Genomic DNA, 57,671 nt, shown 5'->3' with positions numbered 1-57,671 from the left:
CACACCAGTTTTAATGTTGTAACCTACGAGCCATATATTGAGTTATGTGAGGAGCTTGCAGAAATCCTTCCACATGGCGACCACACCAAAGTAATGCTAATAAGTACAGGCGCTGAAGCTGTAGAAAATGCCATAAAAATTGCAAGACAAGCAACAAAACGTCCTGCGGTTATTTGTTTTTCTGATGCCTATCACGGACGAACCATGATGGCAATGACCTTAACCAGCAAATTAACATATAAACCCGGTTGTGGTCCTTTTTCTCCCGAAGTTTATAGACTTCCTTTTCCAAATGTTTACAGATATAAGGGCAAGCAAGATGAAGATACTTATATAGACGAGCAATTAAGACTGTTACACGAAAGCGTATTAAACCTTGTTGACCCTGAAAGCCTTGCCGCAATTATTATTGAACCAATACAAGGTGAAGGTGGTTTTAATCCAGTTCCAAAAAAATATCTACAAGGTCTGCGTGACTTTTGTGATACTTATGGGGTTATGTTAATTCTTGATGAAGTACAAAGTGGTTTTTGCAGAACAGGCCATTGGGCAAGCTGGCAACATTATGGCATTACACCAGATATAAGTACATACGCCAAATCTATGGGCTCTGGATTACCTATTGCTGCTGTTGTTGGTAAGGCAGAAATTATGGACTCAGCTGCTCCAGGTTCTATTGGTGGCACTTACATCGGAAGTCCTGTTTGTTGTGCAGCTTCGTTGGCCACCATTAAATTTATGAAGGAAATTAATTTGAACGAAAAAGCTTTAGTTGTTGGAAAAACTATTATGGACCGACTGTATAAATTGAAGGAAGAATGTCCAGAAATTGGCGATGTTCGTGGCGTTGGTGCGATGATTGGTTTTGAATTTGTAAAAAACAATGACCCAACACAACCAGACGCCGATTTATGTTCGCAAATTGTTAAAGGTTGCTCAGACCTCGGATTAATTATGTTAAGTGCAGGGACACATAAAAATATTATCCGTATTTTATCTCCATTAGTTATTACTCCAGAACAATTAGATAAAGGAATGACAATTTTAGAAACAGTAATTAAAAAAGCCACCAATAAATAATAATATGAGACAATTCGCAATCGCAGGAATACAAATGAAAGTTTCAGCAGTCACTTCTAATGTAGAAATGATGAAGTTGAAAATAGACATTACAATGAATTTGTATCCTTGGATAGAAATGATAATGTTCAGTGAACTTTGTGCATTTGGACCATTAACGCATACCGCACAAGCTATTCCGAATGATTTTGAAAGGGAAATGCAGGCAAAAGCCAAGCAATATGGAATTTGGTTACTACCAGGTTCTATATTTGAAAAAAGTGAAGATAAAATTTACAATACTGCAAGTGTAATTAATCCGCAAGGCGAAGTTATAAAGCGTTACAGAAAAATGTTTCCATTTTATCCGTATGAAACTGGCGTAACTCCAGGAACGGAATATTGTGTTTTTGAAGTGCCAAACGTAGCGACTTTCGGCGTTTCTATCTGCTACGATATGTGGTTTCCAGAAACGGTTAGAACATTAGTTTCAATGGGTGCCGAAGTAATTATGCATCCAACATTATCTGGAACAATTGATAGAGAAATTGAATTGTCGATAGTGAGAGCAATGGCTTCCATCAATCAATGTTATTTCTTCGATATGAATGGACTGGATACTGGCGGTTGCGGCCGTTCCATAGTTTGTGGTCCAGACGGTCGTGTACTTCATCAATCTGAAGGTACAGAAGAAATTGTTCCATTGGAATTAAATATTGAAAGAGCAAAAAGAAGTCGTGAATTAGGAATACTAAGGCTTGGACAACCGCTAAAAAGTTTCCGAGACCATATTCATTCTGGTATTTTCAATATTTATCAACCAAATGTTGAAACGCCTTATCTAGATTCATTAGGACCATTAATTAAACCTACTCGATTAGACAAAATAGCAGAATTAACAATTAAGGAAAATCAGCTTGAACAAGAAGTAGCCACCACACACTATAAAGGCGACGGTACAATTTAAAACGAAAGATAAAATGGGAGGAACATCAGTAAATAAGAAGAAGTTAAAAGTTAAAGATTATGTTAGTTGGTTTGAAATTCCTGCGATTGATTTTAAACAGGCAGTAAATTTTTACAATGAAATTTTTGACATCGAAATGACACAAAATAGCACAGATGTTAATATGATGGCATTTTTTCCCGAAACATCAGGAATTGGAGGTGCTGTAATTGCAGGTCCAGGTTCCATACCTGCAGCAATTGGTCCATTGATCTATTTAAATGGTGGCGATGATCTTAATAATGTGCTGAATAAAGTTGAAAAGGCTGGCGGACGAATTATTATGACCAAAACTTTAATTAGTAAAGAAGACGGCTACTTTGCTATTTTTATCGATTCTCAGGGAAATAAATTAGCATTACATTCAAATAACTAAACAAACATGAAAAATAAAACAAAGAGTGCACCTTATTTTAATATTGGGCAACTCCGTGTTGATTTTTGGAATAAATTAAAAATTGAAACTTCTGAACTTACCCGTTGTAATAAAGGCTCTGCTAATGAAACAGCTCATAAAGAAAAAATTAAAGGGCTGATAAAAGATTTAAAAGGAGTTGAATGTTTTTTCGCTTCTCCAGGAAAAGAAAGACTGAACAGACTTGAAAAAGCATTTCTTAATAATGAATTTGCTTCGCTGTCTCATCTAGTATTAGCAACCACAAAACAACTTGTAGGAGACAACTATAAAAGCAATCCAGATTTTGTGGATTACGATGAAAATAGTATAGAAAGCGTAGAAGACCACGAACTTTATAATGGTGTTCGAAAAAATCATTTTGAAGTTTTATTTGTTGATAATATTTCAGAAAAAGAAGAAATTGTTTTAAAACAAAAATTAAATAGTTTACAAACGCCAGATGATTTGTTTAGCTATGGCGTGGTTGTTCAGCGTTCTTTTCAAGATGCCCTTATTTCCTTACTCTTCAACCATAATATTCAAGCGGTTGTAGTTCGCTTTGCAACACCTTACCGTTCGGTTATTATAAACCCCTTAATTAAACCTTATATTGAAGAAATTAATAAATATGATTTTTCTTCGAAGCAAGAAACAGATTTAGGACCACTTTTGGGAGAGGTTATCAAAAAGTTCAGACCTGAATTAGATATGTATTATGTAACCGATACTTCATTAGGTCATTTAAAAGATAGCACCATTAAAGGTTTTAAACGTATTTTTTATCAAACTGAAGATATACAGGAATTGCATTTAACAATTATGCGAGGCATTGATGAGCGGTACAATACACCTTTCTTTTCTGCACTTGTAGCGTACAGTAAAAAACCAACAGGCGTTTTTCACGCAATGCCGATTTCTAGAGGAAATTCTGTTTTTAAATCGAGATGGATTAATGATTTCGGTGAATTTTATGGACGTAATATGTTCTTAGCTGAAACTTCTTCTACAACTGGAGGTTTAGATTCATTATTACAACCAACTGGTCCAATTAAAAAATCGCAGGAAATGGCGAGTGACGCTTATGGCTCCTTAAACACCTATTTTGTTACAAACGGAACTTCAACCGCCAATAAAATTGTAATGCAAGCTTTAGTGCAGCCAAATGATGTTGTGCTAATTGATAGGGATTGTCATAAATCGCATCATTACGGTTTGGTCTTGGCAGGTGCATATCCTGTTTATTTGGACTCCTACCCTATTGAGGAATATTCGATGTATGGAGCTGTTCCATTAGAACAGATTAAAACTAAAATGCTTCAACTTAAAGATGCTGGAAGACTTGATAAAGTTAAAATGTTGCTTTTAACCAATTGTACTTTTGATGGTTTGGTTTATAATGTTGAACGTGTTATGGAAGAGGTTTTAGCAATAAAACCCGATATGATATTTTTATGGGATGAAGCTTGGTTCGCCTTTGCAGGTTTTGCCTACAATTATAAACAACGAACAGGAATGTTTGCAGCAAGAAAATTACATGAGAAATACAATTGTGAGGCATATAAAAAGAAATATAAAGAACATATTAAAGGATTAAAGGAAGATGAAATTGCTACTTTACCGAATCCCGATAAAGTTCGAATCCGTGTCTATTCCACACAAAGTACGCATAAAACGTTAAGTAGTTTCAGACAAGGTTCCATGATTCATATTTGGGATGAGGATTTTCGAAGAAAAACGGAAAATACTTTTCTTGAAGCATATATGACGCATACTTCTACTTCACCAAATTACCAAATGTTAGCATCTTTAGATATTGGAAGGAGACAAGTGCAATTAGAAGGATTTGAATTGGTTGAAAAAAGCATTGAAATGGCAATGGTTCTTAGAGCTAAAATAACTAACAATCCGCAATTAAGTAAATATTTTGATGTGCTTTCGGTTGGCGATTTTATACCAGATGGCTATAGAGAAACTGGACTCAACGAATATTACACAAAAGAGGATGGTTGGAATAGAATGGACGAAGCTTGGGAAAAAGATGAATTTGTTTTAGACCCAACAAAAATCACGTTATATATTGGAAAAACAGGTGTTGACGGCGATACATTCAAGAATAAATATTTGATGGACAAATTTAATATCCAAATAAACAAGACATCAAGAAATACAGTTCTGTTTATGACAAATATCGGGACTACCAGAGGAAGTGTAACTTATCTCATAAATGCACTTTTAAAAATTTCGGATGAATTGGATGACGAATACAAATCGTTGAATGATAAGGAAAAGGAAATCAGAGAGAAAAAGATTTATTCATTAACAAAAGAAGTTCCACCATTGCCTGATTTCAGTTATTTCCACGACTCATTTAGAGCCGTTCCCGGCGTTCCCGGAGGGAATTTACGTGAAGCTTTTTTCTTAGCGTATGATGAAGATAATTATGAATATGTGCCTTTAAATAATTGTTTATCAATTATTCAAAATGGACGAATATTAGTTGCATCAACATTTGTAATTCCGTATCCACCAGGATTTCCGGTTTTAGTACCAGGACAAGTAATTAGTGAAGAAATAATCAATTTTATGAATGCATTGGATGTAAGTGAAATACACGGATATAGAGCAGATTTAGGAATCAGGGTATTTAAGGAAAAAGTACTTGACCGTCATAAAGTAGTAACTTCAATGGGCGGAATGTCTATGGGGAAAGTGAAATGAAAATAGACTTTAGAACGCTGCGTTTTTAGACTTGAAACCTCAGAATTATTTAATAACAAGTTCAATATTTGGTAATTTTCATTAAAAACAATGAATATTTAGAAAATAAATAAAATACAGAATGTCATTATAATTTGGTTTTAATGACTTGAGAAGCGAATTATTTCATATTGAAATAATTCACATTATAAAATAAACCAATAATTTAAAATTTATAGAATTCAATGGCAACAGAAAAAACAATGACTGCAAATAAAAATACTAAAACAACTACTAAAAAAGCGACCGATAAGAAATTAACTGTCGCTAAAGCTAAGGTTGACGAGGGAAAAGTCAGTTCTAAAAAAGAAACTGCCAAAAAAATGGTTGTTAAAAAAACTGCTCCAAAACAAAAAGCAGTAAAAGACGAAGTGTTAAATGGCATTCCAGACATTAGACGTTATTTCCACAAAAATGAAACACCACTTTATTTTATAAGTTCCACAAACTTTAATATGTTGGGTGCAGATGAGTGGATTAAAGGTTTCAAATTTATTTGCCATATAGAGTGTTTTGATGGATTGCATCCCAATGTTTTTTCGCCAAAAAATGAAATTCCGCACGATGAATTTACAGGAATTGAAGATATAAATAACTATTTGCTTCAACATCCAGAGGTGCAAGAGTATATAGATTCAAGACGAAACGGAAAAGATGTAGGAAAAGCAATGTTTTTAATGTTTGATGAAAACACAGAGAAACTTGCCAAAAAGTTAGGTCTTGAAATTATGTTTCCACCTGCCAAGATGAGAACATTAATGGACAACAAAGTAAACACAAACCGCATCGCCGAAAAAGCGGGCGTAGCTTGTGTTCCTTATGTGCTTTCTAAAGTTAAAGACTATAAACATTTGAGCGAAGTTTCAAAAAAATTAGGTACAGATTTAGTAATTCAAACTCCTTTTGGAGACTCTGGTCACACCACTTTTTTCATTACAAATGAAGCAGAATATAAAAAACACGCTGAGGAAATTGAAAAGGAAAAAGAAGTAAAAATAATGAAGCGTATTAATTGTAAAGGCTCTGCAATTGAAGCTTGTGTAACCAAACACGGAACCATTGTAGCTCCATTAATGACAGAGCTTGTCGGTTTTAAAGAAATGACCCCTTACAAAGGTGGTTGGTGTGGTAACGAAATTTATCCGAATGCATTTACCAAAGATATTCGAGATAAAGCAACCAAATACACCCAACTTTTTGGAGACCAATTAAGAAAAGAAGGTTACAAAGGCTATTTTGAATTAGACTTTTTAATAGATCAAGACAACGGTGAAGTTTACTTAGGCGAGTTAAACCCAAGAGTTACGGGCGCAAGTTCAATTACAAATCACGCAGTTTTTGCCTTGGCAGATGCACCACTTTTTGTATTTCACATATTAGAATGGATGAATGTAGATTACAAGCTAAATGTGAAGGAACTTAATGCAAGATGGGCAAGACAAGCAAATATTGATGGTTGGAGCCAATTAATTATCAAACATACAGAAGATACAATCGAATACGTTTCTGAAGCCCCAATGACAGGTATTTGGAAAATGTTTGATAACGGACATATTCAATACGATAGAATGGATAGTCATAGAAGAGCCGTTGAAAGCGAAAGTGAAGCATTTTTCTTGCACATTTCTAAAAAAGGCGATTATCTATATGAAGGCGCAGATATGGGAATCTTAGTTTCAAGAGGAAGAATGATGACAAATGATTTCCAACTAAACGAACGTGCTCAAAATTGGATAAAAGCTATCCGTGGACAATATGTTTCAGAAATTGTGGAAGACAAAAGAGAGAAAGTTGTGTTAACTGGAAGTCTTACTAAATAAAAAAACCGAAAAAGTTGAATTTCATTTTAGACCTCATAGGTATTAAAAACCTGTGAGGTCTTTATGTCCAGCAAATAAACTCAAATCTCTGTGAATCTCTTTTTTCTCTGAGTAACTCCGCGTAATAGCTTAAACACTGAGTTTCGCAGAGTATTATAGTGATGCACAGAGAAAATTAACTTTGAAAAAGAATTAATAAATATAAAAAAAAATGCAATTACAATTCAATACAGTTTCTGAACCATCAAAAGCTGGCCAAAGATGGAAAAGTTTATTCGACAAATTTTGGCCAAACTATAGAATTTGGTTTTTATCGCAAAACACATCTTCAACTCCAGATTTAAAGACTTCACAAGAAGCATTAAAAAAATATATGCCCAAAATGTGGCTTACTTATGAGCATTTGTGCAACATCACGAATGCAGATAAAGACCCAGAACTCGCAAGGTTTTTAACAGGATTTCAACCACCAGCATATATTAGTGCATGCGCACAAGCAGTTATAGATACAGATGAAATTCAATTAGTCAGAAATTACGATTATCATCCAGATTTATTGGAAGGAATAGTTCTGCTAAGTAAATGGAATACCCATAAAGTAATGGGAACTTCAGATTGTTTAATTGGTCTTGTAGATGGTATGAATGACGCTGGACTTTGCGTTTCCCTAACTTTTGGAGGTCGCAAGGAAATTGGTGTTGGCTTTGGTATTCCATTTATTTTACGATATGTGTTGGAGTTTTGTAAAACTACGGCAGAAGCTGTAAAAACGTTGAAAAGCATTCCGTCTCATATGTCTTATAATGTGACCGTTGTAGATAAAAAAGGAACAATTAAAACCGTAATGTTAGCGCCAGATAAGGAACCATTTGTTACCACTACCCCATTCGCTACAAATCACCAAGGAACGGTAGATTGGCCAGAAAATGCGCAATTTAATCAAACCGTAAAACGCTATAATTTTATCAAAAATTATCTAAAATCTAAAAATGTAAGTTCTTCAGAATTGGCAAAGGCTTTTTTACATCCACCTTTATATAATACAAAATTCAAAGAAGGGTTTGGAACGCTTTATACTTCAGTATATCAACCTGAAAAAATGAGAATGCAAATTTTGTGGCCAGACGTAGCAATCGAACGAAGTTTCGATGATTTTAAAGAAGAACGGATTTTAATTCAGTATAATTTAGGATTTCAAGCTGCGCCTTCAATTTATACTCCAGCTCAAACATCTGCTACACCAATTCAAACTGCTGAATATGTTGCAGAAAATTCATATAGATGGCAAGATGCTGTTGTAGATTCCTTAGTGAAAAGTATGGTTGGCAATGAGTCTAAAGCAAAACAAAAAGAACTTCGGAATAAATTAATGCCAAATGGCGAAGTGGTTTGGGAAGAAATAGCGAATTTCTGGAATCAACCAACAACCTATTAATCTTATAACTACTGAATAATATGGAATTTAAAAGTGTAAATCCGTATAACGGAAAAGAAATAAAAACATATAAAGCATTAACCAATAAAGAGTTGGTTGAAAAATTAGAGAACAGTCAAAAAGCTTTTCAATCTTGGCGAAATGTTCCGCTGAAAGAACGTTGTGCACTTATTAAAAAAGCAGGACAAGTTCTTCGTGATAATGTAGACGAATATGCTAAGATGATTACCTTGGAAATGGGAAAACCCATTACCGAATCTAAATCTGAAGTAAATAAATGTGCTACAGTTTGTGATTATTATGCTGAAAATGCGAAAACTTTCTTAGCCGATGAAATTATAGAAAGTGACGCAACAAAAAGTTTTGTAAGCCATAATCCAATTGGCGGTATTTTTGCCGTAATGCCATGGAACTTTCCTTTTTGGCAAGTTTTTAGGTATGCAGCACCTACTCTTACTTCAGGAAATGTAGGCTTTTTAAAACATGCATCAAACGTTTTTGGCTGTGCCCAAATGATTGAAGATGTATTTACAAAAGCTGGTTATCCAAAACACGTTTTCCAAAATCTAATTGTTGACCACGATGTAACTGAACAAATTATTGCACACGATGCCATAAAAGCAATAACATTAACAGGAAGCGAAAAAGCGGGCTCGACCGTAGCATCTTTAGCCGGAAAATATATAAAGAAAACAGTATTAGAACTTGGCGGCAGCAACGCTTTTATAGTTTGGGAAGATGCAAATATAGATAAAACGGTAGAAATTGCCCTAACGGCACGAATGATGAATAGCGGCCAAAGTTGCATTGCGGCAAAACGCTTTATTTTATTGGAAGGCATTTATGACGAATTCGTTGAAAAATTTACCAAAGCCGTAAAAGGTTTAAAAGAAGGCGATCCGATTAATGAAGAAACAACAATCGGCCCTTTGGCACGAAAAGACCTTGCGGACCAATTACAAAAACAAGTAAAAGAATCTGTGAAACAAGGCGCAAAATTAATACACGGCGGCAAACAAAAAGGATGTTTCCACGAACCAACTATTTTGGGCGATGTAAAACCTGGAATGGCAGCTTTTGATGAAGAAAGTTTTGGACCTTTAGCTGCAATGATTAAAGCTAAAAGCATAGAACACGCATTCGAACTTTCAGAAAACTCAAAATACGGATTGGGCGTAACCGTTTGCACAAAAAATACAGAACTGGCATTAAGCCACTCCAATAAAGTAAGCGACGGCGCATATTTTATAAATCAACTCGTAAAATCTGACCCAAGATTACCATTTGGAGGAACTAAACTATCAGGCTACGGTCGCGAACTTTCCAAAGACGGAATGATGGAATTTGTAAACCGAAAGACGATTTATTTGAAGTAGGTTTTTTTATTAGTACAATATAAAAGTAAAAAAAGAAGGATTTACAATTTAAGTTACTTTATATCGACGACAAAATATATTATACCACATTTGTAAAAAATTACTAAGAAAATATGCATAATGAACATTACGTATTTCAAATCAATAAAGCGTTAACAAACCCATTTGGAGAAAAAGCAAATAAAGTAAATTGGATTGTAAGCGACATTACGGAATTTGAAACAAATATGACTTTTGATGTTTGGCACGATAGAGCAACCTTTCATTTTCTTACAACGACTGAGCAAATAAAAAAATATATGAAAACCGCAAGAAATTCGGTAAACGGATTCTTGACAATCGGAACCTTTTCAAAAGAATGGACCTGAAAAATGTAGTGGTCTAGAAATAAAACAATACAACGAAGAGGAATTAACAACGGATTTGAAAAAATAAACAGTATAACAGAAGACCATTTAACACCTTTTGGAAACAGTAATCCTTCGGTGGACAAATTCCTAAAAATAAAATAATTAGTAAAATTTAAAAATTCGGCTTGTGTTGTATCCGAAAATTATCGCTTATTTTCAGCACTACTTTTAATACACAAGACCGTGTGCTTCATTATCAGAAACCGCTAACCAATGATAAAATTCTTTAGAAAAATTAGACAAAAAATGCTGATTGAAAATAAATTCAGTAAATATCTGATTTATGCGATTGGTGAAATTCTATTAGTGGTAATTGGAATTCTGATTGCTTTGCAGATTAATAATTGGAATGAAGTTCAAAAAGGCAAAATGAAAGCTACCACAATCTTAAAAGAAATTCGTTCGGATATGTTTAAAGATTTAGAGTTAATCGAAGAATTAAAACCTTATTGGGGAAGAGAGATTATGTACTTTAAAAAGATTTTACCTTCATTTAATCCTCGTAAAGAAATAGCTTCCTTTGCAGGCTTTGATACTATTAGCAAAATATCTTATTCGGAGTTATTTGGATATGATATGCCCTTTCGATCAAACACAAGTGCATATGATGCTATGATTGCTGATGGCAATTCTGATCTTATAATAAATGACACCTTATATTCAAATATTCAAAGGTTTTATACTTTTAATGCACCTACCAATGAAAATTTATTTGAAATCTTGAGGCAGAGTTCATCGGATTTAGATTATAAGTATGCTCATATAATAACATACAAGCCATATAAAAATATTAGTGATTTAACGGATAAAAATTTAATAGCTGATCTTAATATTTATTTTGAATCAAAGAATTTTTATTATTGGAGGACATTTGTCATAAACCAAGAAAGTCTTATAGATATTATTGCTCAAATTGACAAAGAATTAGAACAATAGCTGAATAAAAAATAACGAAAGTACTAAAGTGTATAATTCATTGCTAGTTCTCGTCTACTTGGAAATTCCTTCGGAATTTCCTCTGGTTCGTTTTAGTTTACTAATTTAGTTGCTGAAACACGTAACGAAATCATACACAAAACCGTTCACAATAATTAAACCGCACATTCAATTTAAAATATAAATGATGAAAAAATATTTAAAAATTTTAATAGTAACAGTGCTTTTTAGTGGTTGTAACAACAACAAAAAGTTAGACACAAACATTGTTGCAGTAAATCAAACAACTATTGGCAATCATATTGAACGGCTATCATCAGATGAATTTCTAGGAAGAAAACCATTTACTGAAGGAGAAGTAAAAACCGTAAGTTATTTAAAAGATGAGTTTGAGAAACTCGGGCTTTTACCAGGGAATGGTGAAAGTTTTTTTCAAGTTGTTCCAATGGTAGAAATTGACGGAACACCTTCTAAACACATGACAATTAGTGACAAAAATAAAAGTTTTGATTTAGCTTACTTAAAAGATTTTGTAGCTACCACAAATAAAACAGTCACAGAAGTGAGTCTTGAAAACTCAGAACTTGTGTTTGCTGGTTACGGGATTGTTGCTCCCGAATATGGGTGGAATGATTATGAAGGCATTGACTGGAAAGGAAAAACAGCCGTTGTTTTAATCAATGATCCGGGCTTTAAATCAGCAGATTCAACATTATTTAAAGGCAACGAAATGACCTATTATGGCCGTTGGACATACAAATATGAAGAAGCAGCAAGACAAGGTGCAGCCGGAGTAATTATAATTCATGAAACTGAACCGGCTTCTTATGGCTGGAATGTGATAGAATCTAGTTGGAGTGGCGCTAAATTGGTAATTGAAAGCGATTCACCACTTTTAGCTGTAGAATCTTGGATAACTAATGAAAGTGCTCAAAAAATGTTTGATGTATCAGCCATGAAAGGACAAGATTATAAAACTATTGCACATGATAAAAATTTTCAACCTATTCCATTAGATTTAAATGTTTCCGTTAGTATTGAAAATAAAATTAAAAAAGATGTTTCTAAAAATGTAGTTGCCATGATACCTGGAACAGATCAAAAGGATGAAATAATCATCTATTCTGCACATTGGGATCATTTAGGTGTAGGTAAACCCATAAAAGGTGATTCTATTTACAATGGAGCGGTAGATAATGCGACAGGTACAGCTGGTTTATTAGCAATAGCAGAAGCATTTAAGAAAAGTAAACCTACTAAACGATCTATTGTGTTTATCGCATTAACTGGGGAAGAACAAGGCTTATTAGGTTCTGCCTATTATGCTGCAAACCCTATATTCGACCCAGAAAAAACGGTTGCCAATATAAACATGGATGCGATTGCTAGTCTAGGAGAAATGAAAGATTTAACCATTACTGGATTTGGTCAGTCCGAAATGGACGAATACGCAAAAACAGCAGCCAAAGAACAAAACAGGTACATCATCCCAGATCCAACGCCAGAAATGGGCGGTTTCTTCAGATCAGACCATTTTAATTTTGCCAAAATTGGGATCCCTGCGTTGTATGCTGCTGGTACTTATGAAGGATTTAATAATAGTATTGAAGAAGTGAAAGCGTTTAATGATAATTATGGAGCATTTAAATACCATCAGGTATCAGATAATTACGATGCTAAAACCTTTGAATTGAGCGGTATTAGATTAGACCTACAGCTATTTTATAATGTAGGACTGAAATTATCTAATGAAGATTATTTCCCAAAATGGTATGATGGCAGTGAGTTTAAAGTAGCAAGAAAATAAATTAAAACTATGCCAACAAAGAACTGAGGTAAAAAACAAGACATTTCTTCATTAATTTTTGACACTATTATTCTAGGCTTACAGATTGAAAAAATAGATATGTAAGCTATTTTTTTGTTTGAAACTCAATTATTTTCCAGTAAGCACCGAAACGAATTCCGGATCATAAGGAAGCCCTGATTTTGCAATAGCAAAACACTGTTTCAAAAGCTTATTTGCAACCGCTATAAGCGCGAGTTTCTTACTCTTCCCTTTGTTTACGATGCGCTGGTATAGCTCTCGGCACGCCTTGTCTTACAGGCATCGAAGGCGCAAAGAAATAATAGGTTACGAAGTTTCTTATTGCCAACCTTACTGATCCTGCTACGACCACGTACACTACTTCCAGATTCACTAATAGTAGGCGTGATACCCACATAACTACAAAGTTGTGCTCCCGTCTCGAACTTGGAAAAACCATCGGTTACCACAATTAAAAATAAAGCTGTCTTGTTGCCTATGCCTTTAACGGTCTGCAAAAGTGTGAGCTGGTGCTGCTTCTCTTGATTTATAAGCGATAACAGGCGTTGCTCGATCCCAGCAAGTTCTTTATCCAAGTGCTTTTTATCCCGCTTTAAAGAACGGTACACGAACTTGGATGGTATTCCCAAGGTTTCCTCACCATGCAGTTTGTTTTTAGTAGCGGTACGCTTTTTAAGGTAGCTGTCCATTAAACGAAACAGCTGTAAACACTCTGCCTACACATGAGGGCACTGTACAAAGACACCTCATTAATCAGTGCATACTCGCAGATGGCCTTGACGTCGCTCTTTTCGGTCTTTACCTTGGCAAGCTTCATCTGTATAAATCGCTTTACCGACAAAGGGTTTACTACCGTTACCACCAACATTGTTTTTGTAAATAAACTGTGCGAGCCTGTAATGGTAGTAGCCTGTGGCTTCCATAACCACGATTGAATCATTAGGAAGTATCTTTAAAAAAATTTTAAACCCCTTTTCATCATTTTTGAACTGGTTGTGGCTACTGGTACTGCCGTGTACATCAAAGACATCCTTGCTGATGTCAACTCCAAAAGTTTCCTTATATATTTATTCATAGGAACTGATCTTATGAAAGAACCAGCTACGTGGGTTACAACAACACTTCGACAGGCTCAGTACAGCGCTTGAAAACTAAGTCTAGGCCTCACAGAACTGAACGTGATGTAAGTAGTAAAAGAGCGGGGATTATTTCCGAAGTTTCGGGATTGCCGAAGTCGAAAGCTTCACCGTATAACATAACCTTACTCCGCTCTTTTGTTCTTTCTGATTAATACTTAAAGTTAACTGATTTATTAAAAATCAAACTTAAGATGTATAAAAATAATTGCTCAATTTTGGGCTTAATTAAAGGTTGTTGCAAGTTTACTACATCTTATTTTCCTGTAGAAAATCCTCGTAAAACCCGCAACTATATTTATACTAACCTATGAATAAGAGAAAAAGCCTGTGATTTTAATTATTCTTGGCGACCCAAATTCTTGCGAAGCGTTGAGCTTCATAAAAAATACTGTGGACATAATCCGAATATAAAATTTAAATCAAATAAATTTAAAGACGCCTTCAATTCCAAAAATTGGGAGGCTGTGTTTCTATGCCACATTAGCAGTGTTTTAGCCGATACTGCCTATATGCCGACACATTTGCAGGATGTCCATATCTATTAAAAAATTTAACAAAATTTTAAGGAACTCTTCCCAGCTTGTTTAAACAGCGGCTTATCCTCTCTTTATTTCTAATATAGAATATAATTAAAAATAATATCCCTTTACAGTACAGTCCTTGCACCTATATACCCTAAATAATAAAACTAACTATGAAAGTACTAGTAATTGGAGCAGGAAATATGGGATTGACCTATGCGGAAGGCATGGCAAAATCGCCCTATTTAAATCGCAGAAATTTGATGATCTATGACGTTTCACCAGAAAAAACATTGGAGTTAAGGGAAATTCCAAATTTTGATGTTTACGATAAAATTGACGATTGCCTTCCAAAGGCGGACGTTGTTTTTATAGCCGTGAAACCTTATCACAGTGAAGAATTATTTAATTCCATAAAAAAACATGTAAATGAAAGTCAGCTTTTTATTTCCTTAATGGCAGGTATTACAATCAATACCATACAAGAAGGATTAGGGATTAAAAAAGTAGTTCGAGCTATGCCTAATCTTCCCGCAAAGGTAGGCTTGGGAATGACTTCATTTACAGAATCAAAAGAAGTAAGCCGTATTGAATTAATAATGGTTCGCAATCTTTTAGATACCACAGGAGAAGCTATCCATGTGCAGAATGAAAACTTCATTAATGCCTCTACCGGTATTTCTGGAAGTGGTCCCGCCTACGTTTTTTACTTTATGCAATCTATGATGGAAGCAGCTTTAAAAATGGGCTTTTCTCAAAACGATTCAAAAATATTAGTCACCCAAACATTTGAAGGTGCCGTTGCATTGTTCAATGATTCAGACCTTTCCCCAAATGCATGGATGGATATGGTCGCCTCAAAAGGAGGTACAACACGTGCCGCCTTAGATTCCATGGAAGATAACAACGTTAAAGAATTAATTAAAGAAGCTGCATACGCAGCATTTGATAGAGCAACAGAGCTCGGAAAATAAACAAATACCAAAATAAAAGTTATGAATAAAAAACGAGTGGTTATAAAAGTAGGAACCAACGTTATGACGAATAGAGATAATAGAATTGTAGGTCCAATTCTAAATGAACTCGTCCGTCAAATTGCTGTAGTGTATGAAAATGGGTACATGCCTGTTTTAGTTTCATCGGGGTCTGCAATTGCCGGAAAAGAAGTTTTAGGCGAGTGTAGAGCAAAAGATGATTCTACCCGGAGACAGATTTATTCTTCAGTAGGACAGCCCCGAATGATGCGCCATTACTACAGTTTATTTCACGATCACGGTATGCGTTGCGCACAGATTCTGGCAACAAAGCGTGATTTTTCACCAGGAAAACACCGTGAAAACATGATTAACTGTTATGAAGGTTTGCTTGACGAAGGAATTGTTCCCATTGCCAATGAAGATGATGCCGTATCATTGACACTGTCTATGTTCAGCGACAACGATGAATTGGCAAGTTTAGTAGCAGAGCTAATTAATGCAGACGCTTTAATTATATTGACAGATACAGATGGGCTATATACTGGGCATCCAGATGATGAGGATTCAAGAAAAATTCAAGAAGTGCATCATGGCGAAGAAGTTGAACAATATGTCCAGAAATCCCGAAAAGGTGAAGGTGAAGGTCGTGGTGGAATGAAGTCTAAATTGAAAATTGCCAAAGAAACTGCCCGAAAAAATATCCCTACCTATATCGCAAATGGAAAACAGCAAAATGTTATTGTAGATATTCTGAATGGAAAAAAAATCGGAACAAAATTTTACGCATAATAATAATTTAAAAATTGAAGAGAGAACATATGAAATTGATAGACACTAAATTAAAAAATAAAGTACTTGATTCTATGATAAAAAACATAGATCAAAACCGAACGGCTATTTTAGATGCCAATAAAAAAGACCTGGAAGCTTTTGAAAAAGAAGACCAAGCATTATACGATCGTCTGGTAGTTGACAATTCCAAAATTGATGGAATGATAAAAGCTATTTCTGAAGTACGTGCGCAAGAAGATCCCGTTAATCAGGAAATTTCTAATATTAAACTAGATAACGGACTTAACATCATAAACAAGACAGCGCCATTTGGAACAATTATGATTATTTATGAATCCAGACCAGATGTTACTGTGGAAGCTGCTGTTTTAGCTTTTAAAGCGAATAACAAAATTTTATTGAAAGGTGGTAAAGAAGCCTATAATAGTAATAAAGAATTGGTGGCTTGCTGGCACAAATCACTAGCAGAAAATGGACTGGAAAACAACTGGATTAAAATGTTAGTATTAAACAGAGAAGAAACCCAAGCGTTTCTTAAAAACCCAACCGAACCATTGGATCTTATTGTTCCCCGAGGTGGAGAGCGATTGATTAATTTTGTAAAGGAGAATGCAAAATGTGCCGTTTTAATTAGCGGAAGAGGAAATAACTTTTTATATGTTGCCGAAGATGCAGATTGGGTAAAAACACTTCAAGTAATTCTAAATGCAAAAACTGATAAAATTTCAGGTTGTAATGCTTTGGATAAAGTTTTAATTGATAAAAAACTTCCCCATTATGAAACCCGTCTTCAAGAATTAAAAGAAGTTTTAGAGAAAGCCAAAGTAGAAATTTTGGTAGATGATGAAATAAAGAAAGTGCTTTCAGAAAATAAATCTATTCCAAATAAAACCACTTGGAGTGAAGAGTTTTTAGCTCTTAAAATCGCCATTGGAAGCGTTGGTGAAATAGACCAAGCCATTTCGAAAATAAATAAATATAGCGGCGGTCATTCAAGCGTTATTCTTACCGAAGACGTTGAAAAAGCACAACAGTTTATGGAAAATGTGGATAGCGCTGCTGTATATCACAATGCCTCTACTCGCTTTACAGATGGTGGGCAAATGGGTGTTGGTGCAGAACTTGCCATTAGCACAGACAAATTGCACCATCGTGGACCATTAGGCTTAAAACAACTTGTTACCAATAAATATTATGTTTATGGAGATGGTCAAGTGCGTGTTTAAATTCTAAACTTTAATAATTTTAAAATGCCTTCATTACCGTACTTTCGGTATTGAAGGCATTTTTTTTTAAACGTCACGCAACTTTTTAAAAATTTTCAGACTATAGGGTAACAACGTAATAAAACTATTATGAAAAACTTTCTTTATTTACCCCTTATCCTTCTCATCACTTTTTTCAATTCCTGTGAAGACGAGCCTATAAGTAAAGCAGACCCATCAAAAGTTATTCAGGTAGATTCTGAACTCTATAATCTTATAGAGAGAGCAGCGGGAAAAGATTTTGAAAACGAAATAACCTGTATTGATTTTAATTATGCTTTTACATTGGTTATTTATGATGAGAATATGGATATTTTCGATAATCAAGTTATACAAAGTGACATAGAATTTAGTGAGTTTTTGGGCATGTTAGAGGAAGGAAAATCTATTAGCCTAAGCTATCCAATAACCAGTATATTAAATAATGGAGAGCATTATGTGATTAATAATAATGACGAGTTAAAAGAAGCAATTGATAAATGTATACAGGCAGACACAATTACAACCTGCAATAATATACTCTGCCAATCTACTTGCATCTGGAAAGTTAAACATCTTGACGGCCCCAATAGTGAATATGAAGGTTCTTACTTTGAAGTAAATTATTCCGGAAATGTGGGACTCTATTTTCAAGAAAACGCTTTTAGCGGAACTTGGGTTACTTATTTTATTGAGGATGAATTGCATCTCAATATATTCTTAACCGGCGGCGAAAGTGTTAGTAATGATTGGAATTTTGATTGGAAAGTAATCAATTTTGACGAAACGCAAATGCAAATAGAAAATGGCACAGATAGTTTTCTTCTTACTAAGGATTGCTACGAACCCTGCAGAAAATTTCTTTTTGAAGAATGTGAAACCCAGCCCGGTTCCCAAAGATCGATTTTTGATTTGGAGAGTTATTTTGAATGTTTCTTCCCATTCACAGGTATTTCAGATCCTTCAGTTATAACTTGGAATTATTATGAAACCTACGAAGATATGCTTGCAGAAACAAACCCTATTACCAATTTAATGTATGAAAACATTAGAAACCCACAAATAATTTATATTAGATTTGATGATATTAGTACAGGTAACCCGCGGGCTTATGTTCCAATAATTTTAAAAGCTATTAACTGTTAATTTAAAAAATTATGAAAAAAAATAAGCTAAAATATTTCGGCAAATTATTAATTGTAGCGTTGTTATTTTCTGCTTGTAGCAATAATGATGACACACCAGAAGAAAACTTAGTATTAGAAATCGGACAGGAATATCAAGGGGGAATTATATTCTACTTAGACGATACACAGGAACATGGATTAATTGCCTACCAATCAGATCTTGCAGAAGCTGCTTGGGGTTGTTTCCATCAACCAAATCCAATACCTCCAACAGCTCCAATCGCCCAAAATGACGGAATTGGCTATGGTGCACAAAACACACTTGCAATAATTAATTTTTGTGACGAATCAGATAGTGCGGCTAGTTTGTCTTTCGACTTAAACGCAAATGGTTTTAACGATTGGTATTTGCCTTCAATTGAGGAATTGGCATTAATCTATGAAAATAGAGATTTGATTGGAGGTTTTCCAGATTTAAACAACGATCCAAATGAAGCCTATATTATGTATGCAAGTTCTTCAGAAGGTTGGGGAACAAATGATGGAAATGGAGGTTTTTTATATTTAAATTATCAGGTGTATGATTTTTCAATGACAACGGCTTTTCCAGATGATAGAACATTATATACCGGAAAAGATAACAAGATGATCGTGCGACCTATACGCTCATTTTAAACTTAATAAAGCCTATTTGAAAATAGAAGAATTAATAAAACAGTGTATTAAAAACAACCGGGCAGCCCAAAATGAGCTGTTCCGACAATATAAAGACACCCTATATTTTACCTCTTTAAAATACTGCAGGAATGATGTAGATGCCGAGGATAACTTGCACGATTCTTTTATAACAATTTTTCAAAAAATAAAAACCTACAAACACAAAGGATCTTTTGAAGGTTGGATGAAGCGGATAACCATATATAAAGCCATTGATAAGTATAAAGCAATCAAACCTATCAATATCGAAATAAAAGATGATATCCTAGAAGAAACAATTACTGTTGAAGAAACCGAAAATCTTAATTTGGAGCAGCTTCTAAAGCTTATTCAAGATCTTCCGGATCAATACAGACTTGTCTTTAACCTTTACCAAATGGATGGTTTTTCGCACAAGCAAATTGGAGCGGTTTTAAATATTTCCGAAGGAACATCAAAATCAAACTATCACCGCGCAAAGCTGATTTTACGGGAACAAATTATTGCAATAAATAAATCCCTTAAACCAAAAGCACATTAAAATGGGACAAAAGAAAGATATAGGAGCGCTTTTTGAAAACAAGCTGAACGACGGAAAAAAGATTCCCAATAAAAGTCTTTGGGAAAAAATAAATACTTCATTGGATGAAGAGAAACGCAGAAAAAAAAGAATTCTTTTCTATTGGCTCATAGGTGGCGGAGTTTCTGTTTTATTAGGCTTAGTTTTAATGTTTGGCTCTGAACTTTTCTTGCATTCAAATTTACAAACACAAGAAAACAAAAATTCTTTAACAGAAGAAAACAATACTTATACTAAAAAAGAATCACTCAAAACTGTTATTGAAAACTTAAAAGTGGATTCTTTAAATTTTAAAAAGAATGGGGACGAAAAACTTTTCAGAAACCCTAACGCATTAGAAATCAGAACAGCTAATGAAATTGAAAAATCTTCACAAATAGATTCTGAAAACAAAACAAAAAAATCTACTTCTAAAAAGAATAATATTGATGAAACATATACCGTCTCTAAAAAATATTACTATTACAATAGTAAGGACGGGAAGCAAATAGTAACCAATAGTAAAAGTGAAATTGACAGTTTAATATTAAAAGAGTATAAATCTTCGGATACAACAGCAACCAAAAAAAATGACAGTCTTGAATAAGAGATACTATTTTCTATAATCTGAATCAGCAAAATCTTAAAAAAAGTTGAAACCCTTGTAACCTTTTCGGCGTTTGTTACGTATAACTTAATACACAAGTTAAACCTTAATCTACAGGACAAACCTTAAATGAGACAACTTAAAATTACCAAGCAGGTAACCAACAGGGAAACTGCTTCATTAGACAAGTACCTACAAGAAATTGGAAAAGTTGACTTAATCACCGCAGACGAAGAAGTAGAATTGGCACAACGCATAAAAGCGGGTGACCAACTTGCTTTGGAAAAATTGACCAAAGCTAACCTTCGTTTTGTTGTTTCGGTGGCAAAGCAATACCAAAACCAAGGGCTTACCCTTCCAGATCTTATCAATGAAGGAAATCTTGGCCTTATTAAAGCCGCACAACGTTTTGACGAAACGCGTGGTTTTAAATTTATTTCATACGCTGTTTGGTGGATTCGCCAGTCTATTTTGCAAGCTTTGGCAGAACAATCTCGTATTGTACGTTTGCCATTGAACAAAATTGGAAGCATCAACAAAATAAACAAAATGTACGCTTATTTGGAACAAGCCAATGAGCGCCCACCTTCTGCAGAAGAAATTGCAAAAGAATTGGACATGACCATCAACGACGTAAAAGAGTCCATGAAAAACTCAGGGCGTCACGTATCGATGGATGCCCCGCTTGTTGAAGGAGAAGACAGTAACCTTTATGATGTTTTGCGTAGTGGTGAAAGTCCAAACCCAGACCGCGCATTATTGCACGAATCACTTAGAACTGAAATTGAGAGAGCTTTGGAAACCCTTACTCCTCGTGAAGCAGACGTTATTCGTTTGTACTTTGGTCTTGGCGATCAACACCCAATGACTTTGGAAGAAATAGGTGAAACTTTTGATCTTACTCGCGAACGCGTTCGTCAAATTAAGGAAAAAGCAATCCGAAGATTAAAGCACACTTCAAGAAGTAAAATATTGATGACTTATTTGGGTTAATCCCTTAAAGATAACTTACAGTATCAGTTTCTCAGCTTGCCTGAGAAAATACTGTTCGTTTTTTGATTGATGAATGACCTCCGGCTGATTACCGGAGGTTTTTTCTATCTTTACATTATAATGGAACATACAATCTGTTATTTAAGCAAACAAACCGAAGCGCTGAAAAATTCAGAGCTGGAAGAGCTGTTTAAATATATCTTAGCGATAAATCCAACCCTTAATATTACTGGAGCGCTTCTCTATAACAATAATTTTTTTCTTCAAGTTCTTGAGGGTAATAAAGAAACCGTAAATGAACTCTTCGCAACTATTCGAAAAGATAAAAGACATAAGAATATTTTAATAATATTGGATCAAAAAATTGAAAATCGAATTTTTGAGAATTATGAAGCAAATTTCAGTATTATGAAGACTAAAGCAGATATTGAAAGATTAAACACATATCTATCCCAATATGATTTTGAAAATAAATATCCAAAAAACCTCAAAACACTAATAGAACCCTTCTTACTTTAAGCTACATGAAAAACATAATAATAGCCCCATCCATACTTGCAGCAGATTTTGCGAACCTTCAGCGCGATATTGAAATGGTAAATAATAGTGAAGCCGACTGGTTTCATTTAGATGTAATGGACGGTGTTTTTGTTCCAAATATTTCTTTCGGAATGCCTGTTATTAAGAGCATTGCAGCCTATGCCAAAAAACCTTTGGATGTCCACTTAATGATTATTGATCCTGATCGCTATATTAAGGCATTTGCAGATTTGGGAGCGAATATTCTTTCAGTTCATTTTGAAGCTTGTACACACCTTCACCGCACTCTACAAGGAATAAAAGCGGAAGGGATGCAGGCAGGCGTTGCAATTAACCCACACACGAATGTTTCTTTATTGGAAGATACTATAAATGATATTGATCTGGTATGTATGATGAGTGTTAACCCAGGTTTTGGTGGTCAAAGTTTTATAGAAAACACCTATAAAAAAGTAATACAGCTTAAAAAGATTATAGAAGCTAATGGAGCTTCTACCAAAATTGAAATAGACGGTGGCGTAACCAATAAAAATGCAAAACAACTTGTAGATGCAGGTGCAGATGTTTTGGTTGCCGGTAGTTATGTTTTTGGTGCAAGCAATCCAACACAAACAATTCAAGATCTCAAAAAACTTGTACAATAATATTATAAATGTCCACTCTTTCCTCTTCTGAAAAAATATTTGATGTATTAATTATTGGCGCAGGCCCGATAGGTATAGCTTGCGCTCTGGAATGTAAAAAGAGAGGTCTAGAATATGTTGTGGTTGAAAAAGGGACATTGACCAATTCGCTTTATAACTATCCACTTAATATGACTTTTTTTTCCACTTCGGAAAAACTTGAACTTGACGATATCCCATTTATTAGCATTAATCCGAAACCCACAAGAAACGAAGCTCTGGAATATTATCGCCGGGTAGCGACTTCAAATAAGCTCTATATTAATTTATATGAAAGTATACTTTCAGTTAAAAAGGTAGAGAATCACTTCTACATAACTTCAAATAAAAATACTTATACATCCAACAACATCATTGTCAGCACTGGTTTTTATGACATTCCCAAAATGCTAAATGTGCCCGGTGAGTCGTTACCAAAAGTTATGCATTATTACAAAGAAGCACATCCATTTGTGATGCAAAAGGTTGTAATAGTAGGTGCTAGTAATTCTTCTGTAGATGCAGCCTTGGAAATTTGGCGTAAAGGTGGCGATGTAACAATGGTTATTCGTGGCTCAGAAATAGGGGATCGAGTAAAATACTGGGTAAAACCAGATATTGAAAATCGGATTAAAGAAGGAAGTATTAAAGCATATTTTAACTCCGAAATAGAAAAAATTACAGAACCCGAAGTTTTTATAAAGACTCCCAAAGGTACAGAGGTTTTAGAGAATAATTTTGTAATAGCACTTACTGGCTATAAGCCAGACTTTAATTTTCTAAAAAGCTTGGGGGTTAAATTTTCTCAAGACGGGAATTATTTTCCCATATACAATCCTGAAACAATGGAAACAAATGTGGGAGGAATTTATTTGGCAGGTGTAATTTGTGGAGGATTGGAAACCCACAAGTGGTTTATTGAAAACTCCCGGATCCATTCTAAAATCATTGCGGAGAATATTTCAAAAAAAGTCAATACCCTGCAAAATTAAAATTTAGTAGCTTCTTGGTATAATCATATAGCTTTGGGAAAAGGGTTTTAAAGTCCTGTGGAGATTCAAAAAAATATTCAGCAAGCACAGCCATAAATTCGTATTGATTGGTAAAGGCATAGGCTCTAAAGAATTTAGTTTTATCCAATTGATCCTTGACTTCCTGTTTGGTCAATAAATTCAATATATTTTTAAACTGTTTGGTGAAACGAGCGGAATCAATGTCTCCCCTATTTTTTGCTTCCAGCTGCATGGCGTGCATAAACTCGTGTATACCCACGTTTAAATTATCATTACTTATTTGAAAACCTTCTTCAAAGTCTTTCCAAGAAAGCACCAACGCTCTTTCTTTGGGGTTAAATTCCCCTTTGTGAAAATTATTGTTTACTGTGCTGTAAAATTCAGCTGGGTAGATTAAAATAAAATTAATCAAAGAATACTTGTAGTTTTTCCTTCCAAAACTAAGCATACAGGCAATAGCAGCGACTAAGATCTTCATTTGTTCAGTAACAATTAATTCGCCTCTTCCAATATATTGCTTTTCAGAAAGAAATTGAGCTATTCTGTGCTGAAATTGTTTTTTATGTTTCTCTGAAAGTTTGTTATAAAATTCAAAATTTGATATAAGAATTTTAACCTGGGAAGTGGTTAATTTTTTATAAACCAAATAATTTCTAAAAAGAGGCTTGTCAAAACTTTTTGCATAAAAATTTTCAAAAACCCTAAATAGAAAAAAAACAAATCCAAGTAAAACAATTCCATATGCATATGGAGCAAGCCAAGGCGCATAGGCTTCAGACTGGAAAAAAATATACATACAGCAATAAAATTATAAAAGCCTAAATATAACGTTTTATTAAAAGCTTTATTTCTTCATAATATTATGAGGTAAATAGTGTCTATAAAAAAACCCCGACATTTCTGCCGGGGTTTTTATAATTAAAATTTATTGTATTTCTAAAAATCGAAAGTATAAAACTTATCCCAGAATAATTGAGTTTCTGGAGCATCACCGCCAATGGCACTTGATGCAGAATCATAGTTCAGACCATTTAAAGTTTGCTCTCCAACTGGATATGTATATCTTACTGGAAAACCAGATTGAGCGCTAACTGGCTCTACAAGTACTGGATAATCCAATCTTCTAACAGAAAGATACGGAGCAAAAGTACGGTTATACAAGCCAAAGTAAGCTTGAGTTCCAATTACCTTTTTCCATGAAGGAGTAGAGGTACTTGCTGCTAAAGCTGTAGTGTAGTCAACTTCAGGCTTAGCTAAATATCCAGCAACACCACTAACATTCCAATAATCAAATGAAGCAGTAATAGCTGCTATATAATGGCTCTCGGCATCTCCACCTACAGAATATCCTCTTGCTGCTGCCTCTGACAATAAAAACTCTACTTCATCATAAGACATAATTACACCTGGTTCAGCTGCATTAACAATACGGTCTGAAACGTGAGAAAAGTTAGCGTAAGAAGATCTACTTCCAATTGTTCCACCAATATATTCACCATCAACTGTAGTAAAGTATGCAGCTCTTCGTGGATCTTCTAAATCATTCATCATATCAACGATTGTTTTTCCAGCAACATAGTCATTACGTCCGCTCAACACCAAATTGTTGTTCATTGGGTTGTTGTTAGGTGCCGCATTTCTGTAAATATAGCTAGCATTATCTGCGTTGCTTCCGAATACACCACTAGTATATGCAGATTGTACTGTAGATTGTGACAGTCCAGCATCAACATCAGAAAGCGTGATACCCATACGAAGTTTTAAAGAGTTAGCAAATTTTTTCCAATTTGAAACATCACCTCTATACATAAGATCTTCACCACTTTCAAAGCTATTCAGACTAGTATCCATACTATTGATTGCCGCTGTTAAGCGAGAAATCAAATCTTTATAAACAGTAAGTCCGTCATCATATTTCGGCAAAAGATTATCAATATCTAAAGCTTCAGTATAAGGAATATCCCCATAAGTTTCCACCAAATTGCTATAAGCATACACAGTTAAAACTTCTATGATAGCTTGCTTGTTTGGCTTTCTTCCGTTTAACTCATCAGTAAGATAAGTAGTTTCAGCTATATTCTGTGAGGCTTGATCTAAATCTTTTAAAACATCACGATATAGTTCTCTCCAATGGTTATCTGGAATTGAACGGGTTACTTGATTATACCTACTCTCGTCTGTATATGTAGTTTCCTGTAATTGTTGTGTCCATAACCTTAAGTTATTTAGGTTAACGTTAGGAGTAACAACCTGGTCAGCAAGTTGCTTTTGGGCAGAAGCAAATAAGCTTTCACCACTTACACTTGCAGGGTCTTTTATATTCTCGTTCAAATCCTCAAGGTTATCTGAACATGACACGGCAAATATTGCCGCCGTTAAAATTAAAATCAGTTTCTTCATTTTTCTATGTATTAAAATTGTGCTTTAATATTAAACCCATAGTCTTGGGTAGTTGGCAATGCACCAGTACTATAACCTTGCAAGTTACCAGAGCTCAATCCAGATTCTGGATCAGCATAAGGCATGTTTTTGTCAATTATCCAAAGATTAGAACCTGAAAGACTAAATGACAAACCTGTCATAAAGGTATTGTCTAAAAATTTAGATGGCATAGTATAAGTAAGCGATACTTGACGCAATTTTATATAACTCGCATCATATACAAATGCAGCGTTAGGTAAGGCAGCATATCCAAAACCACTAAATCCATTAGCATCAGTTCTTGTGGTATTAACTGAACCATCAGGATTTACACCTGGGTTGATATAACCACCACCATTTTCAATTGTATTTCTTACAGGATTTCCTAAATCATTAGTATAGGCAGTATTGGCATAAACACCTGTTGACTGTCCGTAGTATTGATCTAATGAGAAAATACTTCCTCCTTCTTGAATATCAATAAGGAAGCTAAATGAAATATCCTTATAGGTTAAGGTGTTTGAAATACCAGCCAACCAATCTGGATTGGTATCACCGATTATATTATTAGAAGTTGCAGTAGCTATGTATCGACCACTTTCTGGATCAACTACTTTTTCTCCATTTAAATAGGTATAATCTTGACCGTAGATAACTCCGTAAGGTTCTCCCAACACAGCGTTAACTGTAACTCCTCCTTGAAAACTTCCTAATTGAAGTGTTTCGATTCCGTCAGGAAGAGCTAATACTTCACTCTTGTTCTGAGACCAGTTAGCGGTTAAGCTCCAAGTAAAATTATCTGACTTTACAGGAATAAGGTTCAAAGAAACCTCAATACCTTTATTTTCAATTTCACCAGCATTCAAAAGTTTCCCAGTATATCCTGTAGCTGCAGAAACTGGTGCTGCGATAATTTGATCAATAGAGTTTGACTTATAGTAAGCAACATCAAAACCAATTCTGTTTTTTGCAAATTTCATTTCAAGACCTGCTTCATAACTTTTTGTAGTTTCAGGCTTAAGTTCAGGATTGTTTTTAGTATTTGGTATAGAAGTACCAATATCATTGTTGATGGTATAAGTATCAACTAATCTATCAAATGGTGCACCATTACCTACTTCAGCATAGTTTAAACGTAATTTACCAAAGCTAATAGCGTCGGAATTAATCAACTTGCTGAATACAAAACTTGTAGATACTGAAGGATAATAGAAAACGCTATTATCAACTGGCAATGTAGAGAAGTGATCTCTTCTAATTGTTCCATCTAAATATACTATGTTTCCAAAACCAAAAGAAGCACTGGCATAAATACCATCAACTCCAATTTTTTCAGCTTGTTCTAATGAACGAGGGTTTGCAGAAACTGTATTCTGAAGTGAATAAAGTCCTGGTACAATTAAACCTCCAGCTGTTGAAGATGTTAATGAATTGAATTCGTTTCTTCTAACGTTAGTTCCCAAAATACCTGCAAAGCTGATGCCTTCTGAGAAATTGGTATTAAAATTAAACATCAAGTCATAATTTGTTTCAGTCGCTGTAATATCTCTTCTTAAATAACCAGAATCAACATTTCCACGAGTTAAACCGAAGGTAGTTGCTACAGAACCTGAAGCTCTACGTTCTTCTTGTTGCTCATTATAAGTATCTGTAGAAACTCTACCAGTTACATTTAACCAACTAGCCAATTTGTAGTTCAATTCAAAGTTACCTATAAAACGGTTTCTACCGTCATTTTGATAGTTTTCATATCTTGTCCAATATGGATTGTCCCAATAAAGTGGAGCAGCACCAATTTCAGAAGTAGAAGGGTTCCAACTTACGTTTCTTTTAGTTGCAAAGTATATATCTCTTTGTTCCTGTAAATCTGTAGTTGTTGACCACCATTGTTTCATGTTACCTACAACGTTGTCATTATAACCTGTAGAGTTACGTCCCAATGCATCTGTTTTAATATAATTAGCAAAACCGCTCACTGTCATTTTTTCAGATAGGTCGTAAGTTCCACTCAATATAAAGTTATGTCTATCCAATCTACTATTTGGCAATAAACCAGATTGATCTAATTTGGTATATGACAAACGGTAAGAACCATTTTCTAAACCATTTGAAACCGAAATAGAGTTAGTTAAAGTTATTGGAGTTTCAAAAAAGGACAATGGTCCATTTTCAGCAGCAACATATGCTGTTTTCTTTAAGTAATTAGGTGAAGCTGGATCAAATGAATCATATTGGTATATGAAAAGATTTGGATCAAACGCAGGACCGTAAGAAGCATCATCTTGATAATTTCCAACTTGATCATCTATACCATCTCCGTTGATATCTTCAAAAGTAAAGTAGTCATCACCATAACCAGGTCCATATTGATTTTGGTATTCAGCAAATGTACTCTTGTCAATAAAGCCAACAGTTGCATTTGAGTTAATAGTAACTCCAAGGCCTTTGGTCTTTTTACCTTTTTTTGTTGTAATAATAATAACACCGTTAGCGGCACGTGAACCATAAAGTGCAGATGCAGCAGCACCTTTCAATACGTTTATAGATTCAATGTCATCTGGGTTAATATCAGCAGCAGCATTTCCATAGTCATAGTAGTTACCAGACGCTTGACCTTGAGCGGCAGCGTTAGTGTTTCTGTTACTAATTGGAACACCGTCAACAACAAACAATGCTTGGTTGTCTCCAGTTAATGAGGTATTACCTCTAATAACTACGTTGGTAGAACCACCAAAGTTGTTGTTTCTTTTAATGTTAAGACCAGAAACCTTACCAGAAAGGGCATTTGTAAAGTTGTTCCCTTTAACAGTAGAGATATCTTCTCCTTCTACTTGTTGTGTTGAATAACCCAATGATTGTTTTTCACGGGAAACACCAAGTGCAGTTACTACTACCTCATCCAATACTGAACCAGCCTGTAAAGTAACATTCATCTTATTTGAGGCCCCAACAGCAATCTCTTGGGTCTCAAAACCTACATAACTATAAACAAGTGTTTGCCCTTGTGCAGCGTCAATGGAATAGTTACCATCAAAATCAGACTGCGTTCCGGTACTCGTACCTTTTATAATTATATTAACTCCTGGAAGCGGCAACCCTGTGTCATCGGCTACAGTTCCGGAAATCGTTTTTTCTTGTGCAAAAGTAATCTGCACAACCAACACTAATAAAAGTGTTAAAATTCCACTAAACTTTGTTTTCATTTTTTTGTTTGTTTGAATTAGCACATCAAAAGTGCCAATAAAATCTTACAATTCCAACTTTTAATGAAAGTAGATTATTAAAATTTTAACCAAATGTTAAATTAAAAAACAGGGTTTAGCGGGCTTTTTTATGTTAATTTTATACAAACCCTTGATTTCCTAGTGGTTTCAAGAGGTGTTTAAAAAATAAAAGTGATTTTTTTTAAATCAAAAAAAAACTATTTATTTTCAAATACATTATCAACATTCCTCCAAACAACACAAATAATCTAACTTTAGGAGGTTTAAACGAAATTTAAGAGGCTTAATAAATTTATTATTGAAATGTTAACTTATTGAAGATAAGTCAACATAAATAGAACAATACTCATAATTCTTAATTATTGGCAGCAAATAATTATTTAGAAGAACTCTCACCCTTAAATTGCTGTGTATTTTGCTTGAATAGCACATTAAAAGTAGTCAAACTGCCATAGCAGCGTGTTATATATTGTTGAAGGTCTACTTTATTTATTTCACCCAGTTCTTTACTGGCATTTATTTTTTGTTCCATCACTCGAAGTCTATCCCGAAGCATAACTATTTTATGAAAAAAAGTATCAATAGGAATTTCTTTTGAAGACAAATTTTTATCCAATGGCTGTAAAACTATATTCCCGCCCTTCCATTTGTCTGCAATAGGAACTATTTCACTAAATCCATTCCATTTTTTTAAAATATCGCGAAGACTTTTTTCAACTTCGTAAAAGCTCACTGTATCTACTTCGTCTTCGGCGGCTTCAATAATTTCAAAATCATCATCTGTCGCTATTGTTTCCAGACCGTTTTCAATAAATGTCACCCAATACATTTTTGCTGTAACATTTGTAACTACACCTTTACCATGTTCGGGATGATCTATACGTGATCCTATTCCTAAAATTTGTTTCATCTAATTATTATTTAGGGAGTAAAAATAAATAAAATGATTTTATACCTTCTTAGACAAACTACGTTATTGTAAAATAAAAAAAACCATCCAAATTTTAAATCTGGATGGTTTTTGGGTCTATCGAAACAGACCGGCCGAAAACTACTTCTTCTTAGGAGCAGTTGGCGAAGCCTTCTTAGGATCCTGTTTTTTGGCTTGTGAACCATTTGCAGGCTGAGGCTTTTTGTTTTGCTGTTGTTGTGACATAACAATTATTTTTTAAAATTAACTATATAAAGGTAGAAGGAGTCTTTGTTAAATTATCCGCTCATTAGCTAAAGTTTAACAATAGGCTTTTCTTGAAAAAAATTAATCGTTTTGGTGGTCGTCAATAACTTGCTGATCGCGATATTTACAGCAGGGGTCAATATTTTCATAAACCTCATCCTTGGCCTTTATATCTTGCGTATCGTGCCCGCTGTCCGCAACACTTTGCTGAATTTTCGTTAAATCCGTCTTCTCTTCATTATAAATTAGAGCTAATTGATGTGTATCTACATCCCAAATGGCAGACTTTACTCCTTTAGCTTTAATGGAAGCTTTTTCAATTCGTTGTTTGCACATTCCACAAACACCATCTACATCAATAGTTGCTTTTGCATTTTTGTTTTGGGCGAAACCAGTAGCTCCAATCAAGAATATTCCTAAAATTGCAATTATATTTTTCATAAAGTATGATTTTAAAATTTATTGTTTAAGTTAATTAATACTGTATCGTAAGCCTGCGTAATAGGAACTACCAAAGATAGGTCCATAAACGTAAGTGGTGTCAAAAGTTGTTCCAAAGGGATAGTCGCTTCCCACAATTGGATTGGGTTGTGTTACATTGGTTATATTTTCCCCGCCCACATAGATTTCAAAATTAGTTGAAAAAACTTTGGTTACCTGTGCATTCAAAGTTGAAACACTTGGAGAGAATTCTGAAAGTCCAATTGTATTCAAGTAGCTTTCAGTAGAAGCAAACCGCTGCTCGCCCAAATAATTGAAAGTTGCGTCAAATTTCCAATTTCCTCCTTTTGCATTTTGATGTGTTTCATAGGAAGCATTTGCAAAAAAGCGATGGTTGGGTGTTAAAGGCGTTTGCTTTTTTCCGCTTAAATATGTTGTTTCCACATCGTAATATTTGTAGGCCAGCCGCATATCGAAATGTTCAAAAGCATTATAATTAAATTCCACTTGAAAATTACTAGAATAACTTTCACCCTCCAAATTATAAAAATTTATTTCTGATGGATTTTCCCAATCCACTACAACTTGATTCACAAAATCGGTTCTGTAAAAATCGAAAGTGATGTCTGCTTTTCTACTAAAAATATTGAATCCTTGCATATATGAAACGCCATAATTCCAAGCAATTTCCGGATCTAATCCATAAATTTTACCGCCATTGTCTAAAATATTCAAGGTGCGCGAAGTTGCAAAAAGACTTTGGTTTTCAGTAAAAATATTCGCACTGCGTTTTCCTCTTCCTGCTGAAATTCTAAAAGCAGATTTTTCCCAAGGTGTGTAGCGCAAATGGAAGCGCGGCGTGAGGAATGTTCCCAACCTATTGTGAACATCGGCACGAATTCCGGCAGTAAAATTCAAATCGCCCAAATTATCAAAATTATACTCAAAAAAAGCTCCTACTGAATTTTCAACCCTACTATAGCTTTCTGTTAAAACCAATTCATCATAACCATCATAGGTTGCACTTACTCCAGTTTTAATTTTGTGTCGCGAATCGCTGATTATTGAATTGTAAAGCAAATTGGCATACAAGCTGTTATGCTGAATATTGTAATCATTCAATCCAAAATAGGACTCTTGGTCGTGATGACTGTAAGCTAGCTGCAATCCACCTGTGCGCCATGGAATATCCGGATTTACAAAACCAAATTTTCCCGAAACATCAAATCGCTGGGTTTTTATTTCACTTCCCCAGGCGTTTGTGGTTCCACGATCTCTGTCTGGATTAAAAGATAATTGCCCAGTCTGTTTTTCATCATTTAAATATCTAAAGTTAAAAAACCCCACATATCCGTTTTCAGTGTCAGTATATTGCCAGCGATTCATCACGTTCACTTGTTGCATCAATGGAGCATCCAGAAAAGAATCGTCGTTTTTATCAAATTCAGTATCACGCATATTACCATGAATATAAAGGCCTGTACTCCATCGCTCACTAACTTTTGTGTTAAGATGCGTATTCAGCTCAAAACGTCCATTGCCCGCGCCGTAGGCGTTTACAAAAAGCTTATCGTCAGTAGTGGGTTTTTGCAATTCGGCATTAATTTGCCCTGCAATACTTTCGTAGCCATTGACAACACTTCCGGCTCCTTTTGTAATTTGAATACTTTCCACCCAAGTTCCCGGAATAAAACTCAAACCATACGCTTGCGAAGCTCCGCGAATGCTCGGCACATTTTCAGTCGTAATCAAAATATACGGACTCGTTAGTCCAAGCATTTTAATTTGTTTGGTTCCCGAAATAGCATCGGCAAAATTAACGTCTATCGACGGGTTCGTTTCAAAACTTTCCGCCAAGTTGCAGCAAGCCGCTTTTAAAAGTTCGGCGCTACTTACGTTTAAAACATTCGCTGATTGGATGAAAGAACGCGACGATGCCTTCTGCCTTGCAGTAACTGTAACCTCGTCAAGATTAGCGGTGGATTTTAATGAATGTGTTATTTGCTTCGGAGAATTTACCGTAATAGTATCAGTTTTATAACCCACAAAACTGATCACCAATTTTTTGTATTCAGGCTCATAAGAAATTTCAAAATTACCTTCAAAATCGGTTACTTCTCCCACCGAAGTATTCAGCCAATAAACGTTTGCGCCTCCAAGCGGCACTTCTTCGTTATTTATATTTTCAGTTATTGTTCCAGTTATTTTTTCCTGTGAAAAAATACAGAGCGGGAGTATAAAAATTATATATAAGAGATTTTTCATTTTTTAAATTTGATTAAATATGAGTAATTACTCCAAAAATTTGGAGCTATAATCATTAGGTCCCGCAAAGCGGGTATTAATCAAATAAGGAAAGTCTCGTACAGAATATTGAAATCCTGTTCGAGTGGTGGCGGATTGTAATCCGCAAAGAAGATTTTTTTAGTGGAAGCTATTTCTACTTCATTCAGAACGAATACAGAAATGAAAGCAGCTATAAAGGTTTTGTTCAGTTTTAAATCGAACGAAGCTTTTGCGAAATTATCGTCTGTGTGTATTTTGGTTATATGATTTTTACAACAGTCGTGGACTTCGGGGGCAGCAGTTTCAGCACCACAACCAGAATCTGGAGCATTCTCCTCCATTCCGCAGGAGAGATGTTTTTCACCCAACGTAATTTGAGCCATCATTTCCGTCCCACTGCAGAAGTGTTGTGCATAGGCTATTCCCGAACTGCTTGCAAGCATTAGTATTGTTAGGAATATGGAAACTGCTTTTTTCATTTGAGCACAAAAATACAAAAAAAAGCCTCCCAACTTAGGTGGGAGGCCAAAATAAAGAGTTGTGTATAATTACAGCTTTAAAAAATTAAAAATGAATGAAATAATAACAACGTAAATTCATTTTATTCAATCAACTTATTTCCATTTTCAATAGCTGTATTCATCTGCTCTTGCAATTGATTTACGCTTTTCTCATAGCTTTTTAGCAATTCTTGTTTTTCTTCAGAAAGGGGTGCGCCTTTATTGATTTCTTCAAAAGTGAAATTCTTACCAAAGTCCTTCATCCATTCCATCATATCTGCATTTGCTGCTTTTAAGTCGTTCAGGACGCTAACTTTTTCATCGTCAGGATTCTCCACATCTATACTCGCTTGGATTTTCCCGCTCAATTCACCAATTGTGCTCATTTTAGGCATTAAAGCATCATGAACAGCTACAATTCTCTGCATTTGAGTAACTTCAGTATTTACAGGTACCGTCTCACTTTTTTCTTTGTTGTTACAGGAGCTCATCAATAATATTGTAAGTCCCAACCATATTAAATTTTTCATACTAAATGTTATTTTAAGTTTTATTAAATTAAATATTTTTGCGCAAGTCGTAAAAGTTTCTTTACCCTTAAACTGAACGCCAATTAAATATTGATATTGTGCACTTTACAGAACGAATTTATAAGAAAATGCAAACTCGCCTTTTCAATATAGCCACGTGATAAAAACTGGCAAAGCACAAGCAGTATCGCAGTGCAGCTACATTAAAAAATTGAAAATTTATGAAATAAAAACTTGCGGAGGATGATATATTTTGTTGATAAAACCTGAAGTCTCAAAATGTAGGATATTAAAATTGGGAAGCAAAATAATTTTAACAAAAGGTTTCGGTAAACTAGTTTCATTTGATTGATAGTAGAGCGGAAAGAAAGCTTCCAAAAAGGATACCGCTGCACGGTTCGGCGTAGGGGTATTTTCCGTATCAAAATTGAGTTTTTGCATCAAATGGCACTTGCCGTTACAGTGCATTTGCGGTTTATCTTTATTGATACAATATTTTTGGATAATCACATCAACATTAAGCTGAAAGTAAAGTAAATAACTGACCGTATATGCCGGACGGACAGCAATTAATAAGAAGAAAGTAATAGCCAACAGTTTTTTCGGCATATTAAAAATTATGAATTATTCCAATTTGGAATCCACTCTCCCGCACTTCAACATTTTATCACCAAAATAAGGGTTTAAAATATCTTCACTACTGCTTATCCAATAGGCCCCTTTATTGTTGAAAGCCATCGGGCAGAATTGCTTGTAAAGTGTGCCAGATTTTAAAGCTCCTTTAAGCATGCCTTCAAGCCCGTTGCTTAAAGCTTCAAAATTTTCGCGCTGAACTTTTATATCTTCAGAAGTGGCCATTGCAGCAACTACATTTTTGGTAGTCTCGTCTGCATTTATCTCTTTAAGTTGTTCCTGCAACTTTGAAGCCGCTATTGCCGTTTTGGAGGCATCAGTATTTACAAGCCCTGCTTCTATTTGTAGGTATTGATCAAAAATTGCTTCCACTTTTGGATCGTTAAATTCGGCTTCCGTTTTGGCTATTTCGTAGGTTTTTGACTCGGCATTGTCTACGGTTACGACTTCTGCCTCGCTTTGTTTTGAATTATCCTTGCACGATGAGACTGCGAATGCTGTAATCGCGAAGAAAATAAGAGAAAAATTTTTCATTTGTAAAATAGATTTAGAGATGCAAAGGTATCAAAAAATCAACGGGTTTTATATTTCTGAAAATAAAAGGCCGGTAGCAGAATAAGCAAAAATAAAGGCTGGATTAGAAATCGGCGCACGTAAAAAAGAACCAAATGACCTCCTGTTTCTTCCGAAGTGAAAATAATAAAGGTAAAAACCATAAAAAGGCCGACAAATAATAAGCTATATAAAAGAGCTGAGAGTTTAATTATTTCCTTATCAAAAAAAACCAACCATAAAATTGCAAGTGAAATGATGGTATTCATTAAAAACCGAAGTACAATGCCAGTTTGCAATGCAAAAGAATCCATTTTAGGAAGTGGCAAGGCCTTGTAATCCATTTTGAAAAATTCCAAGAGCGGATCATAAAAAATAGTATTCTCAAAAGCCCTTATCAATACCAATAGGCTTGCAAGGATTGTAATAGCACCTATTTGTAAAACATTTTTCATTTTGCCGCAATGGGTTTCAGCATCCACACCCAAATCATCCACAAAATAAAAACCATACTATATATAATTCCAGGAAATACTACAGAGTGAAGGATGTTTTCATATTCGGGAAAATTGTATAAAGCAATAACGAGAATAGCAATTCGCAAAAGATTGACGATATAAATCAAGACCGATCCAGCAAAAAGAAACATACATGTTTTTTTGAATTTTTCCGCAAAAGCGATTATAAAAGCCACGAATAAAATAATAACACTAATAGCATTGCAACCTTCCACAATGTTCACGGTATATTTATTTTCAATGGTCAGTAACATTCCCTGTTCCAAATGATCAGGTTTTAGAACAGAACTATAACCAAAACCCTCAAGCACTGCAGCACTTTGCTTTGCTACGAGATTGGTTATATAGTCAGGAAAATATGCACTGTTTTCAGAAACTTTTAAATAAACAGAATAAAGAATTCCGAGAACTAAATAGGTTCCCAAAAAGAGGGCGACAAATTTTAGTACTGTTTTATTTTTTTTGAAAATCGCTCTCAATGCTTCCGTTTGGGTTTTAACAAAAATACAGGATTTGTTTTTGCTGTATGTACCCATTTTGAAATACTTTTACCGCATAATCAAGATTTAAAAAAACCTATGCCATTTTCCCACTTAAAACACAACGTTAAAACCATTTTAGCAAACAATTCAGAAAGTACTGATAGCAGATTGACAGAGGTTTGTGAACTATTACAGTCTTCCATTGGCTATTATGATTGGGTAGGTTTTTATTTTACAAATGAAGCCGAAAAAACGCTTCATTTAAAAGCTTTTGCTGGAGAGCCAACAGATCATACTGTTATTCCTTTTGGAAAAGGTATTTGCGGACAAGTTGCCGTGAGCAACAAAAATTTCGTAGTGCCAGATGTGAAAGCGCAAGATAATTACATTGCTTGCAGCATTACCGTGAAATCTGAAATCGTAATCCCGCTTTTTAAGGACGGAAAAAACATAGGACAGATCGACATTGATTCACATGTGGAAGATCCATTTTCTTTAGAGGACGAAAGGTTTTTGGAATGGGTAAATGAAGAGGTTTCACAAATTCTGTAAATTACATTCCGGTTCTAATAGCTTCAACAGGATCCAGTTTTGAAGCAGAAATTGCTGGAAGAATTCCGGAAATTAAACCAATTACTGCAGAGATTGCTGTACCAACAAACATATTCCATGGCGACAGAACAAATTCAAAATCGCCTGTAAATTGAGAAGCAATTATTGAAACAATAAAAACCAAAAACAATCCAATCAATCCACCAATTACGGCGAGAATTACCGCTTCAAATAAAAATTGAAATAGTATAAATTTGTTCTTTGCACCCAATGATTTTTGAATGCCTATTAAATTGGTTCGCTCCTTCACGCTCACGAACATAATATTTGCAATTCCAAAACCACCCACGAGTAGCGAAAACCCACTAATTATAAGTCCGATAATATTCATGCTGCCCGTTATTTCATCAATAAAATCTGTAAAACCTTGCATTTGGTTCACGAAAAAGTTACTTATTTCATCGGGTTTCAACCCCCGTTTTAGTCGAAGTTTCTGTGAAAGTACCGCAATAAATTCGGCCTCATCTACTCCTTTTTCAGGTTTTACTACTATCTGAGGAAATGTTTTTTTATTATTATCACCATAAATGCGCCTAACTACATTTACGGGCATCCAAACGGAAGTGTCTTTTGAATTTCCAAACAAGCCCGCCCCTTCCTTCTTCAAAACTCCAATAACGTTAAATTTTCTTCCATAAATACGCACTTCCTTCCCTATAGCATTTGCCGCTGTTCCAAATAACTGATTGGCAATTTCATCTCCCAAAACCACGACCATAGAACCACTATTAGATTCAGAACCATTAAAAAACCTTCCTTCGTCAAGTTTTAAAGCTTCAATATCATAATAACTGTCTGTAACAGCTCCAATGGGGACGTTATCAACCTGATTGTTTTCATACTTTATGCTTTCATTCGGAACGTTTAGCGTAAAAGTTGCAGCTTCAATATTGGGTGTATTTCGGTCAATATATTGGTATTCATCGTACGTAACATCCGGAAACTGTTGCCATTTCCAGCGGGGAATTTCTGTTGGACCAAAATTATAACGCATCACTATAATTGTACTATTATCCAAACCACTTATACTACCTTCAATTTCACGTTTTAAAGAATCTACCGCAGCTAAAACGGCAATAATGGAAAAGATACCAATTGTTACCCCCACCAAAGAAAGGAAGGTTCGCAATTTATTGTTTCGCAGCGCATTGAGCGCAAAATTGAAACTTTCCTTTAAAAGGCGAAAATAAATTAGCATTTACAGTTTTTAATTAAGATTCTGGATTTTCAAATGATTCGTCCCAAACTCAAAAAGAAGGGTTGATAAAATTATTAAAAGTAAGACGTTTTCTCTCTGGTTATGTTACAAATTTACTATTCAATTATGTACTTTTGCACCTTAATTTTTCATAATGAACAATTCCAAAAAAATTACGTCGGCTTTAATTTCCGTTTTTAGCAAAGATGGCCTCGCGCCAATTGTTAAAAAACTGAACGAACAAAACGTAAAAATCTACTCTACCGGAGGCACCAAAAAATTTATCAACGATCTTGGAATCCAGGTAATTGCCGTAGAAGACATCACGGATTATCCTTCCATTTTGGGCGGCCGTGTTAAAACCCTTCACCCAAAAGTTTTTGGTGGAATATTGAACCGTCAAGACAATGAAAGTGATATTGCCGAAATGACTCAATATAAAATTCCGCAGATTGACGCGGTCATTGTTGACTTGTATCCTTTTGAAAAAACCGTTGCATCGGGCGCTTCGGAAGAAGACATTATTGAAAAAATAGATATCGGCGGAATTTCCTTAATACGCGCCGCTGCAAAGAATTTTAAAGACACCATTTGCGTTTCTTCGGTTGACGATTACGCTGAGTTTTTGGATTTAATTTCAGCAAATGACGGCCACGTTTCTTTGAAAGATCGCAAGCATTTTGCCGCAAAATCCTTCAACGTTTCTTCAAATTACGATACAGCCATATTTAATTATTTCAATAAAGAGGAAAAATTATCTGCTTTCAAGATAAGTGAAACACGCGGACAGGAACTTCGCTATGGCGAAAATCCACACCAAAAAGGATATTTCTTTGGGGATTTTGACGAAATATTCAACAAACTTCACGGAAAGGAATTGAGCTACAATAATCTTTTAGATGTTGACGCCGCTGTGAGTTTGATGAATGAATTTAAAGGAGATGCTCCAACTTTTGCAATTTTAAAACACAACAATGCCTGCGGAATTGCACAACGCGAAACAGTTCAGCAAGCTTATATGGCTGCTTTGGCGGGCGACCCAGTTTCGGCATTTGGTGGAGTTTTAATAAGCAATGCTGAAATTGACGAAGCTACGGCAAGCGAAATTCACGATCTTTTCTGTGAAGTAGTGATTGCGCCTTCCTATTCAGAAAAAGCTCTAGAAATTTTAAAAGGAAAAAAGAACCGCATTTTGTTGGTTCAAAAAGAAATTACACTTCCTCAAACTACCGTTCGAACTTGTTTAAACGGTGTTTTAGTTCAAGATAAAGACAATATTACCGACACTTCTGAAATTTTAACGTCCGCCACAGACAATAAACCCAATTCAGCAGAGTTAGAAGATTTGTTGTTCGCTTCCAAAATTTGTAAGCACACAAAATCAAACACAATTGTTTTGGCAAAGGGGAAACAACTTTGCGCCAGCGGAACCGGACAAACAAGCCGCGTTGATGCATTACGGCAAGCAATTGAAAAAGCAAAAGCCTTTAATTTTAATCTTGAAGGTGCTGTAATGGCAAGTGATGCTTTTTTTCCATTTCCCGATTGTGTGGAAATTGCGGACAATGCAGGAATAACTGCAGTAATACAGCCTGGAGGGTCTATTAAGGATCAGCTTAGCATCGATTATTGCAACGCTCACGAAATGGCAATGGTATTTACTGGAACGCGCCATTTTAAGCATTAAATTTTATTACATTTGTTGAAACCAAACCCAAACCAACACGTTAACTCTCAATACCACGAATTATAAACTATGGGATTTTTTGACTTCCTGACTGAAGAAATAGCCATTGACCTTGGTACCGCAAATACCTTGATCATCCACAACGATAAAGTTGTTGTGGACGCGCCGTCCATTGTTGCGCGCGACCGAACTACCGGAAAAATAATCGCAGTTGGCCGCGAAGCAGCGATGATGCAGGGGAAGACCCACGAAAACATTAAGACAATTCGCCCATTGAAAGATGGTGTAATTGCAGATTTTGACGCTAGTGAAAAGATGATTAATATGTTCATCAGCGACATTCCCGCATTAAAAAAGAAATGGCTGAAACCTTCTTTGAGAATGGTTATATGCATTCCTAGCGGTATTACCGAAGTAGAAATGCGTGCGGTAAAAGAAAGCGCTGAGCGCGTTAATGGAAAAGAAGTTTACCTAATCCACGAACCAATGGCAGCCGCAATTGGCATTGGCGTTGACATTATGCAACCCAAAGGAAATATGGTTGTAGACATAGGAGGTGGAACCACTGAAATTGCAGTAATTGCCCTTGGCGGTATTGTTTGCGACAAATCTATAAAAATCGCCGGCGACGTTTTCACTAATGACATTGTTTATTATATGCGTACCCAACATAACCTATATGTGGGTGAGCGCACTGCTGAAAAAATAAAAATACAAATTGGTGCCGCAACTGAAGATCTTGAGCTTCCTCCAGATGAAATGGACGTGCAGGGACGCGATTTGCTTACTGGAAAACCGAAACAAGTACAAACATCTTACAGAGAAATTGCCAAAGCACTGGACAAATCAATTCTTAGAATTGAAGATGCAGTGATGGAAACACTTTCACAAACACCACCAGAACTTGCAGCGGACATTTACAACACTGGTATTTATCTTGCAGGTGGTGGATCTATGCTTCGCGGATTAGACAAGAGGCTTTCGCAAAAAACCGATCTTCCAGTTTATATTGCTGAAGATCCATTGCGTGCCGTAGTTCGTGGAACAGGAATTTGTTTGAAAAATCTCGCAAAATATAAAAGTGTATTGATTAAATAATTTTTAGCAAAAGTTTATTTTGCTGAAAATTTTAAAAAGAATAGTTGCCCATTTATGGCGTTGCTCCCATTAGAAAGCAGAATTTATTAACCCCACAAAGCAATGCAACAGATTATCTTTTTCTTCATTCGGAATAAAAATTTCCTGTTGTTTGCTGTGCTTTTTACAATTTCTGTTGGTCTTACTATTCAAACTCACAATTATCACAACAATAAATTTATAAGTTCTTCAAATTTTATAACTGGTGGCGTCTATACTTTTAGAAATAATATAGCTGATTATTTAAATCTTGGAAAAGAGAACGAACAGTTACTCCAAGAAAATTTAATGCTGCGAAAAAAACTGGATCAATTTAAGGAAGTAGTTGTTTTTGAAAAGCTTGACAGCACTATTCTTCCGAATAAATATAAATATTTCACGGCGCGTGTTATCAATAATAATTACTCCAAAACAAAAAACCAGCTTACAATAGACAAAGGTAAGAGAGACAGCATAAGGATAGATTTGGGAGTGATTTCTTCGAAAGGAATTGTGGGTATTGTGAGTGACGTTTCTGAAAATTATGCAACAGTTCAATCCATACTTAATACAAAAAGCAGGATTAACGCTAAGCTAAAAAAATCAAGTCATTTTGGCTCTTTAATTTGGAATACGAAAGATCCAAACGTAGCGCAACTTATTGATATTCCACGATTGGCTCAACTAGAAAAAGGAGATACAATCATTACCGGCGGCCGTTCAACCATTTTCCCTGAGGGTATTTTAATTGGCACTGTGAAAGATTTTGATTTGGATAAAGATGACAATTATTACTATGTGAATGTTAATCTTTTCAATGATATGACAAGTTTAGAGCACGTGTATTTAATTGAAAACAACCAAGCCTCAGAAATTTTAGAACTTGAGAAAGGAGTAGAAGATGAAGAACAATGATATAATTATAAATATAGTCCGGTTTATCGTACTTGTTTTTCTTCAAGTATTGATGCTCAACAATATAAACCTTGCTGGATACATAAATCCATATTTGTATATCTTTTTCATTTTGATGTATCCGTTGGACGGAAACAAGGGCCTTTTGATTTTTCTTAGTTTTCTGTTGGGACTTTCCATAGATATTTTTGAAGATTCAGGAGGCGTACACGCTGCTGCATGTGCATTTATCGCATTTATTCGCCCTGTGGTTTTAAAATATTCTTTTGGGGTGAGTTATGAATATAACAGTGTAAAAATAAAAAAAGCAGATCCTATAGAAAAGCTCACTTATATTGCCTCTTTAGTTTTTATGCACCAGTTTGTTATGTTTTCTCTAGAAATTTTCAGCTTTGAACACATTTTGTTATTATTAAAAAGCACATTGTTTTCTGGATTGTTTACTATAATTGTAATTGCGTGTACAATGATTCTTTTCAATAGAAAATCTACATGAGAAAGGTTGTACTTATAGCACTAGTATTGTTGACCGGCTTACTTTTTTCAGCCCGGCTCTTCTATCTACAGGTTTATGACGCTTCTCCCGATTCCCTTTCGGAAAATAGCGCAATTAAAGTAATGTATGATTATCCGCAGCGAGGCTACATGTTTGACCGCAATGGAAAACTTTTGGTTTCAAACCAGCCTTCTTATGATGTAATGGTAATTCCGCGCGACGTTAAACCACTTGATACGCTAGAATTTTGCGGTTTATTGAAAATTACCAAAGAAGAATTTAAAGAAATACTTCAAAAAGCGCGAACCTATTCGCCCAGGTTGCCTTCGGTAGTACTTCCGCAACTGAACAAAGCTGATTACGCTTCCCTTTCGGAAAAAATGTATAAATATGAAGGGTTCTACATTCAGCGCCGTTCCCTTCGCGAGTATCAAGTAGACCATTCTGCCAACGTGATGGGCTACATTGCTGAAGTAAACAACGCCATAATTGAAAAAAACCCATACTACCAAATGGGTGAACTTATTGGCACTGCTGGGGTTGAAAAGGAATATGAAGAGGTTCTTCGCGGAATAAAAGGCGTAAAATATATTCAGAAAGATCGTTTTAATAGAGACATTGGTCCCTATAAAGAGGGAATATTTGACACGCTACCACAACGTGGAAATGACGTTCAATTGACCATTGATGCTACACTTCAAAAGTATGGCGAGGAGCTTATGATACATAAACGTGGCGGCATTGTAGCCATTGAGCCCGATACAGGAGAAATTCTCGCATTGATTACCGCACCAAGTTATGACCCCTCATTATTGGTGGGGCGGGAACGTTCCAAAAATTTCACAAAACTATGGTATGATACTATAGGAAAACCATTATACGATCGTGTTTTGATGGGAGAATATCCTCCTGGGTCGCCTTTCAAAACATTAATTGCCCTTATTGGTCTTCAGGAAAATGCCGTCACCACAGAAGATGCTTTTCCGTGTTATCGAGGTTTCCGTTATGGCAATCGAACGCTTGGGTGCCACTCCCACCCTAGTCCACTTTCAATGATTGGTGGGATAGCTAATAGCTGTAATGCCTATTTCTGTAATGTATATAAAAGAATCATAGATAAATACCCCACTCCTCAGGATGGAATTGATGCCTGGAGAAATGATCTTATGAGTTTTGGTCTTGGTGACTTTTTGGGATACGATCTTCCTAGTGGAAAAAAGGGCAACATACCAACGTCAGATTATTATAATAAAGTTCACAAATTTCCAGAACACAGATGGTCTTCCTTGGCAACAATATCCAACGCCATCGGACAAGGGGAAGTTTTGCTTACCCCCATGCAAATGGCGAATTTTACTGCTGCAATCGCTAACCGCGGTTATTATTATACCCCACATATCATAAAAAATATAATTGGTCCAGACACCATTCCCAAAAAATTTACTGAGAAACATTTTACAGCGGTAGATGAGGAAAATTTTTATCCGGTTGTTGAAGGAATGCACCAAGTTTATCAACGTGGTACTGCGGCCTCCATACAAGTTCCAGGAATAGAGATTTGCGGAAAAACTGGAACTGCAGAGAATTTCACTAAAATTGGAGGAAAACGCGTTCAACTTACAGATCATTCCATTTTTGTAGCATTTGCACCAATGGACAACCCAAAAATCGCCATAGCTGTCTTCGTAGAAAATGGTTATTGGGGCTCTCGTTGGGCAGGACGAATAGCCGGTCTTATGATTGAAAAATATCTGAAAGGTGAAATAACCCGAACCGATATGGAGAAATATGTGTTAGAAGGTAGTCTTGAAGCTGAGTACGCTAAACCTTACAGTGGTCAACCCTTTTCAATAAACCATTAATGGCAGCAAGCAAAACTTACGTCCGGTTTGATTGGTTAATGATTTTTATTTACATCGCTTTAGTTTTTATGGGATGGATAAATATCTATTCCGCCTCTCTAAGTGATGCGGCCAAAGGATTTTTTGATTTTGACCAAATCTATGGCAAACAAATGATTTGGATTGGTTTGAGTATTGTGATAATAATTTTTGTTCTCGCAATTGAATCCAAATTCTATGAACGTTTTGCTAGTGTTATCTACATAATTTCACTTGTTTCACTTGTAGGCCTATTCATTTTTGGAAAAACTATTGCCGGATCTACATCATGGTATGATTTCGGAGGAGTAAGCATCCAGCCTAGTGAATTTGTAAAAGCAACCACAGCCTTGGCACTCGCAAAATATGTGAGTGATATACAAACAAATATGAAGGATTTAAAGAACCAGATAGGGGCTCTTATTATTCTTGCCCTACCCGCAATTTTAATCATTCTTCAACCCGATCCAGGGAGTGCGCTAATTTATGCTGCCTTTGTTTTTCCGCTTTATAGAGAAGGTCTTCACGGGGTTTATTTATTATTAGCCCTTTTTGCGGTTATGCTATTTGTTTCAACACTCGCTTTTGGTGCGGTTTGGGTTGCCATTGGTGTAGTAATATTGGCCGGAGTACTATTTTTTAGGAATAGAAAAAAACGACCCAATATTTTAAAATATGTTTTAATTGTGATTGGCTGTATTGCATTTGCTTTTTCGGTGAGCTACATTTTCAACAACGTTTTTAAACAACACCACCGTGACCGTTTCAATATTGTTTTGGGAAAAGAAGTAGATGCCCGAGGTATTGGTTATAACACCAACCAAAGTGAAATTGCAATCAGTAATGGCGGATGGCTGGGCAAAGGATGGACACAAGGAACCCAAACTAAAGGTAATTTCGTGCCCGAGCAGCACACAGATTATATTTTCAGTACTGTGGGCGAAGAGTGGGGCTTTTTGGGAAGTATGATTGTTGTTCTGCTATTTGTAGCATTAATAACCCGAATAATTTTTAAAGCAGAAAAACAAAAATCACAATTTGGAAGGGTTTATGGCTATAGTGTTGCTGCAATACTTTTTCTCCATTTCTTTGTGAATATAGGCATGGTTACAGGTATTTTCCCAACCGTGGGTATTCCACTTCCTTTCTTTAGTTATGGAGGTTCTGCATTATGGGGCTTTACTATCTTACTGTTTATCTTTGTGAAATTGGATGGAGCGAATTACCATTATGCGTAAGAAATTGATATAAAGTATTGCAAAATATTATTGAAATCTATTTCCTTCCCCAAGCTTTTAAATCAATCATCTGTTCCAAATTATTTTCGATTGAATCGGACAATTCCGGGAAAAAATCAATTCCGGTTTGTGCTTCAATTTCATCAATGGAAACGGCGTATTCATAAAAAGATTCTCTAGAAGGTTTATTGGGAATAACAAAGGCGATGGCTTTATAGTTTCCATCAGAAGCATCCACAATTATTTTATAAAATTCATTTGGGACCGAAACATTTTCATAACCGATTGTTTTCATATTTCCTTTTAAAACACCACCAGTAACTATATAAACCCCATCATACTTTTCTGCCCAAAACCTAACTTTCTGCTCCAATCTGTTCCAAATTCCAGCATTGAAGTCATGGTTTTGCGGGCTAATATTACTGGTTAAAAAAGTTTCGTTGTAGGCTTGAAAAGAATTCCTTCTATCGCCTGCCGGGCAAAGATGTCCGCGATCATACCCTGATTTTTTATAGTTTCGCCAATCTGCAGATATAGTTTTCACGCTTTTATCTTCAATAAAATAAGGTCGTTCAAATTCGTTCTGAGAAAGGTCAGTCTTTTTTAATTCATAGGCTACCCATTCTGCTTGTTCGTCTTTTTCGGAATAGGAAAGTGTAAAAAAATTATGCTTAACAATAGCTCCCGTGGTTGAACTGGGTAAAAACGAATCATCAAATTCATCGGAATTGTTTCGGGCTGTTTTTGATGTTTGTGCAACAGAAGAATCTTCTTCCACCAAATAATCATCGGCATAATACAAAGCAACGGTTACAATTAGTATTACTAAGGGGTAAATGTATTTTCGGTTCATTAAAATTCAATTAAGAATTGCGCACATCCAAGGCGTCGCGCAAGGCATTTCCTATTAACATAAAAGCGGTGACTAAACTCATAATTGCCAGCCCAGGAATTAAGGCAAGATAGGGTTTTCCCAAAATAATATACGCGTAGTGGTCTTTTATAATCCCACCCCAACTAGGCATAGGCGGCTGCGCTCCGATTCCTAAAAAAGAGAGTCCACTTTCAATAAGAATTGCTCCTGCAAAATTGGCTGCAGAGATAATAATAACGGGCGCCATACTATTTGGCAAAATATGTTTTACAATTATTCTAAAATCATTAAAACCTAAAGCGCGTGCAGCCGTTACGTATTGCATCTGTTTTACGCTCATAACCTGTCCGCGAACTACACGGGCCACTTCTACCCACATGGTGAGTCCTACAGCGATAAAAACCTGCCAAAAACCTTTCCCTAGAGCCAAAGTTATGGCAATTACCAAAAGTAAAGTAGGAATAGACCACGTAACGTTGATAAGCCACATAATTGCAGCATCCACTTTTCCTCCAAAATAACCTGCAATAGCTCCCATGGTGACTCCTATCAATAAAGAAATGAAAACTGCTACAAAACCAATAGCGAGTGAAATTCGAATACCAATTAACATTCGGCTCAATAAATCGCGACCGTATTTATCGGTCCCAATCAAGAATTTTCTTTCTGAAATGTATTTATTTGGAATTTCGCTTACTGAAGAAGTGTTTGGAAAAAGAGAAAGCGCGTATTCTTTTTGTAATCCGTCAGTTCCATCTGTAGTATATTCAGTGATTTCAATAGATTTATCCTTCAATAAAAATTTTGAAATAGGAATTTCTGTATCTGCATTCTTCTTTCCGAAGAAAAAAACAGAAAATGGATTTTGTGCTTCTACAGCTACAGGGATTGTAAGCATTTGAACAGAAAATCCTGGATTTTTAGAATGTATTGAAAGATGCATTTGGTTTACATTCTGCGAATTATCTGGCGCCAAAGCATAGGCAAAAAAGGCAATTAATACGCATAGTGTTAAAAATCCCAAACTAAAAACGCCCCAAAAGTTTTTTTTGAACTTTTGGAGCGCAATTTTGGTTAATGAAGTGGAATTTTTCACACTTCAAATTTAATAAAAATTAGCTTGGTTCATTAAGAAAGAAGCTATGGGTTTCACCTAAATATTAGTTTTTAATATCCGCTACTTTTCCAGCTTTTATATTGTTCAGCTTTAAATCTTCAAGCACGTGTACGGCTTCTTCTACATACATATCCTTGCTAAGGTTTTTGTGCCATCTCATTCGTTTTGCCGACAAAGTGGTGTCTTGTTTCATCAAAGCAGTTTCATACGGTAACGATTCAAAAGTTAATTGGTTGTCATACTCATCAATAGCATCAAAACGTTTAGTTTCTTCTTTACGCTGTTCAATTTCTGCGCTGTAATCTTTAAAGTTAAGATTTACTTCTTTTTCATCCCTGCGCTCTTTTATCCATTTGGCATTATCATCAATTAATGCCAATTGTTCATTTTGAGTCATTCGTGCTTTGCTCTTTTGAATAGTTTCGTCATAATCTATATACCCATCCCAAACGTCATATTTTGCAGCATCAATTTTATCATAAGGCAATGGATTTGGATAATCACGTTCGCCAATATCAATATAACTGTAACGGTCTGGCATTACCACATCACTCTTAACGCCTTCCAGCTGAGTTGAACCCCCGTTGACACGATAGAATTTTTGGGACGTAATTTTCAATGCTCCCATATCTCCTAAATCGTTTTTGCGCAGCCACTGGTTTAAGTCGATTACGTTTTGGACCGTACCTTTTCCGTAGGTTTGCTTGCTACCTATAATAATGGCGCGTTTGTAATCTTGCATTGCAGCGGCCAAAATCTCAGAAGCTGAAGCAGAAAGTTCATTTACTAAAATAACCAAGGGTCCGTCCCAAACTATTTCACTGTTTTTATCCTCAAGCACTTCTTTATTACCTGTGGAAGCAACTTGCACAACGGGGCCTTTTTTAATGAACAGTCCTGCTATGTCTACAGCTGTGCGTAAAGATCCACCCCCATTATCGCGAAGATCGAGAACAAGACCTTCCATCCCTTCTTCTTTTAAGCGGATAATTTCTTTTTTAACATCAGTTGCAGCATTACGCTCCTTATAATTTTCCATATCGAAATAGAACTGCGGCAAATTTATAAGTCCAAACTTGCGATCGTCTTTTTCGATAAGCGATGATTTTGCATAGGTTTCTTCAAGTTCTACCACATCTCGAGTTATGGTTTTATCTGAGATGGTACCGTCAACATTTTTAATTGTCAAGGTTACATTAGTTCCTTTTGGACCTTTTATAAGTTTCACGGCATCATCTATGCGCATTCCAACAATGCTTACAGCATCTTTATCGCCTTCCTGTCTTACTTTCATAATGGCATCTCCTACTTCAATCTTTTCACTTCTCCACGCTGGGCCACCGCTGATAATTTCGATAACGGTTATATAATCATTTTTCTTTTGAAGCCTCGCCCCAATGCCTTCAAGTTTACCCGACATTTGCAGGTCAAACCTATCTTTTTCAGGTGGTGCAAAATAATTGCTGTGTGGATCATACTCTTCCACAATTGTATTTAAATAAATTGCGAAATAATCTTTTCTTTCCAAATCTTTAGTAAAATCAAAATATTCGTCCAAAGAACTCTTTGTAGTTTCGCGGGCTTTCTTTTCAAGGTCTGCTAAAGGTTTTGGCTTGAATGGCTCATCAGCTTCAGACTTTGATTTTTTTGAAGTTTTAGAAGCCTCCATTGTTTTCTGAACTTTGTTTTCTTTGGAAGAAGAAATAGCTTCCTCTTTATTTTTTTGATCTTCAACCAAATCATAATACCCTGAAAGTGTTGTAAATTTTAATTGCTGTTTCCAACGTGATTGAAGATCTTTTAATGATGTAGCATAAGCAAGGTTGTCATAATCTACGTTAATAGTTTCCTTTTCATTAAAATCAAAAGACTTACTAAGAACATCTGGATAGATTTTTTTCACATCTTCCATGCGTTCCTGAAAACGGCTATAAACTAAATCGAAAAAAGAAAGATCTTTATTTTTAATTTGATCATCTATTTCCGTTTTGTATTTGCTGAATTCTGCAATATCAGAAGCCAAAAAATACCTTTTTAAGGGATCGAGTCCTTTTATGAAATTTTCATATACATCTGCAGAAAATTGGTCGTTTATTTCTTTTGGATCATAATGCCCTTTTTGAAGCACATAGGAAATAAGGTCTAAAAGTAGTTTGTCTTTATCAGGATCATTAAATTCCTTAGTAGTGAAACTGCAAGAAGCCACCGAAACAAAAACAACAAGGAACAAAACTTTAAAATTCTTTTTCATTATCCGCATAGTAATAGTATTATTTAAGAGTGCCTAAATTATATAAAAAACTGTGCCAATAAAGGATTTCGATACTAATTTTTTGTTAAACAGTTTCTTGGGCACTGCATTCCAAATTCAAGATTATAAAATGTATTTTTGTTTCCTTAAAAATTTATAAAATTATGTCCAAAAAAAGACCGCTCATTTTAGTTACCAATGACGATGGCATTAACGCTCCAGGCATCAGAACTTTAATTGAAGTTATGAATACTTTAGGTGATGTTTGCGTTGTTGCCCCCGATTCTCCACAAAGCGGAATGGGTCACGCAATAACCATTAACGACACACTCTATTGCAATAGTATAAAGGTAGTAAATGGCGATCCGCACAAAGAATACAGTTGTAGTGGAACTCCAGTAGATTGTGTGAAAATAGCTGTAAACGAAATTTTGAAGCGGAAGCCGGATCTTTGCGTTAGCGGCATTAACCACGGAAGCAATTCATCCATTAACGTAATTTATAGCGGCACGATGAGTGCTGCAGTAGAAGCCGGGACACTTGGCATTCCTTCAATTGGGTTTTCGCTTTTGGATTATTCCCTGGAAGCAGATTTCAAACCCTCCAAGAAATTTGTAAAATCAATCGCAGAGCAAGTTATTAAAAATGGATTGCCAAAAGGAGTGGTATTGAATGTGAACATACCAAAACTTAATGTGTCCGAAATTAAGGGTATTAAAGTCTGCCGACAAGCAAATGCACATTGGGAAGAAAAATTTGATAAACGCACCAATCCACTTGGCCGTGATTATTACTGGCTTACCGGAGAATTTGTAAATGAAGACAAAGGTGAAGACACCGATGAATGGGCGTTGCATAACGGTTTTGTTTCCGTAGTTCCCGTACAATTCGATCTTACAGCACACCACGCTATGAAAGAACTCAATACTTGGGATTTTTAGATATTAATTTTGCATTTTAAATAAGAAAAGATTCAAATGAAACCGCATATAAAAGAGATATTGATTGGCTTAATAATAGGTTTAGCAGCAAATATGGCAGGCACTTATTTGTATATCTTCTTTTTTTCAAAACTTAGTTTCGAGTCAACAGTACAAGCAGCCTTGGAAAATGATTTTCTGGGAAGTTTAATCGCTTTGGGTGCAGTTTTAAATTTAATTGTCTTCTTTATTCTTTTAAAAAAGAATCAATACTATAGGGCGCGAGGCGTGGTTCTAGCAACCATAATTGCAGCGCTAGCAATTTTGATTTCGAAATTTTTCTGAAAACAAAGAAATTCTGCCAATAACTAATTAACTTAGTAAACAAATAATCTAAAATGAGACGCGCAGTTTTTCCCGGAACCTTTGATCCCATAACACTTGGACATGTGGATATAATTAATCGTGCACTTCCCCTTTTTGATGAATTAATAATTGCAATTGGTGTAAACGCCGATAAAAAGACAATGTTCTCTTTGGAAGAGCGGATTCTCTTTATAAATAATACCTTTAAAGGAGAATCTAAAATAATTGTAAAAAGCTATTCGGGGCTGACCGCGAAATTCTGTATTACAGAAGAAGCACAATTTATTGTTCGGGGTTTACGAAACACTACAGATTTAAATTACGAACAACCCATTGCGCAAACTAATTATAAGATGGCGCAGGTTGACAGTATCTTTCTTATTTGTTCACCTGAAGTTTCAAATATATCCTCTACCATTGTTAGAGATGTAATGCGCAATAATGGTGATTATTCCAGCTTAGTTCCTAATGCAGTTAAGAAATAATAAAACTTTAAAAATATACAACTAAAAAACCCTTTCAGTTTCCTGAAAGGGTTTTTCTAATTTCAAATAAAAGGAATTAAAGCGCAGCTACGTGCTTAGCCAAATTCGATTTTAAATTGGAAGCCTTGTTAGAGTGAATAATGTTTTTCTTTGCCAATTTGTCGATCATAGAAACAACAGTTGGAAACATAGTTTCAGCTTCTTTCTTGTCAGTAAGCTCTTGAAACTTCTTCATAGCATTACGGGCAGTTTTGTGCTGATAACGATTACGCAAGCGCTTTGCCTCGTTGCTTCTTATTCTCTTTAATGCTGACTTGTGATTTGCCATTTTATTTTTGTTAAATTCTAATTTTGTAGTCCGTAGGGGAATCGAACCCCTGTTACCAGGATGAAAACCTGGCGTCCTAACCCCTAGACGAACGGACCATATTTTGTTTTAAATGCGGATGCAAAAATACAACTATTTTTGAATCGCGCAAATACTAAATTACTTTTTTCAAAAAAAATTAATAAGCTCGTGCAAAAAACACTTTTCTAACTGATGGTTTTCCAGTAACCATGCACACTCCCGCTTCAATCTTTCCATCCAAAGGAATGCATCTTATTGTTGCTTTAGTTTCATTTTTAATTTTTTCTTCCGTCTCTACTGTTCCATCCCAATGTGCTAAAATAAACCCACCTTTGGAGTCCAAAACTTCCTTAAACTCCTCATATGAAGAAACTTCAGTTGTGTTTTCTGCTCTATGAGATAAAGCTTTATTGTACAAATTGTCTTGAATTTCCTCCATTAACGAAACTACTTTATCAACTACATTTTCATAAACAATAAATTCTTTTTTAAGCGTATCTCTTCTTGCTAACTCAACAGTTCCTTTTTCAACATCTTTTGGACCGATAGCAATTCTGACAGGAACGCCCTTTAATTCATACTCATTAAATTTCCAACCTGGCTTGTGAGTATCCCGATTATCATACTTTACTCGAATTCCTTTAGCGCGCAGTTTTTTCATTAAATCCTTTGCCACTTCATCTACTGCCTCAAACTCTTCATCTTTTCGATATATTGGAACAATAACCACTTGATCTGGCGCTAAATTTGGAGGTAAAACCAAACCATTATCATCGCTGTGGGTCATAACCAAAGCACCCATCAATCGTGTGGAAACACCCCACGAAGTTGCCCAAACATAATCAAGTACGCCTTCTTTGGATGTAAATTTTACATCAAATGCTTTTGCAAAATTCTGTCCCAAAAAGTGTGAAGTTCCTGCTTGAAGCGCTTTTCCATCCTGCATCAACGCTTCAATACAATACGTTTCCAAAGCTCCAGCAAAACGTTCACTTTCGGTTTTTGTTCCCTTTATAACCGGCATAGCCATATAATTTTCTGCAAAATCTGAATATACATTCATCATTTGCTCCGCTTCTGCTAGGGCTTCGTCTTTGGTTGCGTGAGCTGTATGCCCTTCCTGCCAAAGAAATTCCGCTGTGCGAAGAAACAGTCGCGTGCGCATTTCCCAACGCACTACATTTGCCCATTGGTTTATTAATAGCGGCAAATCACGATAAGACTGGATCCATTTTCTGTAAGTATCCCAAATAATTGTTTCTGAAGTTGGGCGAACAATTAATTCTTCTTCCAATTTTGCATCTGGATCAACAATAATCCCACTGCCATCTTCAGCATTTTTTAACCTATAATGAGTAACCACAGCACATTCCTTTGCAAAACCATCCACATGACTTGCTTCTTTACTAAAATAGGATTTCGGAATAAAAAGAGGAAAATAAGCGTTTTGATGTCCTGTTTCTTTAAACATTCTATCCAGCTCGGCCTGCATTCGTTCCCAAATTGCGTATCCATAAGGCTTAATAACCATACATCCACGAACTCCAGAATTTTCTGCAAGATCTGCCTTGATTACCAATTCGTTATACCATTTGGAGTAATCTTCTTCCCTAGTTGTTAAATTCTTTGCCATAGTCCTGTTTTTGGCACAAATGTTGTGTCAATGTTAAATGATTAGTTATTGTCCGCAAAACTACTTATTTTTATGAAGTTCAACAATTAAAATACCACAGATATGTTCACTCAAATTTTTAATATAAAACGTACGATTTCCATAGCAATTTCGGGAATTTTGACTCTTTTGATCACATCTTGTGGAACCTATAACAATGGATATAATCAAAATGATGGTATTTATTCCTCTGGAAATGATACAAATGTAAGTGAGGAAGGTAGTGATGTTTCAAACGAAAAATCCAATTATTACCAGCAATATTTTCAGAGCAAAACCAATGCTTATTCAGATCTTCCCGAAGAAGGTGCTATTTTCACAGATATTGACGCCTATTCAACCACTGAAAGCTTAGATGAGGACGGAATTATAGTTATTGAAGATAATTATAGTGAAGATGGTTATGGTCCTTGGGGGAGCAATGCAGAAGATATTACAGTAAATATTTATAATTATGGAGGTTATGGCTATGGATTCTATCACAGACCCTATTGGTATGGTGGCTATTGGGATTATTATCCATATTATGGCTTTTCACCCTATTGGGGTATAAGCTATGGATGGAATTATCCGTATTATGGTTATGGATATCCTTATCATTATGGTAATGGGTATTATAACTCTTATTACAATAGTTCTTATTACAACAATAATCCATATTATAATAGCGCATCATACAATCGAGGCAGAAGAAATACAGATTATAGCAGAACGGAATCTCGAGGAAGATCAAATAATGTATCTACAAGAAAATCTTCTTACAGCCGCTCTGAAATTTCTCGTCGTGTAAATCAAAATAATGTAAGAGCTAATAATACTACACGAACAATTCGCAGCAATAATACCACACGTTCCAATACAAATAATGTAATAAGAAATACGCGTTCTAACACAAACCGTAGTGGTGGTTATAATCAACCCACTAGAAGCAACACTACCAGAAGCAGCAACTACTCTACACCCACTAGAAGCAGTAACTCAGGTTCTGTTAGAAGCTCAGGTAATAGTGGACGTTCTAGTAGTGGAAGCAGCAGTAGTGGACGCAGCAGCAGCGGAAGTGGACGCGGTGGACGCGGTTAAAATAATTCATTAAAAATATTTTTTTAAGTTTCTATCTATGAAAAGAATCTCATTCTTCATTATAGCTATTTTTTCTTTGGCACTTACACAAGCCCAAAACACAACAGATGGCTTAAGATACAGCACCGAACAAAATATAGGCACAGCCCGTTTTACAGCTCTGAGTGGGGCAATGGGCGCTTTGGGAGGTGATTTTTCAGCAATAAGCATAAATCCTGCCGGCGGAGCAGTTTTTCTTAATTCAAGCTTAATGTTTTCCGCTTCCCTCTTCGATGTTGAGAATAAAGCAAATTACTTTGATAACAGCGAAAAAAGTTTTTCAGATGATGTGGCTTTAAATCAATTAGGCGGTATATTCGTTGTAAATAATTCAAACGAAGAATCGGCTTTTAAAAAGTTTACGATTGGATTGAATTATACAATCAATAAAAATTTCGACAATGAATTATATATAGCTGGAACCGGAACTAATTCTATCGGCGATTTTTTCTTGGCACAAGCTCAAGGTATCCCTTTAAATCTTCTACAATTACAGCCTAACGAATCAATTTCAGATTTATATCAATATCTTGGAGAATATGAGGGGAATGTTGCCCAAAATGCTTTTTTAGGTTATCAAGCTTTTCTTTTTGACCCCATTGACCCTAATAATCCTTCCAATACAGCCTACACTTCCAATATTTCTGGTGGAAATTTCAATCAAGAATACGCATACCTTTCACAAGGATACAACAGTAAATTTTCTATAAACCTTGCCACTCAAATCACAAATGATTTTTTCTTCGGAATAAACATAAACACTCACACTGTTGAATTTGATCAAAGTTCTTTTTTACTGGAAAGCAACGGAAATCCTGGCTCCACAGTAAATAGAGTTGGATTTGAAAATAACCTATCTGTAACTGGTGCTGGGATTTCTGCACAAATTGGAGGAATTGCAAAAGTGGCTGACAATTTACGTTTCGGGTTAAGCCTTGATACACCAACTTGGTTTCAACTTTCTGAAGAAACCACTCAAAGCCTCAAAAGCCGACGCGTTTTTGAAGGCCAAACTTTCAATGAATTTTTGGATCCACGAATAATAAATGTATATGAAGATTACACTTTAAGAACACCCGGAAAAATTTCAGCAAGTGCTGCCTATATTTTTGGTCTGAACGGATTAATTAGTTTTGACTACTCCTATAAAGATTATTCCCAAATAGAATTCATCCCCATCAATGGTCCAAATTTCAATGACTTAAACAACACTTTAGAAAATACATTAAAAGCTGTTTCTACATATAGTGTAGGTGCTGAATTTCGCCGAAACCAATTAAGCCTTCGCGGAGGATTTCATTATGAAGAAAGCCCATATCAAGACAGTACAATTATTGGTGATTTAATGGGTTTTTCATTTGGTGCAGGCTATAATTTTGGACGCTTTACTTGTGATCTTGCCTACTCTAGATCAGAACAAGAACGAAATCAACCATTATACTCAGTTGGTTTAACTAACGCCGCCAATATAAATTCTATTTACAGCAATTTTGTAGCATCTTTAGGCTTCAATTTTTAATTACTTTTGAATTAAGGGTCCATTTAATAAAATTCTATTTGATTGAATATTTTCTTTTGAAGGTTCTTACTTAATCTATTTCCTGAAGATTTACTTCTTATTCTGCAACTCAGATATAACTTCACAAGTCTTATCTTATATTTTACCCAACTAAAATAGCCTAAAAAAATTTTATTATAAAAAAACCCCGCAAAACTGCGGGGTTTTAATATTACACATACAATAGTATTTATCGTTTTAAGGTAAAATGTCCTTTAAATTCCTTTGTCTGTCCCTCTTCGGTGTACTCGATGCGGAACCAGTAATCGCTCGATGGCAGTGGGCTTCCCCCGTAGGTTCCGTCCCATCCCTGGCCCAGTGGGCTCAGCTGCTTGAGCAGCTTTCCGAAGCGGTCAAAGATATAGATTTTTGCCGTAGGGTCGCCCGTTGCAATACCGATGATATTCCACGTGTCGTGGTAGCCGTCAGCATTGGGCGTAAAGTACGGCGGGTAATCAATCACCCCGACGTTTATGGTCACGCTACCACAGCCGTTGGCGTCGCGGATGGTCACCGTGTGCCCCCCAGGCGATACGTTTTCAAAGATATTGCTGTCTTGGAACGGACCGTCGTCCAGTTGGTACACGTAGGTACCCTCACCCACCGCGGTCACCTCAATTGTGTGGCTGTCGGCAAAGGCGCCATCCACCAGCACCGCACCATACTCAAAAGGTGGTGATGATACCGTAACCGTGGCACTGGTTGTGCTCTCGCAGTTGGTGGCAAGCTCGGTGATGGTCACCGTATAGACACCGCCCTGCAGCGCGATGATTGATGGTCCGGTCTCCCCGACCAGTATCACCCCGTCAAGGTCCCACTGGAAGGTGTACAGCGCAGGGTCAAGGCCCGTGTCTATAACAGGCGGCGACATGCTGCCCTGCTCGGCGGCGATCGGGTTGCCATTGGCATCCACGCACAGTCGGTAATCTCCGTCCAAGACAACGTCTGGAAGGCTCTCCACCTTCAGCAGCATATCCACGACGGCATAGCACTTAGGCTCAAAAATATTCAGCTCGTTGGTCACCCGAACATAGATGCGCTGCGGATTGATGATGTTCACATACGGAAAGGCAATGGCCCCAACGCCGGTCTCAGCCCCTTCAAGGGTTTCATAAAATGAAAGGCTGAATTCCGTAGGGTCCTGCCCCGCCAAGATCCCC

At 35.7% G+C, this 57,671-nt stretch carries 51 protein-coding genes, 1 tRNA gene and 2 pseudogenes (1 of these 54 running past the window's edge); 33 read left to right on the top strand and 21 right to left on the bottom strand.

Features of this window, described 5'->3' with window-relative positions; all coding sequences use genetic code 11:
- The 10 genes and pseudogenes from AEQU1_RS07660 to AEQU1_RS07615 form a co-directional block, all read left to right on the top strand.
- Positions 1–1,080: the 3' portion of an aspartate aminotransferase family protein gene (locus tag AEQU1_RS07660; RefSeq protein WP_111880128.1), read on the top strand. It extends 234 nt beyond the left edge of the window; only the last 1,080 of its 1,314 coding nucleotides appear in the window; its start codon lies beyond the left edge, outside the window; it ends in the stop codon at positions 1,078–1,080.
- Positions 1,081–1,084: 4 nt separating this feature from the next.
- A complete protein-coding gene (locus AEQU1_RS07655) occupies positions 1,085–2,026 on the top strand; it encodes a carbon-nitrogen hydrolase family protein (RefSeq protein WP_111880126.1) in 942 nt (313 codons plus the stop codon).
- Positions 2,027–2,039: 13 nt separating this feature from the next.
- A complete protein-coding gene (locus AEQU1_RS07650) occupies positions 2,040–2,441 on the top strand; it encodes a VOC family protein (protein ID WP_111880125.1) in 402 nt (133 codons plus the stop codon).
- Positions 2,442–2,447: 6 nt separating this feature from the next.
- Entirely contained in the window at positions 2,448–5,180 is a 2,733-nt protein-coding gene (locus tag AEQU1_RS07645) for an aminotransferase class I/II-fold pyridoxal phosphate-dependent enzyme (protein WP_111880123.1), read from the top strand.
- A gap of 224 nt (positions 5,181–5,404) precedes the next feature.
- On the top strand, positions 5,405–7,039 hold the full coding sequence (locus AEQU1_RS07640; protein WP_258455222.1) for a biotin carboxylase: 1,635 nt from the start codon (positions 5,405–5,407) through the stop codon (positions 7,037–7,039).
- Between the two features lie 211 nt (positions 7,040–7,250).
- Positions 7,251–8,474, top strand: a complete 1,224-nt coding sequence (locus AEQU1_RS07635; protein WP_111880121.1) for a C45 family autoproteolytic acyltransferase/hydolase — start codon at positions 7,251–7,253, stop codon at positions 8,472–8,474.
- A gap of 20 nt (positions 8,475–8,494) precedes the next feature.
- Positions 8,495–9,850 (top strand): NAD-dependent succinate-semialdehyde dehydrogenase, encoded by a 1,356-nt coding sequence (locus AEQU1_RS07630; protein ID WP_111880120.1) that lies wholly within the window; start codon positions 8,495–8,497, stop codon positions 9,848–9,850.
- Positions 9,851–10,017: 167 nt separating this feature from the next.
- Positions 10,018–10,362, top strand: a pseudogene (locus tag AEQU1_RS07625) (SAM-dependent methyltransferase); the annotation flags it as partial.
- A gap of 111 nt (positions 10,363–10,473) precedes the next feature.
- Positions 10,474–11,196, top strand: a complete 723-nt coding sequence (locus tag AEQU1_RS07620; RefSeq protein ID WP_111880118.1) for a DUF6090 family protein — start codon at positions 10,474–10,476, stop codon at positions 11,194–11,196.
- Between the two features lie 184 nt (positions 11,197–11,380).
- Entirely contained in the window at positions 11,381–13,003 is a 1,623-nt protein-coding gene (locus AEQU1_RS07615; protein ID WP_111880117.1) for a M28 family metallopeptidase, read from the top strand.
- Positions 13,004–13,132: 129 nt separating this feature from the next.
- On the opposite strand, the pseudogene AEQU1_RS07610 reads toward AEQU1_RS07615, so the two are convergent.
- A pseudogene (locus AEQU1_RS07610) lies at positions 13,133–14,091 on the bottom strand (IS110 family transposase).
- A 766-nt stretch (positions 14,092–14,857) separates the two neighbouring features.
- Here AEQU1_RS07610 and proC point away from each other — a divergent pair.
- The 11 genes from proC to AEQU1_RS07555 all read left to right on the top strand — a co-directional run bounded on the left by proC (position 14,858) and on the right by AEQU1_RS07555 (position 23,873).
- A complete protein-coding gene (gene proC, locus AEQU1_RS07605) occupies positions 14,858–15,658 on the top strand; it encodes a pyrroline-5-carboxylate reductase (RefSeq protein WP_111880115.1) in 801 nt (266 codons plus the stop codon).
- 21 nt (positions 15,659–15,679) lie between these two features.
- Positions 15,680–16,450: a glutamate 5-kinase gene (gene proB, locus AEQU1_RS07600; RefSeq protein ID WP_111880114.1), complete on the top strand. Its 771-nt coding sequence runs from the start codon at positions 15,680–15,682 to the stop codon at positions 16,448–16,450.
- 29 nt (positions 16,451–16,479) lie between these two features.
- Positions 16,480–17,679, top strand: coding sequence for a glutamate-5-semialdehyde dehydrogenase (locus AEQU1_RS07595; RefSeq protein ID WP_111880112.1), 1,200 nt, complete (start codon positions 16,480–16,482; stop codon positions 17,677–17,679).
- 129 nt (positions 17,680–17,808) lie between these two features.
- Positions 17,809–18,843: a hypothetical protein gene (locus AEQU1_RS07590; protein WP_111880110.1), complete on the top strand. Its 1,035-nt coding sequence runs from the start codon at positions 17,809–17,811 to the stop codon at positions 18,841–18,843.
- A gap of 11 nt (positions 18,844–18,854) precedes the next feature.
- Complete coding sequence (locus AEQU1_RS07585) at positions 18,855–19,499, top strand: hypothetical protein (RefSeq protein ID WP_111880109.1); 645 nt, start codon at positions 18,855–18,857, stop codon at positions 19,497–19,499.
- 16 nt (positions 19,500–19,515) lie between these two features.
- Positions 19,516–20,061, top strand: a complete 546-nt coding sequence (locus tag AEQU1_RS07580) for an RNA polymerase sigma factor (RefSeq protein WP_111880107.1) — start codon at positions 19,516–19,518, stop codon at positions 20,059–20,061.
- Between the two features lies 1 nt (position 20,062).
- The gene (locus tag AEQU1_RS07575; protein WP_111880105.1) at positions 20,063–20,686 is read left to right on the top strand and encodes a hypothetical protein; all 624 of its coding nucleotides are present in this window, start codon (positions 20,063–20,065) and stop codon (positions 20,684–20,686) included.
- A 129-nt stretch (positions 20,687–20,815) separates the two neighbouring features.
- Positions 20,816–21,679, top strand: a complete 864-nt coding sequence (locus tag AEQU1_RS07570) for an RNA polymerase sigma factor RpoD/SigA (RefSeq protein ID WP_111880104.1) — start codon at positions 20,816–20,818, stop codon at positions 21,677–21,679.
- Positions 21,680–21,799: 120 nt separating this feature from the next.
- Positions 21,800–22,198, top strand: a complete 399-nt coding sequence (locus AEQU1_RS07565) for a BLUF domain-containing protein (RefSeq protein ID WP_181566735.1) — start codon at positions 21,800–21,802, stop codon at positions 22,196–22,198.
- A 5-nt stretch (positions 22,199–22,203) separates the two neighbouring features.
- Positions 22,204–22,863, top strand: a complete 660-nt coding sequence (gene rpe, locus AEQU1_RS07560; protein WP_111880101.1) for a ribulose-phosphate 3-epimerase — start codon at positions 22,204–22,206, stop codon at positions 22,861–22,863.
- Between the two features lie 8 nt (positions 22,864–22,871).
- On the top strand, positions 22,872–23,873 hold the full coding sequence (locus AEQU1_RS07555; protein ID WP_111880099.1) for a YpdA family putative bacillithiol disulfide reductase: 1,002 nt from the start codon (positions 22,872–22,874) through the stop codon (positions 23,871–23,873).
- Here the strand turns inward: AEQU1_RS07555 and AEQU1_RS07550 are convergent.
- The 12 genes from AEQU1_RS07550 to xrtF form a co-directional block, all read right to left on the bottom strand.
- The gene (locus AEQU1_RS07550; protein ID WP_111880098.1) at positions 23,854–24,690 is read right to left on the bottom strand and encodes a zinc-dependent peptidase; all 837 of its coding nucleotides are present in this window, start codon (positions 24,688–24,690) and stop codon (positions 23,854–23,856) included. The genes AEQU1_RS07555 and AEQU1_RS07550 overlap by 20 nt on opposite strands.
- Positions 24,691–24,830: 140 nt before the next feature.
- Positions 24,831–26,225, bottom strand: coding sequence for a SusD/RagB family nutrient-binding outer membrane lipoprotein (locus AEQU1_RS07545; RefSeq protein ID WP_258455221.1), 1,395 nt, complete (start codon positions 26,223–26,225; stop codon positions 24,831–24,833).
- Positions 26,226–26,305: 80 nt separating this feature from the next.
- Positions 26,306–29,518, bottom strand: a complete 3,213-nt coding sequence (locus AEQU1_RS07540; protein WP_111880094.1) for a SusC/RagA family TonB-linked outer membrane protein — start codon at positions 29,516–29,518, stop codon at positions 26,306–26,308.
- Between the two features lie 397 nt (positions 29,519–29,915).
- A complete protein-coding gene (locus AEQU1_RS07535; protein WP_111880093.1) occupies positions 29,916–30,449 on the bottom strand; it encodes a hypothetical protein in 534 nt (177 codons plus the stop codon).
- Positions 30,450–30,797: 348 nt separating this feature from the next.
- Positions 30,798–31,157: a heavy-metal-associated domain-containing protein gene (locus AEQU1_RS07530; protein WP_111880091.1), complete on the bottom strand. Its 360-nt coding sequence runs from the start codon at positions 31,155–31,157 to the stop codon at positions 30,798–30,800.
- Positions 31,158–31,187: 30 nt separating this feature from the next.
- Complete coding sequence (locus AEQU1_RS07525) at positions 31,188–33,422, bottom strand: TonB-dependent receptor (protein WP_111880090.1); 2,235 nt, start codon at positions 33,420–33,422, stop codon at positions 31,188–31,190.
- Positions 33,423–33,502: 80 nt separating this feature from the next.
- A complete protein-coding gene (locus tag AEQU1_RS07520) occupies positions 33,503–33,922 on the bottom strand; it encodes an HYC_CC_PP family protein (RefSeq protein WP_111880088.1) in 420 nt (139 codons plus the stop codon).
- Between the two features lie 122 nt (positions 33,923–34,044).
- Positions 34,045–34,473 (bottom strand): hypothetical protein, encoded by a 429-nt coding sequence (locus AEQU1_RS07515; RefSeq protein ID WP_111880086.1) that lies wholly within the window; start codon positions 34,471–34,473, stop codon positions 34,045–34,047.
- A 219-nt stretch (positions 34,474–34,692) separates the two neighbouring features.
- A complete protein-coding gene (locus tag AEQU1_RS07510) occupies positions 34,693–35,082 on the bottom strand; it encodes a hypothetical protein (protein ID WP_111880085.1) in 390 nt (129 codons plus the stop codon).
- A gap of 15 nt (positions 35,083–35,097) precedes the next feature.
- Complete coding sequence (locus AEQU1_RS07505; RefSeq protein WP_111880083.1) at positions 35,098–35,640, bottom strand: DUF3347 domain-containing protein; 543 nt, start codon at positions 35,638–35,640, stop codon at positions 35,098–35,100.
- 38 nt (positions 35,641–35,678) lie between these two features.
- Positions 35,679–36,113, bottom strand: coding sequence for an exosortase F system-associated membrane protein (locus tag AEQU1_RS07500; protein ID WP_111880082.1), 435 nt, complete (start codon positions 36,111–36,113; stop codon positions 35,679–35,681).
- Positions 36,110–36,712, bottom strand: a complete 603-nt coding sequence (gene xrtF, locus AEQU1_RS07495) for an exosortase family protein XrtF (protein ID WP_258455219.1) — start codon at positions 36,710–36,712, stop codon at positions 36,110–36,112. The genes AEQU1_RS07500 and xrtF overlap by 4 nt, the downstream gene beginning before the upstream one ends.
- Positions 36,713–36,754: 42 nt before the next feature.
- Here xrtF and AEQU1_RS07490 point away from each other — a divergent pair, with 42 nt between their 5' ends.
- The gene (locus tag AEQU1_RS07490) at positions 36,755–37,210 is read left to right on the top strand and encodes a GAF domain-containing protein (RefSeq protein WP_111880131.1); all 456 of its coding nucleotides are present in this window, start codon (positions 36,755–36,757) and stop codon (positions 37,208–37,210) included.
- 1 nt (position 37,211) lies between these two features.
- Here AEQU1_RS07490 and AEQU1_RS07485 read toward each other — a convergent pair whose 3' ends face one another.
- Entirely contained in the window at positions 37,212–38,468 is a 1,257-nt protein-coding gene (locus tag AEQU1_RS07485; RefSeq protein WP_111880080.1) for an ABC transporter permease, read from the bottom strand.
- A gap of 154 nt (positions 38,469–38,622) precedes the next feature.
- Between AEQU1_RS07485 and purH the strand changes: the two genes are divergently transcribed.
- From purH to rodA, 6 genes are all read left to right on the top strand, one after another.
- Complete coding sequence (purH, locus tag AEQU1_RS07480; protein ID WP_111880079.1) at positions 38,623–40,155, top strand: bifunctional phosphoribosylaminoimidazolecarboxamide formyltransferase/IMP cyclohydrolase; 1,533 nt, start codon at positions 38,623–38,625, stop codon at positions 40,153–40,155.
- Between the two features lie 69 nt (positions 40,156–40,224).
- Positions 40,225–41,253: a rod shape-determining protein gene (locus AEQU1_RS07475; RefSeq protein ID WP_111880078.1), complete on the top strand. Its 1,029-nt coding sequence runs from the start codon at positions 40,225–40,227 to the stop codon at positions 41,251–41,253.
- Positions 41,254–41,355: 102 nt separating this feature from the next.
- Positions 41,356–42,186 carry a rod shape-determining protein MreC gene (gene mreC, locus AEQU1_RS07470; RefSeq protein ID WP_111880077.1) on the top strand — a complete coding sequence of 277 codons (831 nt, stop codon included), beginning with the start codon at positions 41,356–41,358 and terminating at the stop codon, positions 42,184–42,186.
- Positions 42,173–42,682 carry a rod shape-determining protein MreD gene (locus tag AEQU1_RS07465; RefSeq protein ID WP_111880076.1) on the top strand — a complete coding sequence of 170 codons (510 nt, stop codon included), beginning with the start codon at positions 42,173–42,175 and terminating at the stop codon, positions 42,680–42,682. Before mreC ends, AEQU1_RS07465 begins: the two co-directional genes overlap by 14 nt.
- A complete protein-coding gene (locus tag AEQU1_RS07460) occupies positions 42,679–44,544 on the top strand; it encodes a penicillin-binding protein 2 (RefSeq protein WP_111880075.1) in 1,866 nt (621 codons plus the stop codon). Before AEQU1_RS07465 ends, AEQU1_RS07460 begins: the two co-directional genes overlap by 4 nt.
- Entirely contained in the window at positions 44,544–45,800 is a 1,257-nt protein-coding gene (gene rodA / locus AEQU1_RS07455) for a rod shape-determining protein RodA (protein WP_111880073.1), read from the top strand. The genes AEQU1_RS07460 and rodA overlap by 1 nt, the downstream gene beginning before the upstream one ends.
- Positions 45,801–45,837: 37 nt before the next feature.
- On the opposite strand, the gene AEQU1_RS07450 is transcribed toward rodA, so the two are convergent.
- The 3 genes from AEQU1_RS07450 to AEQU1_RS07440 all read right to left on the bottom strand — a co-directional run bounded on the left by AEQU1_RS07450 (position 45,838) and on the right by AEQU1_RS07440 (position 50,042).
- On the bottom strand, positions 45,838–46,653 hold the full coding sequence (locus AEQU1_RS07450) for a DNA/RNA non-specific endonuclease (protein WP_111880071.1): 816 nt from the start codon (positions 46,651–46,653) through the stop codon (positions 45,838–45,840).
- A gap of 10 nt (positions 46,654–46,663) precedes the next feature.
- Complete coding sequence (locus tag AEQU1_RS07445; protein WP_111880070.1) at positions 46,664–47,770, bottom strand: ABC transporter permease; 1,107 nt, start codon at positions 47,768–47,770, stop codon at positions 46,664–46,666.
- Positions 47,771–47,834: 64 nt separating this feature from the next.
- On the bottom strand, positions 47,835–50,042 hold the full coding sequence (locus tag AEQU1_RS07440) for a carboxy terminal-processing peptidase (protein WP_181566734.1): 2,208 nt from the start codon (positions 50,040–50,042) through the stop codon (positions 47,835–47,837).
- Positions 50,043–50,206: 164 nt separating this feature from the next.
- On the opposite strand from AEQU1_RS07440, the gene surE reads away from it, so the two are divergent.
- The 3 genes from surE to coaD are packed head-to-tail and all read left to right on the top strand — an operon-like array spanning position 50,207 to position 51,813.
- Positions 50,207–50,983 (top strand): 5'/3'-nucleotidase SurE, encoded by a 777-nt coding sequence (gene surE / locus AEQU1_RS07435; RefSeq protein ID WP_111880067.1) that lies wholly within the window; start codon positions 50,207–50,209, stop codon positions 50,981–50,983.
- 36 nt (positions 50,984–51,019) lie between these two features.
- Positions 51,020–51,307, top strand: a complete 288-nt coding sequence (locus AEQU1_RS07430; RefSeq protein WP_111880065.1) for a hypothetical protein — start codon at positions 51,020–51,022, stop codon at positions 51,305–51,307.
- 53 nt (positions 51,308–51,360) lie between these two features.
- Positions 51,361–51,813, top strand: coding sequence for a pantetheine-phosphate adenylyltransferase (gene coaD, locus AEQU1_RS07425; protein WP_111880064.1), 453 nt, complete (start codon positions 51,361–51,363; stop codon positions 51,811–51,813).
- Positions 51,814–51,889: 76 nt separating this feature from the next.
- Here the strand turns inward: coaD and rpsT are convergent, their stop codons facing one another.
- The 3 genes from rpsT to proS form a co-directional block, all read right to left on the bottom strand.
- Complete coding sequence (rpsT, locus tag AEQU1_RS07420) at positions 51,890–52,141, bottom strand: 30S ribosomal protein S20 (protein WP_111880062.1); 252 nt, start codon at positions 52,139–52,141, stop codon at positions 51,890–51,892.
- 26 nt (positions 52,142–52,167) lie between these two features.
- A tRNA-Glu gene (locus AEQU1_RS07415) sits at positions 52,168–52,239 on the bottom strand.
- Positions 52,240–52,319: 80 nt separating this feature from the next.
- Positions 52,320–53,795 carry a proline--tRNA ligase gene (gene proS / locus AEQU1_RS07410; RefSeq protein ID WP_111880060.1) on the bottom strand — a complete coding sequence of 492 codons (1,476 nt, stop codon included), beginning with the start codon at positions 53,793–53,795 and terminating at the stop codon, positions 52,320–52,322.
- A gap of 102 nt (positions 53,796–53,897) precedes the next feature.
- On the opposite strand from proS, the gene AEQU1_RS07405 reads away from it, so the two are divergent.
- Both AEQU1_RS07405 and AEQU1_RS07400 read left to right on the top strand, forming a co-directional pair.
- Positions 53,898–54,914: a hypothetical protein gene (locus AEQU1_RS07405; protein ID WP_111880058.1), complete on the top strand. Its 1,017-nt coding sequence runs from the start codon at positions 53,898–53,900 to the stop codon at positions 54,912–54,914.
- Between the two features lie 37 nt (positions 54,915–54,951).
- On the top strand, positions 54,952–56,472 hold the full coding sequence (locus AEQU1_RS07400) for an OmpP1/FadL family transporter (RefSeq protein WP_111880057.1): 1,521 nt from the start codon (positions 54,952–54,954) through the stop codon (positions 56,470–56,472).
- 229 nt (positions 56,473–56,701) lie between these two features.
- Here the strand turns inward: AEQU1_RS07400 and AEQU1_RS07395 are convergent.
- Positions 56,702–57,671: T9SS type B sorting domain-containing protein (locus AEQU1_RS07395; protein WP_146743731.1), on the bottom strand; the 970-nt coding region annotated here is incomplete at its 5' end.

Source organism: Aequorivita sp. CIP111184, from assembly GCF_900489465.1.
Lineage (GTDB): Bacteria > Bacteroidota > Bacteroidia > Flavobacteriales > Flavobacteriaceae > Aequorivita.
Note: the sequence above shows the minus strand (reverse complement) of the source record. Positions and strands in the feature narration are given on the sequence as shown.

Bases quoted from the DNA above. Each gene is read 5' to 3' on its own strand.
- AEQU1_RS07655 (WP_111880126.1), top strand. From the start codon at position 1,085: ATGAGACAATTCGCAATCGCAGGAATACAAATGAAAGTTTCAGCAGTC.
- AEQU1_RS07650 (WP_111880125.1), top strand. From the start codon at position 2,040: ATGGGAGGAACATCAGTAAATAAGAAGAAGTTAAAAGTTAAAGATTAT.
- AEQU1_RS07645 (WP_111880123.1), top strand. From the start codon at position 2,448: ATGAAAAATAAAACAAAGAGTGCACCTTATTTTAATATTGGGCAACTC.
- AEQU1_RS07640 (WP_258455222.1), top strand. From the start codon at position 5,405: ATGGCAACAGAAAAAACAATGACTGCAAATAAAAATACTAAAACAACT.
- AEQU1_RS07635 (WP_111880121.1), top strand. From the start codon at position 7,251: ATGCAATTACAATTCAATACAGTTTCTGAACCATCAAAAGCTGGCCAA.
- AEQU1_RS07630 (WP_111880120.1), top strand. From the start codon at position 8,495: ATGGAATTTAAAAGTGTAAATCCGTATAACGGAAAAGAAATAAAAACA.
- AEQU1_RS07620 (WP_111880118.1), top strand. From the start codon at position 10,474: ATGATAAAATTCTTTAGAAAAATTAGACAAAAAATGCTGATTGAAAAT.
- AEQU1_RS07615 (WP_111880117.1), top strand. From the start codon at position 11,381: ATGATGAAAAAATATTTAAAAATTTTAATAGTAACAGTGCTTTTTAGT.
- proC (WP_111880115.1), top strand. From the start codon at position 14,858: ATGAAAGTACTAGTAATTGGAGCAGGAAATATGGGATTGACCTATGCG.
- proB (WP_111880114.1), top strand. From the start codon at position 15,680: ATGAATAAAAAACGAGTGGTTATAAAAGTAGGAACCAACGTTATGACG.
- AEQU1_RS07595 (WP_111880112.1), top strand. From the start codon at position 16,480: ATGAAATTGATAGACACTAAATTAAAAAATAAAGTACTTGATTCTATG.
- AEQU1_RS07590 (WP_111880110.1), top strand. From the start codon at position 17,809: ATGAAAAACTTTCTTTATTTACCCCTTATCCTTCTCATCACTTTTTTC.
- AEQU1_RS07585 (WP_111880109.1), top strand. From the start codon at position 18,855: ATGAAAAAAAATAAGCTAAAATATTTCGGCAAATTATTAATTGTAGCG.
- AEQU1_RS07575 (WP_111880105.1), top strand. From the start codon at position 20,063: ATGGGACAAAAGAAAGATATAGGAGCGCTTTTTGAAAACAAGCTGAAC.
- AEQU1_RS07570 (WP_111880104.1), top strand. From the start codon at position 20,816: ATGAGACAACTTAAAATTACCAAGCAGGTAACCAACAGGGAAACTGCT.
- AEQU1_RS07565 (WP_181566735.1), top strand. From the start codon at position 21,800: ATGGAACATACAATCTGTTATTTAAGCAAACAAACCGAAGCGCTGAAA.
- rpe (WP_111880101.1), top strand. From the start codon at position 22,204: ATGAAAAACATAATAATAGCCCCATCCATACTTGCAGCAGATTTTGCG.
- AEQU1_RS07555 (WP_111880099.1), top strand. From the start codon at position 22,872: ATGTCCACTCTTTCCTCTTCTGAAAAAATATTTGATGTATTAATTATT.
- AEQU1_RS07550 (WP_111880098.1), bottom strand. From the start codon at position 24,690: ATGTATATTTTTTTCCAGTCTGAAGCCTATGCGCCTTGGCTTGCTCCA.
- AEQU1_RS07540 (WP_111880094.1), bottom strand. From the start codon at position 29,518: ATGAAAACAAAGTTTAGTGGAATTTTAACACTTTTATTAGTGTTGGTT.
- AEQU1_RS07535 (WP_111880093.1), bottom strand. From the start codon at position 30,449: ATGAAACAAATTTTAGGAATAGGATCACGTATAGATCATCCCGAACAT.
- AEQU1_RS07530 (WP_111880091.1), bottom strand. From the start codon at position 31,157: ATGAAAAATATAATTGCAATTTTAGGAATATTCTTGATTGGAGCTACT.
- AEQU1_RS07525 (WP_111880090.1), bottom strand. From the start codon at position 33,422: ATGAAAAATCTCTTATATATAATTTTTATACTCCCGCTCTGTATTTTT.
- AEQU1_RS07520 (WP_111880088.1), bottom strand. From the start codon at position 33,922: ATGAAAAAAGCAGTTTCCATATTCCTAACAATACTAATGCTTGCAAGC.
- AEQU1_RS07515 (WP_111880086.1), bottom strand. From the start codon at position 34,473: ATGAAAAATTTAATATGGTTGGGACTTACAATATTATTGATGAGCTCC.
- AEQU1_RS07510 (WP_111880085.1), bottom strand. From the start codon at position 35,082: ATGCCGAAAAAACTGTTGGCTATTACTTTCTTCTTATTAATTGCTGTC.
- AEQU1_RS07505 (WP_111880083.1), bottom strand. From the start codon at position 35,640: ATGAAAAATTTTTCTCTTATTTTCTTCGCGATTACAGCATTCGCAGTC.
- AEQU1_RS07500 (WP_111880082.1), bottom strand. From the start codon at position 36,113: ATGAAAAATGTTTTACAAATAGGTGCTATTACAATCCTTGCAAGCCTA.
- xrtF (WP_258455219.1), bottom strand. From the start codon at position 36,712: ATGGGTACATACAGCAAAAACAAATCCTGTATTTTTGTTAAAACCCAA.
- AEQU1_RS07490 (WP_111880131.1), top strand. From the start codon at position 36,755: ATGCCATTTTCCCACTTAAAACACAACGTTAAAACCATTTTAGCAAAC.
- AEQU1_RS07485 (WP_111880080.1), bottom strand. From the start codon at position 38,468: ATGCTAATTTATTTTCGCCTTTTAAAGGAAAGTTTCAATTTTGCGCTC.
- purH (WP_111880079.1), top strand. From the start codon at position 38,623: ATGAACAATTCCAAAAAAATTACGTCGGCTTTAATTTCCGTTTTTAGC.
- AEQU1_RS07475 (WP_111880078.1), top strand. From the start codon at position 40,225: ATGGGATTTTTTGACTTCCTGACTGAAGAAATAGCCATTGACCTTGGT.
- mreC (WP_111880077.1), top strand. From the start codon at position 41,356: ATGCAACAGATTATCTTTTTCTTCATTCGGAATAAAAATTTCCTGTTG.
- AEQU1_RS07465 (WP_111880076.1), top strand. From the start codon at position 42,173: ATGAAGAACAATGATATAATTATAAATATAGTCCGGTTTATCGTACTT.
- AEQU1_RS07460 (WP_111880075.1), top strand. From the start codon at position 42,679: ATGAGAAAGGTTGTACTTATAGCACTAGTATTGTTGACCGGCTTACTT.
- rodA (WP_111880073.1), top strand. From the start codon at position 44,544: ATGGCAGCAAGCAAAACTTACGTCCGGTTTGATTGGTTAATGATTTTT.
- AEQU1_RS07450 (WP_111880071.1), bottom strand. From the start codon at position 46,653: ATGAACCGAAAATACATTTACCCCTTAGTAATACTAATTGTAACCGTT.
- AEQU1_RS07440 (WP_181566734.1), bottom strand. From the start codon at position 50,042: ATGAAAAAGAATTTTAAAGTTTTGTTCCTTGTTGTTTTTGTTTCGGTG.
- surE (WP_111880067.1), top strand. From the start codon at position 50,207: ATGTCCAAAAAAAGACCGCTCATTTTAGTTACCAATGACGATGGCATT.
- AEQU1_RS07430 (WP_111880065.1), top strand. From the start codon at position 51,020: ATGAAACCGCATATAAAAGAGATATTGATTGGCTTAATAATAGGTTTA.
- coaD (WP_111880064.1), top strand. From the start codon at position 51,361: ATGAGACGCGCAGTTTTTCCCGGAACCTTTGATCCCATAACACTTGGA.
- rpsT (WP_111880062.1), bottom strand. From the start codon at position 52,141: ATGGCAAATCACAAGTCAGCATTAAAGAGAATAAGAAGCAACGAGGCA.
- proS (WP_111880060.1), bottom strand. From the start codon at position 53,795: ATGGCAAAGAATTTAACAACTAGGGAAGAAGATTACTCCAAATGGTAT.
- AEQU1_RS07405 (WP_111880058.1), top strand. From the start codon at position 53,898: ATGTTCACTCAAATTTTTAATATAAAACGTACGATTTCCATAGCAATT.
- AEQU1_RS07400 (WP_111880057.1), top strand. From the start codon at position 54,952: ATGAAAAGAATCTCATTCTTCATTATAGCTATTTTTTCTTTGGCACTT.